The organism is Streptomyces sp. NPDC006512 (genome assembly GCF_040611935.1).
In the GTDB taxonomy this organism is placed as follows: Bacteria; Actinomycetota; Actinomycetes; order Streptomycetales; family Streptomycetaceae; genus Streptomyces.
The window spans coordinates 1-57671 of the sequence record NZ_JBEXPG010000010.1; the positions used below are offsets into that span (position 1 = coordinate 1).

General features: G+C 71.7%; 47 protein-coding genes and 2 tRNA genes (1 of these 49 running past the window's edge). 41 read left to right on the top strand and 8 right to left on the bottom strand.

Annotated features, from left to right (window positions below; genetic code table 11):
* Window positions 1–123 precede the first annotated feature (123 nt).
* Window positions 124–930, top strand: coding sequence for a DNA-formamidopyrimidine glycosylase family protein (locus ABZZ17_RS09760; protein WP_356873919.1), 807 nt, complete (start codon window positions 124–126; stop codon window positions 928–930).
* 49 nt (window positions 931–979) lie between these two features.
* Here ABZZ17_RS09760 and ABZZ17_RS09765 read toward each other — a convergent pair whose 3' ends face one another.
* Window positions 980–2215 (bottom strand): GNAT family N-acetyltransferase, encoded by a 1236-nt coding sequence (locus tag ABZZ17_RS09765; RefSeq protein ID WP_356873921.1) that lies wholly within the window; start codon window positions 2213–2215, stop codon window positions 980–982.
* Between the two features lie 116 nt (window positions 2216–2331).
* Between ABZZ17_RS09765 and ABZZ17_RS09770 the strand changes: the two genes are divergently transcribed.
* The 4 genes from ABZZ17_RS09770 to ABZZ17_RS09785 all read left to right on the top strand — a co-directional run bounded on the left by ABZZ17_RS09770 (window position 2332) and on the right by ABZZ17_RS09785 (window position 5799).
* The gene (locus tag ABZZ17_RS09770; RefSeq protein WP_356873923.1) at window positions 2332–3474 is read left to right on the top strand and encodes a PP2C family protein-serine/threonine phosphatase; all 1143 of its coding nucleotides are present in this window, start codon (window positions 2332–2334) and stop codon (window positions 3472–3474) included.
* 135 nt (window positions 3475–3609) lie between these two features.
* Entirely contained in the window at window positions 3610–4998 is a 1389-nt protein-coding gene (locus ABZZ17_RS09775) for a pyridoxal-dependent decarboxylase (protein WP_356873925.1), read from the top strand.
* Entirely contained in the window at window positions 4995–5450 is a 456-nt protein-coding gene (locus ABZZ17_RS09780) for an HD domain-containing protein (RefSeq protein ID WP_356873927.1), read from the top strand. The genes ABZZ17_RS09775 and ABZZ17_RS09780 overlap by 4 nt, the downstream gene beginning before the upstream one ends.
* A 154-nt stretch (window positions 5451–5604) precedes the next feature.
* Window positions 5605–5799 (top strand): hypothetical protein, encoded by a 195-nt coding sequence (locus tag ABZZ17_RS09785; RefSeq protein WP_079426944.1) that lies wholly within the window; start codon window positions 5605–5607, stop codon window positions 5797–5799.
* Between the two features lie 73 nt (window positions 5800–5872).
* Here ABZZ17_RS09785 and ABZZ17_RS09790 read toward each other — a convergent pair.
* Window positions 5873–5943: transfer RNA gene (locus tag ABZZ17_RS09790), tRNA-Gly, on the bottom strand.
* Window positions 5944–6121: 178 nt separating this feature from the next.
* Between ABZZ17_RS09790 and ABZZ17_RS09795 the strand changes: the two genes are divergently transcribed.
* The 5 genes from ABZZ17_RS09795 (at window position 6122) to clpX (ending at window position 10817) form a co-directional block, all read left to right on the top strand.
* Window positions 6122–6198: transfer RNA gene (locus tag ABZZ17_RS09795), tRNA-Pro, on the top strand.
* Between the two features lie 165 nt (window positions 6199–6363).
* Window positions 6364–7758 carry a trigger factor gene (gene tig, locus ABZZ17_RS09800; RefSeq protein ID WP_356873930.1) on the top strand — a complete coding sequence of 465 codons (1395 nt, stop codon included), beginning with the start codon at window positions 6364–6366 and terminating at the stop codon, window positions 7756–7758.
* Between the two features lie 275 nt (window positions 7759–8033).
* Window positions 8034–8651: an ATP-dependent Clp protease proteolytic subunit gene (locus ABZZ17_RS09805; protein WP_030649990.1), complete on the top strand. Its 618-nt coding sequence runs from the start codon at window positions 8034–8036 to the stop codon at window positions 8649–8651.
* Window positions 8652–8705: 54 nt separating this feature from the next.
* Complete coding sequence (locus ABZZ17_RS09810; RefSeq protein WP_356873932.1) at window positions 8706–9377, top strand: ATP-dependent Clp protease proteolytic subunit; 672 nt, start codon at window positions 8706–8708, stop codon at window positions 9375–9377.
* A gap of 153 nt (window positions 9378–9530) precedes the next feature.
* Window positions 9531–10817 (top strand): ATP-dependent Clp protease ATP-binding subunit ClpX, encoded by a 1287-nt coding sequence (gene clpX, locus ABZZ17_RS09815; protein WP_031145485.1) that lies wholly within the window; start codon window positions 9531–9533, stop codon window positions 10815–10817.
* Window positions 10818–10891: 74 nt separating this feature from the next.
* On the opposite strand, the gene ABZZ17_RS09820 is transcribed toward clpX, so the two are convergent.
* A complete protein-coding gene (locus ABZZ17_RS09820) occupies window positions 10892–11842 on the bottom strand; it encodes a hypothetical protein (RefSeq protein ID WP_356873934.1) in 951 nt (316 codons plus the stop codon).
* A gap of 245 nt (window positions 11843–12087) precedes the next feature.
* On the opposite strand from ABZZ17_RS09820, the gene ABZZ17_RS09825 reads away from it, so the two are divergent.
* Window positions 12088–14709 carry a valine--tRNA ligase gene (locus ABZZ17_RS09825; RefSeq protein ID WP_356873936.1) on the top strand — a complete coding sequence of 874 codons (2622 nt, stop codon included), beginning with the start codon at window positions 12088–12090 and terminating at the stop codon, window positions 14707–14709.
* Between the two features lie 63 nt (window positions 14710–14772).
* On the opposite strand, the gene ABZZ17_RS09830 is transcribed toward ABZZ17_RS09825, so the two are convergent.
* A complete protein-coding gene (locus ABZZ17_RS09830; protein ID WP_356873938.1) occupies window positions 14773–15357 on the bottom strand; it encodes a vitamin K epoxide reductase family protein in 585 nt (194 codons plus the stop codon).
* 164 nt (window positions 15358–15521) lie between these two features.
* Here ABZZ17_RS09830 and ABZZ17_RS09835 point away from each other — a divergent pair, with 164 nt between their 5' ends.
* Window positions 15522–16673, top strand: coding sequence for a histidine kinase (locus ABZZ17_RS09835; RefSeq protein WP_356873940.1), 1152 nt, complete (start codon window positions 15522–15524; stop codon window positions 16671–16673).
* 19 nt (window positions 16674–16692) lie between these two features.
* Here the strand turns inward: ABZZ17_RS09835 and ABZZ17_RS09840 are convergent, their stop codons facing one another.
* Window positions 16693–17742, bottom strand: coding sequence for a rod shape-determining protein (locus ABZZ17_RS09840; protein ID WP_356873942.1), 1050 nt, complete (start codon window positions 17740–17742; stop codon window positions 16693–16695).
* A 118-nt stretch (window positions 17743–17860) separates the two neighbouring features.
* Between ABZZ17_RS09840 and ABZZ17_RS09845 the strand changes: the two genes are divergently transcribed.
* The 18 genes from ABZZ17_RS09845 to galE all read left to right on the top strand — a co-directional run bounded on the left by ABZZ17_RS09845 (window position 17861) and on the right by galE (window position 42193).
* Window positions 17861–19381 carry a folylpolyglutamate synthase/dihydrofolate synthase family protein gene (locus tag ABZZ17_RS09845; RefSeq protein WP_356873944.1) on the top strand — a complete coding sequence of 507 codons (1521 nt, stop codon included), beginning with the start codon at window positions 17861–17863 and terminating at the stop codon, window positions 19379–19381.
* Window positions 19382–19388: 7 nt separating this feature from the next.
* The gene (locus ABZZ17_RS09850) at window positions 19389–19745 is read left to right on the top strand and encodes a DUF4233 domain-containing protein (protein ID WP_356873946.1); all 357 of its coding nucleotides are present in this window, start codon (window positions 19389–19391) and stop codon (window positions 19743–19745) included.
* A gap of 65 nt (window positions 19746–19810) precedes the next feature.
* Window positions 19811–20221 (top strand): nucleoside-diphosphate kinase, encoded by a 411-nt coding sequence (gene ndk, locus ABZZ17_RS09855; protein WP_356873948.1) that lies wholly within the window; start codon window positions 19811–19813, stop codon window positions 20219–20221.
* A 296-nt stretch (window positions 20222–20517) separates the two neighbouring features.
* On the top strand, window positions 20518–21537 hold the full coding sequence (locus ABZZ17_RS09860; RefSeq protein ID WP_008738981.1) for a rod shape-determining protein: 1020 nt from the start codon (window positions 20518–20520) through the stop codon (window positions 21535–21537).
* Window positions 21538–21704: 167 nt separating this feature from the next.
* Window positions 21705–22646, top strand: a complete 942-nt coding sequence (gene mreC, locus ABZZ17_RS09865) for a rod shape-determining protein MreC (RefSeq protein ID WP_356873950.1) — start codon at window positions 21705–21707, stop codon at window positions 22644–22646.
* 12 nt (window positions 22647–22658) lie between these two features.
* Entirely contained in the window at window positions 22659–23354 is a 696-nt protein-coding gene (mreD, locus tag ABZZ17_RS09870) for a rod shape-determining protein MreD (protein ID WP_356873952.1), read from the top strand.
* A gap of 13 nt (window positions 23355–23367) precedes the next feature.
* Entirely contained in the window at window positions 23368–25548 is a 2181-nt protein-coding gene (gene mrdA, locus ABZZ17_RS09875) for a penicillin-binding protein 2 (RefSeq protein WP_356873954.1), read from the top strand.
* A gap of 17 nt (window positions 25549–25565) precedes the next feature.
* Window positions 25566–26765 carry a rod shape-determining protein RodA gene (rodA, locus tag ABZZ17_RS09880; RefSeq protein WP_356873956.1) on the top strand — a complete coding sequence of 400 codons (1200 nt, stop codon included), beginning with the start codon at window positions 25566–25568 and terminating at the stop codon, window positions 26763–26765.
* A 115-nt stretch (window positions 26766–26880) separates the two neighbouring features.
* On the top strand, window positions 26881–28533 hold the full coding sequence (locus tag ABZZ17_RS09885) for a CYTH and CHAD domain-containing protein (RefSeq protein ID WP_356873958.1): 1653 nt from the start codon (window positions 26881–26883) through the stop codon (window positions 28531–28533).
* Window positions 28534–28605: 72 nt separating this feature from the next.
* Entirely contained in the window at window positions 28606–30531 is a 1926-nt protein-coding gene (locus ABZZ17_RS09890; protein WP_356873960.1) for a TIGR03960 family B12-binding radical SAM protein, read from the top strand.
* A 163-nt stretch (window positions 30532–30694) separates the two neighbouring features.
* Entirely contained in the window at window positions 30695–31780 is a 1086-nt protein-coding gene (locus ABZZ17_RS09895) for a hypothetical protein (protein ID WP_356873962.1), read from the top strand.
* Window positions 31781–31907: 127 nt separating this feature from the next.
* Window positions 31908–32687: a TIGR03936 family radical SAM-associated protein gene (locus ABZZ17_RS09900; protein WP_356873964.1), complete on the top strand. Its 780-nt coding sequence runs from the start codon at window positions 31908–31910 to the stop codon at window positions 32685–32687.
* 233 nt (window positions 32688–32920) lie between these two features.
* The gene (locus tag ABZZ17_RS09905; RefSeq protein WP_356873966.1) at window positions 32921–36979 is read left to right on the top strand and encodes an Rne/Rng family ribonuclease; all 4059 of its coding nucleotides are present in this window, start codon (window positions 32921–32923) and stop codon (window positions 36977–36979) included.
* Between the two features lie 282 nt (window positions 36980–37261).
* Window positions 37262–37582 (top strand): 50S ribosomal protein L21, encoded by a 321-nt coding sequence (rplU, locus tag ABZZ17_RS09910; RefSeq protein WP_030159347.1) that lies wholly within the window; start codon window positions 37262–37264, stop codon window positions 37580–37582.
* A gap of 13 nt (window positions 37583–37595) precedes the next feature.
* Window positions 37596–37850 carry a 50S ribosomal protein L27 gene (gene rpmA, locus ABZZ17_RS09915; RefSeq protein WP_030013081.1) on the top strand — a complete coding sequence of 85 codons (255 nt, stop codon included), beginning with the start codon at window positions 37596–37598 and terminating at the stop codon, window positions 37848–37850.
* A 169-nt stretch (window positions 37851–38019) separates the two neighbouring features.
* The gene (gene obgE, locus ABZZ17_RS09920) at window positions 38020–39465 is read left to right on the top strand and encodes a GTPase ObgE (protein ID WP_356873969.1); all 1446 of its coding nucleotides are present in this window, start codon (window positions 38020–38022) and stop codon (window positions 39463–39465) included.
* Between the two features lie 57 nt (window positions 39466–39522).
* Complete coding sequence (locus ABZZ17_RS09925) at window positions 39523–41160, top strand: glycosyltransferase family 2 protein (protein WP_356873971.1); 1638 nt, start codon at window positions 39523–39525, stop codon at window positions 41158–41160.
* Window positions 41161–41176: 16 nt separating this feature from the next.
* Window positions 41177–42193 (top strand): UDP-glucose 4-epimerase GalE, encoded by a 1017-nt coding sequence (gene galE / locus ABZZ17_RS09930; protein ID WP_356873973.1) that lies wholly within the window; start codon window positions 41177–41179, stop codon window positions 42191–42193.
* 72 nt (window positions 42194–42265) lie between these two features.
* Here the strand turns inward: galE and ABZZ17_RS09935 are convergent, their stop codons facing one another.
* Both ABZZ17_RS09935 and ABZZ17_RS09940 read right to left on the bottom strand, forming a co-directional pair.
* Window positions 42266–43447: a glycosyltransferase gene (locus ABZZ17_RS09935; protein ID WP_356873975.1), complete on the bottom strand. Its 1182-nt coding sequence runs from the start codon at window positions 43445–43447 to the stop codon at window positions 42266–42268.
* On the bottom strand, window positions 43444–46314 hold the full coding sequence (locus tag ABZZ17_RS09940) for a bifunctional glycosyltransferase family 2 protein/CDP-glycerol:glycerophosphate glycerophosphotransferase (protein ID WP_356873977.1): 2871 nt from the start codon (window positions 46312–46314) through the stop codon (window positions 43444–43446). Before ABZZ17_RS09940 ends, ABZZ17_RS09935 begins: the two co-directional genes overlap by 4 nt.
* Before the next feature lie 158 nt (window positions 46315–46472).
* On the opposite strand from ABZZ17_RS09940, the gene ABZZ17_RS09945 reads away from it, so the two are divergent.
* The 7 genes from ABZZ17_RS09945 (at window position 46473) to ABZZ17_RS09975 (ending at window position 53530) form a co-directional block, all read left to right on the top strand.
* Complete coding sequence (locus tag ABZZ17_RS09945; RefSeq protein WP_356873979.1) at window positions 46473–47447, top strand: glycosyltransferase family 2 protein; 975 nt, start codon at window positions 46473–46475, stop codon at window positions 47445–47447.
* Window positions 47447–47875 carry a GtrA family protein gene (locus tag ABZZ17_RS09950; protein WP_356873981.1) on the top strand — a complete coding sequence of 143 codons (429 nt, stop codon included), beginning with the start codon at window positions 47447–47449 and terminating at the stop codon, window positions 47873–47875. Before ABZZ17_RS09945 ends, ABZZ17_RS09950 begins: the two co-directional genes overlap by 1 nt.
* Window positions 47876–47993: 118 nt before the next feature.
* On the top strand, window positions 47994–49121 hold the full coding sequence (gene proB / locus ABZZ17_RS09955) for a glutamate 5-kinase (protein WP_356873983.1): 1128 nt from the start codon (window positions 47994–47996) through the stop codon (window positions 49119–49121).
* A gap of 84 nt (window positions 49122–49205) precedes the next feature.
* The gene (locus ABZZ17_RS09960; RefSeq protein WP_356873985.1) at window positions 49206–49640 is read left to right on the top strand and encodes a hypothetical protein; all 435 of its coding nucleotides are present in this window, start codon (window positions 49206–49208) and stop codon (window positions 49638–49640) included.
* A 706-nt stretch (window positions 49641–50346) separates the two neighbouring features.
* The gene (locus ABZZ17_RS09965; protein ID WP_356873987.1) at window positions 50347–51630 is read left to right on the top strand and encodes a glutamate-5-semialdehyde dehydrogenase; all 1284 of its coding nucleotides are present in this window, start codon (window positions 50347–50349) and stop codon (window positions 51628–51630) included.
* 77 nt (window positions 51631–51707) lie between these two features.
* A complete protein-coding gene (locus ABZZ17_RS09970) occupies window positions 51708–52253 on the top strand; it encodes a hypothetical protein (protein ID WP_356873989.1) in 546 nt (181 codons plus the stop codon).
* A 68-nt stretch (window positions 52254–52321) separates the two neighbouring features.
* Window positions 52322–53530, top strand: a complete 1209-nt coding sequence (locus tag ABZZ17_RS09975) for a hypothetical protein (RefSeq protein ID WP_356873991.1) — start codon at window positions 52322–52324, stop codon at window positions 53528–53530.
* Here ABZZ17_RS09975 and ABZZ17_RS09980 read toward each other — a convergent pair.
* Window positions 53514–54602 (bottom strand): M48 family metallopeptidase, encoded by a 1089-nt coding sequence (locus ABZZ17_RS09980; protein ID WP_356873993.1) that lies wholly within the window; start codon window positions 54600–54602, stop codon window positions 53514–53516. The genes ABZZ17_RS09975 and ABZZ17_RS09980 overlap by 17 nt on opposite strands.
* A gap of 138 nt (window positions 54603–54740) precedes the next feature.
* Here ABZZ17_RS09980 and ABZZ17_RS09985 point away from each other — a divergent pair, with 138 nt between their 5' ends.
* The 4 genes from ABZZ17_RS09985 to rsfS form a co-directional block, all read left to right on the top strand.
* Window positions 54741–54905, top strand: coding sequence for a hypothetical protein (locus ABZZ17_RS09985; RefSeq protein WP_356873995.1), 165 nt, complete (start codon window positions 54741–54743; stop codon window positions 54903–54905).
* A 43-nt stretch (window positions 54906–54948) separates the two neighbouring features.
* Complete coding sequence (gene nadD / locus ABZZ17_RS09990) at window positions 54949–55566, top strand: nicotinate-nucleotide adenylyltransferase (protein ID WP_356873997.1); 618 nt, start codon at window positions 54949–54951, stop codon at window positions 55564–55566.
* 24 nt (window positions 55567–55590) lie between these two features.
* Window positions 55591–57276: an LCP family protein gene (locus tag ABZZ17_RS09995; RefSeq protein WP_356873999.1), complete on the top strand. Its 1686-nt coding sequence runs from the start codon at window positions 55591–55593 to the stop codon at window positions 57274–57276.
* Between the two features lie 119 nt (window positions 57277–57395).
* Window positions 57396–57671 carry the 5' portion of a ribosome silencing factor gene (gene rsfS / locus ABZZ17_RS10000; RefSeq protein WP_030008628.1) on the top strand. The gene runs 171 nt beyond the window's last position, so the window shows 276 of its 447 coding nt (coding positions 1–276); it begins with the start codon at window positions 57396–57398; the stop codon falls past the right edge of the window.

Consider the following 57671-nt stretch of genomic DNA (forward strand, 5'->3'; position numbering starts at 1 on the left):
GCGCTCGCGCCTGCCCCCTCCCGAAGCGCCGCCCCACCCACTCGGCTCCGGGGTCGAGGCTCCGGCGGTGGGCGGGGGGGGGCCCCCCCCCCCACGGCCGAGTTCACGCCGAGGAGAACAGCCGTGCCCGAAGGGCATACGATCCACCGCCTCGCCCAGGACCACACGGAACGGTTCGCCGCCCGCCCGGTCCGGGTCAGCAGCCCCCAGGGCCGCTTCGCCGACAGCGCCGCCCTGCTCGACGGGCGCACCCTCGAAAGCGCCGAGGCACACGGCAAGCACCTCTTCCTCGAACTCGGCGACGCCTGGATCCACATCCACCTCGGCCTCTTCGGCAAGCTCGGCTTCGGCCCCGCCCCCGCCCCGCCGGCCACCGACACCGTCCGGCTGCGCCTGCTGAACGCCGACCACCACGCCGACCTGCGCGGCCCCACCGCCTGCGCGCTGATCGGCGAGGGCGAGAAGAAGGCGATACACGACCGGCTCGGCCCCGACCCGCTGCGCCCGGCCGACGACCCCGGCCGCGCCTGGGCCCGGATCTCCCGCTCTCGCACCACCATCGCGGCCCTGCTCATGGACCAGAAGGTCGTCGCCGGAGTCGGCAACGTCTACCGCGCCGAGGTCCTCTTCCGGCACGGCATCGACCCCTACCGGCTCGGCAAGGACCTCACCCGCGCCGAATGGGACGCGATGTGGACGGACCTCGCCGCCCTGATGCGCGAGGGCGTACGCCACAACCGCATCGACACCGTCCGCGACGAACACCTCCCCGAGGCCATGGGCCGCCCCCCGAGGGTGGACGACCACGGCGGCGAGGTGTACGTCTACCGCAGGGCGAACATGCCCTGCCACATCTGCGGGGGCGAGATCCGCACCGCCGGCCTCGCCGCCCGCAACCTCTTCTGGTGCCCTTCCTGCCAGCAGCGCTAGCCGACAGCGCCAGCTTCAGCGCCAGGGAGCGCCGGGGAGCGCCGTCCCACTAGAACCGGTGCGACAGCCAGGGCGCCACGTCCCCGGCGAAGGCCCGCGAGGCCTCCCGCAGCGCGCCCGGGCGCAGCTCGCGCACCCGGCCCGCCGCCGCCAGGGAGGTCAGGGTCACCCCGCCCAGGTACGCCGAGCCCAGCTCCCGCACGGACAGCTCCAGCTCCGCCGCGTCCCCGGTCCGGACGCACCGCGCCGCACCCCGCGCGTCGGCCGTCAGCCGCCACCGGCCCGCGTTCCACGGGCAGAACGCGTCCTCGACCTCCACGACCACGTCCAGCGGAGCCCCGTACGTCCGCGCCTCCAGCGCCGCCCCCAGGTCCACCAGCCGCAGGTGCAGCGCGTCCCGGGTCCGGGTCCGGGTCCGCCGGATGTCGCTGACCAGGTGCAGCAGCGGATCGTCCACGGGCCGCCCGTACGCCCGCACGTGCCAGGTCAGGTCGATCTCGAAGAGGTAGCGCCACAGCGCCGCGTACGCCGCCGGGTCCGTCGCGTCGACGTCGTAGACCTCGACCTTGCCGTCCGAACCGGTCAGCTCCCAGTCCGGCCTGACCCGGTAGCGCGCGTACCCGACGACCTCGCCGTCCGCCGCCTCCGCCACCACGCACTTCAGCGGGGACGCGCCGTCGCGCCGCCCCGGCGGATCCAGCAGCGCCTGCCGCTCCCAGCCCGGCTGCCGGGCCGGCATCCCCGGCCGGGCCGCGACCAGCGCCGCGTAGACCCGCTCGCAGTCGGCCAGCGCCTTCTCCGGATCCACCAGCCGCAGCCGCACCCCGTCCGTCCCCGGCGGCACGGAGAGCCGTACCCGGGTCGTGTCCACGTCCACCGCGAGGGAGTACACGGCCGTCCCGTAGCCGAACCGCCCGTAGATCTCCGGCTCCGACGCCGTCAGCACGGCGATCGGTTCACCACCCGCACGGACATCGTCCAGCTGGCGGCGCATCAGCGAGGTCAGCACCCCGCGCCGGCGGTGCGTCGGCGCGACCCCGACCATCGTCACCCCCGCCGCCGGCACCACCGCGCCGCCCGGCACCGACAGCCGGAAGCTGAACGCGCCGGCCGAGCCCACGCACGTCGCGCCGTCCCACACCCCCAGCGAACGCCGGGGCTCGGTCAGGGACCGGTACAGGTCGCGCTCCTCCGGGGTCTCCGGCACGCCACCGAACGCCAGTTCCAGGTGGTCGTACCAGACATCCCACTCATCAGACTGCAATACGCGCGTAACAAGAGCCATGAGGCCATCCCTACCAGGGCATTCCGGCCCGCACGAAGCGATTTTCCCCCGGAACGTGACCACCGTGCGGGGGTACCCCTGCGCGCACACAGCCAGGATGGATAGGGTCCCGGACAATGGCCGGAGCACGTGTGGAGACGCTCATGGCCCGGACGCGCATGCTGTCGCACCGGGCCCGCACCGCCCTGCGCAAATCCGCCGTCGACTACTTCCGCGGCGACGGATCCGACTGGCTCGCCTTCGGCGGACTGCTCCTGACCGTCCCCGCCATCGCCTGCGGCACCATCATGCTGCCGGTCTGGTTCTCGCCCTCCGCGCTCGTCCTGCCCATCGTCGCCGGCGGCCTGCTGCTGCGCCCCGCGAGCCTCCTCGCCCTGTACGCCGCGTCCGCCGCCGCCCTGATCGTCGAGGCCCTCGTCCTCGGCCCCTATACCCAGGGACCCGCCCGCGTCACCCCCGGCACCGTCCTCGTCGTCGCCGCCTGCGGATTCTTCGGACTGGTCATCGCCCAGTTCCGCAGCCGCGTCGGCGTGCCCTGGAGACGCGGCGGCACCATGCTCTTCGACCTGCGCGAACGCATCCGCGTCCAGAGCAAACTGCCCGCCCTGCCGCGCGGCTGGCACCGCGAGATGGCCCTGCGTCCGGCCGGCGGCCAGTCCTTCTCCGGGGACTTCGTCGTCGCGGCCAGGACGAACGGCGGCCGCACCCTGGAGATCGTCCTCACCGACGTCTCCGGCAAGGGCATGGAAGCCGGCTCCCGCGCCCTGCTGCTCTCCGGCGCGTTCGGCGGCCTCCTCGGCGCCCTGCCCCCGCACGGCTTCCTGCCCGCCGCCAACGGCTACCTGCTGCGCCAGGACTGGGACGAGGGCTTCGCCACGTCCATCCACCTCGTCCTCGACCTGGAGACCGGGGACTACGAACTCCTCTCCGCCGGCCACCTCCCCGCCCTCCAGCTCTCCGCCGGCACCGGCCGCTGGCGGGAGGTCTCCGGCGAGGGCCCCCTCCTCGGCGTCTACGACGGAGCCGAGTTCGAGCCCGCCAGCGGCAACCTGCGCCGCGGCGACGTCCTCATGCTCTTCACCGACGGCCTCGTCGAGACCTCCGAACGCGAGATCAGCGAGGGCATCGACCGCCTCACCGGCGAAGCCGACCGCTACGTCGCCTCCGGCTGGGAGGGTGCCGCCTGGCACCTGATCGAAAAGGTCGCCAAGGACGTCAACGACGACCGCGCCCTCCTCCTCATCCGCCGCTCCCCCTGACGAAGCGGGCCCCGCGCCCCCGTCCCGCCGGGTCGCAGGCCCGGCCACGGACCGCCCGGGGCGGAGACGCCCAGCTGGGCCAATCGGTCGGGATTGGCACGTTTTCCGACCGCCGGCCGGGGCTACCGTGCGCGCATGGACCGCAGTCTCGCCGGCGACCTCGCCCGCCTCCCCGACCTCCTCGACGCCACCCGCCGCGCCGCCGCCGAGGCCCTCGCGACCCTGGACGCGCGGCCCGTCGTACCGGCCGCCCCCGCCCCGCCCGCCCCCGAACCGCTCCCCGAGCACGGCGACGGCACCGAGCAGGCCCTCGCCGCGTTCCAGGACCGCTGGGCCCCGCGCCTGTCCGCCTCCGCCGGACCCCGCTACCTCGGCTTCGTCACCGGCGGCGCCACCCCCGCCGCGCTCGCCGGGGACTGGCTCACCGCCGCCCACGACCAGAACTCCAACTCCTCCTTCGACGGCGCCGGCCAGCACCTCGAACGCGAGACCGTCGGCTGGCTCCGCGAGCTCTTCGGCCTCTCCGACGCCCACACCGGCACCTTCGTCAGCGGCGCCACCATGTCCAACACCACCGGCCTCGCGATCGCCCGCGAATGGCTCGGCGAACGCCTCGGCGTCTCCCCGGCCGAGGACGGCGCCGCCGCGCTCGGCCCCGTCCGGGTGCTCTCCGGCGCCCCGCACTCCTCCATCGCCAAGGCCCTCTCCGTCCTCGGCCTCGGCCGGTCCGCCCTCGTACGGGTCCCCACGCTGCCCGGCCGCGAGGCCGTCGACCCCGCCGCCCTGGAACGGGCCCTCGCCGACACCCCCGGCCCGGCCGTGGTCGTCGCCAACGCCGGAACTGTCAACACCGTCGACTTCGACGACCTCCGGGCCCTCGCCGCGCTCAAGGACCGCCACGACTTCTGGCTCCACACCGACGCCGCCTTCGGCGCCTTCGCGGCCCTCTCCCCGGAACACGCCCACCTCACCGACGGCCTCGACGCCTCCGACTCCCTCTGCGTCGACCTCCACAAGTGGCTCAACGTCCCCTACGACAGCGCCGTCCAGTTCACGCGCCGCCGCGACCTCCAGGCCCGCGTCTTCCAGAACGCCGCCGCCTACCTCGGCCCCCTCGGCGACCTCCCCGACCTGGTCCACCTCACCCCCGAGAACTCGCACCGGCTGCGCGCCCTCGCCGCCTGGTTCACCCTGCGCGCCTACGGCCGCCGCGGCCACCGCGAGATCGTCGAACGCGACATCGCCTGCGCCCGCGCCCTCGGCGAACGCCTCGACCACGACCCGGCCTTCCGGCTCCTCGCCCCGGTCCGCCTCAACGTCGTCTGCTTCACCCTCGCCCAGGACCCCACCCCGGACCGCCTCACCGCCCTGCGGGAGGCCGTTGCCGCCGAGGTGTTCGTTACCCCCACCGTCTACGAGGGAACCCCCGCGCTCCGCGCCGCGTTCTCCAACTGGCGTACCACGCAAGCCGATGTGCGCCGGGCCGCCGAGGCCCTCCGTACGGCAGCGAAGGAGATCGCATGACCCGGGAGCCGCTGACCCTCATCGAGGTCGAGGCCCTGGCCCGCGAGGCGCACGAGGGCCAGACCGACAAGGCCGGCCGGCCTTACGCCGAGCACCTGGCGGCCGTCGCCGAGGGGGTCCGCCTGCGCGGCGGCAGCGCCGAACAGCAGGCGGCGGCCTGGCTCCACGACTCCGTCGAGGACGACGCCCTCAGCGCCGAGTGGCTCGCCTCCGCGGCCCTCCCGGACCCGGTCAAGGCCATGGTCCTGGCCCTCACCAAACGCCCCGGGGAGCCGCTGGAGGAGTACGCCGCCCGCATCCTGGCCACCCCCGGCGCCGTCCTGGTGAAGGAGGCCGACCTCGCGCACAACGCGGACCCCGTCCGTCTCTCCGTCCTGGACGGCCCCACCCGCGACCGGCTGTCCGCGAAGTACGCGTATGTCCGCTCTCTCCTCGGCATCACCACGCCTTGAGCGCCGCAACACGCCCGCCTGGCGGCAAAGATGCGATGGCGATTCGTCACGAGACGGGTAGCAGGGGCCGGTTGGTGGGAGGATGGTGCGTGTGGGGGCGCGCCCGGCCGTGCACCCCGGGCCGACCAGGGGACGACCGAAGGTGTGATCAGTAGTGGCCATTTCGCTGTCAGTCGTGGTTCTGTTGGCGATCATCCTGGTGATCCTGATCCGCGGCAAGCACATGAAGGCCGGCCCCGCGATCGTCGCGGTCCTCTTCGGCTTCTTCCTCGCGTCCAGCTCCATCGCCCCGGACGTCAACCGCTTCCTGAACTCCCTCGCCGACACCATCGCCGGCATCAAGCTGTAGGACTCCGGAACCCCGGAAACGACTCAGGGCCAGGCGGAGGAAACATCCTTCGACCTGGCCCTGAGCCATGAAGAGCGGGTGACGGGAATCGAACCCGCGTAGCTAGTTTGGAAGACTAGGGCTCTACCATTGAGCTACACCCGCAACGCGTGCGCCGCAGGTCCGGGGACCGCGGCACGGACAGCATCCTAGCGGGTCGCACCGGGGGAGTCACACCGCTTTCGCCGCCGGGTCGGGAGTCCCGCGTCGCGCGCGCGTCCGCCCGCAGGGAAAACGCGCGTGTCGGAGGGTCTCCGGGCATGTACCCTACGTGTCGCACCGACGGGGTGTGGCGCAGCTTGGTAGCGCGTCCGCTTTGGGAGCGGAAGGTCGTCGGTTCGAATCCGGCCACCCCGACCACGAGTACCGCCTCCGCGATGATCGCGTTGTGGGCTGATTGCCGCTTGCGGTTACTATGCAAGCTGCGTGCCCGTGTGTCTGATGTACCGGGCCGAAGTCCGCCGAACCGCTGAATCGCAGCGAGACGGCAGAACCCCCAGCAGTCAGCCACAAGGAGACCGAACCGTGAAGAGCGCCGTGGAGACCCTGAACCCGACTCGGGTTCGGCTCACTGTTGAGGTGCCCTTCGAGGAGCTCAAGGACAGCCTCGACGCGGCGTACAAGAAGATCAACCAGCAGGTCACGGTGAAGGGCTTCCGCAAGGGCAAGATCCCCGCCCGCGTCATCGACCAGCGCTTCGGCCGCGGTGCGGTGCTGGAGGAGGCCGTCAACGACGCCCTCCCGAAGTTCTACACCGAGGCGGTCAACGAGGCCGACCTGAACCCGCTGGGCCAGCCCGAGGTCGACATCAAGGAGCTGAAGGACGGCGAGCTGCTGTCCTTCACCGCCGAGGTGGACGTCCGCCCCGAGATCGAGATCCCGGACTACTCCGGCATCGAGGTCGAGGTCGACGCCGTAGAGGTGTCCGACGAGGACGTCGAGAAGTCGGTCGAGCAGCTGCGCGGCCGTTTCGCGTCCACCAAGGACGTCGAGCGCGCCGCCCAGGACGGCGACGTCGTCACGATCGACCTTGAGGCCAAGGTCGACGGTGAGGTGCTGGAGGACGGCGTCGCCAGCGACGTCTCCTACACCATCGGCTCCGGCGAGCTCCTCGACGGCATCGACGAGGCCGTCAAGGGCCTGGAGGCCGGTGGCGAGGCCACCTTCACCTCCCAGCTGAAGGGCGGCTCCGCCGAGGGCAAGGACGCCGAGGTCACCGTCAAGGTCACCAAGGTCTCCGCCCGCGAGCTGCCGGAGCTGGACGACGAGTTCGCCCAGATGGCGAGCGAGTTCGACACCCTCGACGAGCTCAAGGCGGACAGCCGCAAGCGCCTCGAGAACATGAAGCAGTACGACCAGGCCACGCAGGCCCAGGAGCGCGTCCTGGAGAAGCTGCTGGAGCTCGTCGAGGTCCCGATCCCCGAGAAGCTCCTCGCGGACGAGGTCCAGACCCGCAAGCACAACCTGGAGCACCACCAGCTCGGCCAGATGGGTCTGACCATCGAGAAGTACCTGGAGTTCCAGGGCAAGACGGTCGAGGAGTTCGACGCCGAGACCAGCGAGCAGGCCGTCAAGGGCATCAAGACCCAGTTCGTCCTGGACGCCCTGGTCAACAAGGAGAAGCTGGGCGTCAACCAGGAGGAGCTCACCGAGCACCTCATGCGCCGCGCGCAGTCCTCCGGCATGTCCCCCGACCAGTTCGCCCAGGCGGTCGTCGAGGGCGGCCAGGTCCCGATGCTGGTCGGCGAGGTCGCCCGCGGCAAGGCCCTCGCGGTCGTCGTCGAGGCCGCCAAGGTCACCGACACCAACGGTGAGGTCATCGACCTCTCCGACGACGAGGACGAGACCGAGGCCGCCCCGGCCGCGGCCGACGCCGACGTCGCGGCGGACGCCGAGCCGGCGGCCGACGAGGCCAAGTAACACCTTGGGCCCAGCCCATTGAGCAGTGCCGTGAAGGGCCCGGACGCAGCCGCGTCCGGGCCCTTCCGCACACCCGCCAAGAGGGGGCCGGACCTTGCGCTCCGAGCGAACAGTTCGGGAAGCGGGATGGCGTTGTCCTACCTGCGCGTTAGGGTCCATGAATACGAGGGCACGGGAGTACCCGAAGCCGGAGGGCATCGCCCCGCCGGTAGGTCCGCGCCCCAGAACGAGACGCTGAGACGGCATGTGGCCGTCGGAGACGAGCAGGTGGATACGTGACGAATCTGAAGCCTTACGCCGCGGGTGAGCCGTCCATCGGTGGCGGCCTCGGCGACCATGTCTACAACCGGCTGCTCGGCGAGCGCATCATCTTCCTCGGCCAGCAGGTCGACGACGACATCGCGAACAAGATCACGGCGCAGCTCCTGCTCCTGGCCGCCGAGCCGGAGAAGGACATCTACCTGTACATCAACAGCCCCGGTGGCTCGGTGACGGCCGGCATGGCCGTCTACGACACCATGCAGTACATCCCGAACGACGTCGTCACCATCGGTATGGGCATGGCGGCCTCCATGGGCCAGTTCCTGCTCACCGGCGGCGCCAAGGGCAAGCGCTTCGCCCTGCCGAACACCGACATCCTGATGCACCAGGGTTCCGCCGGCATCGGCGGCACCGCGTCCGACATCAAGATCCAGGCCCAGTACCTGCTGCGCACCAAGCAGCGCATGGCCGAGATCACCGCGTTCCACTCGGGTCAGACTGTCGAGGCGATCATCCGCGACGGTGACCGCGACCGTTGGTTCACCTCCGAAGAGGCCAAGGAGTACGGCCTCATCGACGAGATCATCTCGGCCGCGTCCAACGTTCCGGGCGGCGGCGGCACCGGGGCCTGATCCCCGCACCACCGTCACCAGCCAGCAGTCGACAGCCCGCAGAACGCCACCAGGATGGTGAAAACCTCGATGTACATGAACAACCTCTCTCCCGCGAGCGGCCTCCACAACGGTCCGCAGGTGGACAACCGCTACGTCATCCCGCGCTTCGTCGAGCGCACCTCGCAGGGCGTGCGCGAGTACGACCCGTACGCGAAGCTCTTCGAGGAGCGCGTGATCTTCCTCGGCGTGCAGATCGACGACGCGTCCGCGAACGACGTCATGGCGCAGCTGCTGTGCCTGGAGTCGATGGACCCGGACCGCGACATCTCGATCTACATCAACAGCCCGGGTGGTTCCTTCACCGCGCTGACCGCGATCTACGACACGATGCAGTTCGTGAAGCCGGACATCCAGACGGTCTGCATGGGCCAGGCGGCGTCCGCCGCCGCGGTCCTGCTCGCCGCCGGCACCCCCGGCAAGCGCATGGCGCTGCCGAACGCCCGCGTGCTGATCCACCAGCCCTCGGGCGGCACCGGCCGCGAGCAGCTCTCCGACCTGGAGATCGCGGCCAACGAGATCCTGCGCATGCGCGACCAGCTGGAGTCCATGCTGGCCAAGCACTCGACCACCCCGCTGGAGAAGATCCGCGAGGACATCGAGCGCGACAAGATCCTCACGGCCGAGGACGCTCTCGCGTACGGGCTGATCGACCAGATCATCTCGACCCGCAAGAGCTCGGCCTGATCCTTGCCGCCAGTTGGCGTGGCAGCGTCGTCGCATTCGGCGATGTGAACCACGTCAAGGGGGCCCCGCACGGGGCCCCCGGCAAGGTACCGTCGGATATGAGGCACCAGGAGCGCTGAACCAGGCGTCTCCCAGGCGAAGGGGAAGCACCTCGTGGCACGCATCGGTGACGGCGGCGACCTGCTCAAGTGCTCGTTCTGCGGAAAGAGCCAGAAGCAGGTGAAGAAGCTCATCGCAGGACCCGGTGTGTACATCTGCGACGAGTGCATCGACCTCTGCAACGAGATCATCGAAGAGGAACTCGCGGAGACCTCCGAGGTCCGGTGGGAGGAACTCCCCAAGCCCCGTGAGATCTACGAGTTCCTGGAGAGCTACGTCGTCGGCCAGGAGCCGGCGAAGAAGGCGCTCTCGGTAGCGGTCTACAACCACTACAAGCGGGTCCAGGCCGGCGAGAACGGCGGCGCGCAGGGCCGGGACGACGCGATCGAGCTCGCGAAGTCCAACATCCTGCTGCTGGGCCCCACGGGCTCCGGCAAGACCCTCCTCGCGCAGACGCTCGCGCGCATGCTGAACGTCCCGTTCGCCATCGCCGACGCGACGGCGCTGACGGAGGCCGGGTACGTCGGCGAGGACGTCGAGAACATCCTGCTGAAGCTGATCCAGGCGGCGGACTACGACGTCAAGAAGGCCGAGACCGGGATCATCTACATCGACGAGATCGACAAGGTCGCCCGCAAGAGCGAGAACCCGTCGATCACGCGCGACGTCAGCGGCGAGGGCGTGCAGCAGGCCCTGCTGAAGATCCTGGAAGGCACGACGGCCTCGGTGCCGCCGCAGGGCGGGCGCAAGCACCCGCACCAGGAGTTCATCCAGATCGACACGACGAACGTGCTCTTCATCGTGGGCGGCGCCTTCGCCGGCCTGGAGAAGATCATCGAGTCGCGTGCGGGTGCCAAGGGCATCGGCTTCGGGGCGACGATCCGCTCGAAGCGGGAGATCGAGGCGAGCGACCAGTTCCAGGAGGTCATGCCGGAGGACCTGGTGAAGTTCGGGATGATCCCCGAGTTCATCGGCCGTCTGCCCGTGCTGACCTCGGTGCACAACCTGGACCGCGAGGCGCTGCTCCAGATCCTCGTCGAGCCGCGGAACGCGCTGGTGAAGCAGTACCAGCGGCTGTTCGAACTCGACGGTGTCGAGCTGGACTTCGAGCGCGAGGCCCTCGAAGCCATCGCGGACCAGGCGATCCTCCGCCAGACCGGCGCGCGCGGCCTGCGCGCCATCATGGAAGAGGTCCTGATGTCGGTGATGTACGAGGTCCCGTCCCGCAAGGACGTGGCCCGCGTGGTCATCACCTCCGACGTGGTCCGCTCCAACGTCAACCCGACGCTGGTGCCGCGCATCGTCCCGAAGGACCAGGGCCCGCACGAGAAGTCGGCGTAGCCGCTGCCGCGGTCCGCACGTGAAAGGGGGCGCTCCCGTGGGGAGCGCCCCCTTTCCGATGTCCCGCGGGCCCGCTACTTCTTGACGCGGGCGGTGTTGTAGAGCTTCGCGGCCAGTTCGCCGTTCTGCTCCAGGGTGTAGCCCGGCTTTCCCGCGAACAGGGCGGCCACGTCGCTCGCCGTGACCACGCCCAGGGTGCTGTAGTCCCCCCAGATGCAGATCGGGAGGGTCGCCTCCTTGGGGCCCTTGGTGGTCGTGTCCTTCGAGACGAACTTGACCTCCTGGCACTTCATGACGGCGCCCTCGAAGCCTGCCGGGGTCACCGACTTGGGGCTGCCGATGAGTTCGGCCGACGACTTGCCGTCCTTGCCCATGTTCAGCTTCGCCATGGCGAAGTACCCGTCGACCGTCTTCTCGGGGTCCGCGATGTCGCCGTAGAGGCCGGAGAAGTTGAGGGCCTTGGCCGACATGGGGTTCGTCGGGTCACCCGACTGGTAGTTCATGCCCACCGAAGTGGCGTTCTTGATGCCAGCGGCCTCCGCCTCCTGGCGGTCCTTGTCGGTCATGTCCTTCTGCTGGTACTTCGGATCCTTCTTGAAGTCGTTCACCGTCTCCGGCGCGACCAGCTTGTAGCCCTTGGTGGCGTCGGAGACCGAGCCGCTCGAGCCGCTGCCCAGGAAGTACCAGCCGCCGCCCGCGATGACCGCCACTGCCACGACGACGCCGATGATGACGCCGGCCTTGGACTTCTTCGGGGGGTTCTGCGGGGGCATGCCGCCGTACGGGGGCTGGCCCTGGGGCTGCTGGTAGCCGTACGCGGGGGGCTGCTGGGGGTAGCCGGGCTGCTGGCCGTAGGCCGGGGGCTGCTGCGGGTAGCCCGGCGGGGGCGGGGCCTGCTGCGGGTAGCCGTAGCCCGGCTGCGGGGCGGGCTGGCCGTACGGGCCGGGCGGCGGCGGGGGCTGCTGCCCGTAGGGCCCCGGCTGCTGAGGCTGCTGGCCGTACGGCCCCGGCTGGTTGAAACTCATCCCGCGTCCCCCTGTGAGGTTTGCTTATCCGTTCCTCACATCCTGTCTGAAGCGGGGCCCGGCCGGGGCATCGGGGTCCCAGGCGTTACCGAACTACGACGCCGCCGGGACCTCCATGGCCTCCCGCAGCGCAGCGCACCGCCCCAGGTCCTCGTCAGACGGGCCCGCGGGGACCGGGGTCAACGGCGTGCCCCGTCGTGGAATGGATTCGTGACGCGGGCGGCGGCCCCCGTATCCTGTGCCCCGTGACCGAGAACACGCAGACACCCAGTGCCCCCAGCTCCGAACTGCCGACCCAGTACGCGCCGGCCGAGGTAGAGGGGAAGCTGTACGAGCGCTGGGTAGAGCGCGGTTACTTCGAGGCCGACGCGAAGAGCGACAAGCCCGCCTACACCGTCGTCATCCCGCCGCCGAACGTCACGGGCAGCCTGCACCTGGGTCACGCCTTCGAGCACACGCTGATCGACGCCCTCACCCGACGCAAGCGGATGCAGGGCTTCGAGACCCTGTGGCAGCCCGGAATGGACCACGCCGGCATCGCCACCCAGAACGTCGTCGAGCGCGAGCTGGCCAAGGAGGGCAAGTCCCGTCACGACCTCGGCCGGGAGGCGTTCGTCGAGCGCGTCTGGCAGTGGAAGGGCGAGTCGGGCGGCCAGATCTCCGGCCAGATGCGTCGCCTCGGCGACGGCGTCGACTGGTCGCGCGAGCGCTTCACCATGGACGAGGGCCTGTCCGAGGCCGTCCAGACGATCTTCAAGAAGCTCTACGACGACGAGCTGATCTACCGCGCGGAACGCATCATCAACTGGTGCCCGCGCTGCCTCACCGCGATCTCCGACATCGAGGTCGAGTACCAGGACGACGACGGCGAGCTCGTCTCCATCCGGTACGGCGAGGGCGACTCCGCCATCGTCGTCGCGACGACCCGCGCCGAGACGATGCTCGGTGACACGGCCGTCGCCGTCCACCCGGAGGACGAGCGCTACAAGCACCTCGTCGGGACCGAGATCGAACTGCCGCTGACCGGCCGCCGCATCCCGATCGTCGCGGACGAGCACGTCGACCCCGAGTTCGGAACCGGTGCCGTCAAGGTGACCCCGGCGCACGACCCGAACGACTTCGAGATCGGCCAGCGCCACGGCCTGCCGAACCTCGCCGTCATGGACGAGCACGCCGTCATCACCGTCCACGGCCCCTTCCAGGGCCTGGACCGGCTCGAAGCCCGTTCCGCCATCGTCGCCGCGCTGCGCGCCGAGGGCCGGATCGTCGCCGAGAAGCGCCCGTACAGCCACTCCGTGGGCCACTGCTCGCGCTGCAAGACCACCATCGAGCCGCGGCTGTCGATGCAGTGGTGGGTCAAGGTCGGCCCGCTCGCGAAGGCGGCGGGCGACGCCGTCCGGGACGGCCGGGTCAAGATCCACCCGCAGGAGATGGAGAAGCGCTACTTCGACTGGGTCGACAACCTCCACGACTGGTGCATCTCGCGTCAGCTGTGGTGGGGCCACCGCATCCCGGTCTGGTACGGCCCCAACGGCGAGGTCGTCTGCGTCGGACCGGACGAGCAGCCGCCGACGGGCGAGGGCTGGCACCAGGACACCGACGTCCTCGACACCTGGTTCTCCTCCGGCCTGTGGCCGTTCTCCACGCTCGGCTGGCCGCAGCAGACCGAGAGCCTCGCGAAGTTCTACCCGAACTCCGTCCTGGTCACCGGCTACGACATCCTCTTCTTCTGGGTCGCCCGGATGATGATGTTCGGCCTCTACGCGATGGACGGCACCCCGCCGTTCCACACCATCGCCCTGCACGGCATGGTCCGCGACCAGTTCGGCAAGAAGATGTCGAAGTCGTTCGGCAACGCCGTCAACCCGCTGGACTGGATGGACGAGTACGGCTCCGACGCCGTCCGCTTCACCCTGGCCCGCGGCGCCAACCCGGGCGTCGACGTCCCGATCGGTGAGGACTGGGTCCAGGCCTCCCGCAACTTCGCCAACAAGATCTGGAACGCCACGCGCTTCGCGCTGATGAACGGCGCCACCATCGAGGGCGAGCTGCCGGCCCCCGAGGCGATGTCGGCGACCGACCGCTGGATCCTGTCGCGGCTCAACAAGACCGTGGCCGAGGTCGACGCGTACTACGAGGACTACCAGTTCTCGAAGCTGTCGGACTCGCTCTACCACTTCGCGTGGGACGAGGTCTTCAGCTGGTACGTCGAGCTGTCGAAGACGACCTTCTTCGCGGGCGGCGACCAGGCCAAGGTTTCCGGCCGGGTCCTGGGCGAGGTCCTCGACGTCATGCTGCGGCTGCTGCACCCGGTGGTCCCCTTCGTCACCGAGACGCTGTGGACCACGCTCACCGGGCGCGAGTCCCTCGTCATCGCCGACTGGCCGACGGACAGCGGCTTCCGCGACGAGGCCGCCGAGGCCGAGATCCTCCAGGTCCAGGCCGTGGTCACCGAGGTCCGCCGGTTCCGCAAGGAGCAGGGCCTCCAGGACGGCCAGAAGGTTCCGGCCCGCCTGGACCTGTCCGGTACCGCGCTCGCCGCGCACGAGGGCGCCATCCGGCAGCTGCTGCGCCTCCAGCCGGAGGGCGACTCCTTCAGCGCCACCGCGACCCTCCCCGTCGCCGGTGCCACCGTCGCGCTGGACCTGTCGGGCACCATCGACGTGCCCGCCGAGCGCAAGCGCCTGACGAAGGACCTGGGCGCCGCCGAGAAGGAGAAGCAGCAGGCCGAGGCGAAGCTCGGGAACGAGGCGTTCATCGCCAAGGCCCCCGACAACGTCGTGGACAAGATCAAGGGCCGGCTGGCCAAGGCCGAGGCCGACATCGCCCGGCTCCAGGCCCAGCTGGACGCGCTGCCCGCGGCGTAACCGCGAGCGAGGGGCCCCCGTACGGCTGTCCGGCCGTACGGGGGCCTTCCGCGTACCCGGGCCTCAGAGCAGCCGGGTGCCGAAGCGTTCCAGGACGAGGACGGCGACGACCCCGTACAGCGTCACCGGGACCAGCCAGTGGGGGAGGGCGCGCAGCGGGGAGCCGGGGCGGGACAGGTACCGGGTGACGTACCAGAACAGCGGGATCACCACCGCCCAGACGGCCGCGCACCACGGGCAGAGCGCGCCGATCACGTACAGGCACTGGCCGATCAGCCACACGGTGAGGGCGAAGCCGGCCGCGGTGCCCGCCCACAGGAGCCGCCACAGCCTGCGCGGGAACCGGGCCCCGGCGACGAGCGCCGCGCCGAGGGCCGCGAGCGCCCCGAAGCCGGCGAGGCCGAGGAGCATGTTGGGGAAGCCGAGCAGGTTGCCCTGCCAGGTGGTCATCACGTCGCCGCAGCTCAGTACCGCGTTGACGTTGCAGCCCGGGGTGAAGAGGGGGTCCTCCAGGGTGCGGACGCGGTCGTGGGCGAGGACCCCGGAGGCGAGGGTGCCGATGAGGCCGCCGATCAGGAGGAGCAGTCCGGTGCGGTGGTCCTCGGTGATGTGCCGGGTGGTCCGCGCGGCGGCCTTCGGGGTGGTCATTCCCCCGACGCTACGAGGGCGCGGGGCGGTCCCCCAGGGCGGAAGGTCACGGGTGTGGCGGGTCGTCCGGCCCCTGCCCGGAGCCAACCGGAGTGCCGCATATCACTTCATATGTCCCCCGGCTCGATCCGATCCCGGGGCGGCGACCACGGATGATGGGGGACATGCGCGTCAAGCCCGTCGTCCTCGCGGCACTCCACCGGGCCGCGGCCTCGGGCCGCCGGCGGGCCGACGGCTGGGCGGCCTCGCCCCGGGCGCTGGACGTCATCACGGCGCTGAGCTGCCTGGCCCTGATGGCGCTGGACCTGCCCGGCCTCGCCGCCGCCGACAACTCCCTCAACGGCTGGATGGCCGCCCTCGTGCTCGCCGCGGGCTGTTCGAGCCTGCTGGTGCGGCGCCGGGCGCCGTGGGTGGCGTACGTGACGGCCCTGCTGTTCGTCGGCTGGCTGCACGAGCTCACCCTCATCCAGTTCGCGCTCTACTCGGTCGGCCGCTACCGGGGCCGCCGGGCCGGGGTCCTGGCCACCGTCGGCTACGTCGCCTTCGCGTTCGCGGTGTTCAGCGTGCCGGGCTGGCCCGAGCCCAGGATCCAGACGCTGAGCTCCTTCCTCAGCCTGGTCGTGCCGATCGGGGTGCTCGCCTCGGCCGTGGGCATCGCCGCCTACCGGAGCGACCTGGTGCGGGAGCTGGAGGCGAGGCGGGCGGAGTCGGCGGTGCAGAACGCCGTCCAGCAGGAGCGGACCTCGGTCGCCCGGGACGTCCACGACTTCGTCGGGCGGGAGCTGACGCTGCTGACCGTGCGCTCCGAGGTGCTGTCCGTCCGGGCGCGGGAGACGGCGTACGCGAAGGACTTCGAGGAGCTCGCCGACACCGCGCGGCGCGCGCACCTGGTGCTGAACGAGATCATCGTGCAGCGCGGGGAGCGGGACTCGACCCCGGGCGTGGAGGGGCTCGCCGCGCTGGCCCGGGAGAGCGACCGGGCGGGTTCGCCGGTGCGGCTCACGCTCGACCCCGACGTGCACGGGCTGTCGCCGCTGCGGCAGGCGGCGGTGTACCGGGTGGTGCAGGAGTGCCTGACGAACGCGGCCAAGCACGCGCGGGGGGAGACCATCGATGTGTCGATCGCGACGGACGGGCCGCAGCTGCGGATCGCCGTCCGCAACGGCCTCCCGGATGGCGCCCCGGGCCGCGCCCCCGTCTCGGCGGGCTCCGGCACGGCGAGCATGTCCGAACGCGTGCGGAGCCTGGGCGGCAGCCTGACGGCCACCCGTACGGACGGCTCGTACCTGGTGGTGGCCGTCCTGCCGCGCGCCTGACGGGCGGCGCCGGGCCCGCTCAGGCCCTGGCCGGGGCCAGCAGGCCGTTCAGCGTGTCGAGGTCCTCGACGCAGCGGCCCGAGCCGAGGGCGACGCAGTCCAGGGGGTTGTCCGCCACGAAGACGGGGATGCCGGTCGCGGAGGCGATGCGCAGGTCCAGGCCGGGCAGGAGCGCGCCTCCGCCGGTGAGGACGATGCCGTGTTCCATCACGTCGCCGGAGAGCTCCGGCGGGCACTCCTCCAAGGTGGTGCGGACGGCGGCGATGACGGCCTCGACCGGCTCGTCGAGCGCGGCCCGTACGTCGAGGGCGGTCAGTTCGAGCGTCTTGGGCATGCCGCCGACGCGCTCGCGGCCGCGCACGGTGAAGGTACGGGTCTCCAGTTCGGGCCGGTCCGGGACGGGCCAGGCGGAGCCGATGCCGACCTTGACGTCCTCCGCGGTCCGCTCGCCGATGAGCAGGGAGTGTTCCTTGCGCACGTGGTCCGTGATCGCCGCGTCGAGCCGGTCGCCGCCGATCCGCAGGGACTGGGCGGTGACGATGCCGCCGAGCGAGATGACGGCCACCTCGGTGGTGCCGCCGCCGATGTCGACGACCATCGATCCGCGGGCTTCGGCCACCGGCAGCCCGGCGCCGATGGCCGCGGCCATGGGTTCCTCGATCAGGTGGACGGACTTCGCCCCGGCCCGGGTGGAGGCGTGGACGATGGCCCGCCGTTCGACCGGGGTCACTCCGGACGGCACGCAGATCACCATCCGGGTGCGCGTCCGGCGGCCGGGGACGGCCTTGCGCACGAAGTGCCGGATCATCTCCTCGGCGGCCTCGTAGTCGCAGATCACCCCGTCCTTCAGGGGGCGGATCGCGGTGATGGAGCCCGGGGTGCGGCCGATGGTCTCCTTGGCTTCCGTCCCCACGGCGAGCGCCGTGGTCGTGCCCGCCCTGACCGCCACCACGGACGGCTCATTGAGGACGATCCCGTGTCCCCGGGCGTAGACGAGGGTGTTGGCGGTCCCCAGGTCCATTCCTATGTCGCGGCTGGAAGCGGTCTTTTCGGTGCTGGCCTGCGGCATTTGTTCCCCAATCTCCTGCCCGCAAGGCTTGCATAACGATCCGGTCGCAATCGCCGCCGAAGGTCCCGAAACGGCCGGGCCGAAAGTCCCCGGGGTCCCCGTCCGTAGACTGGGTCCCGTGAGTGAGCAGCAGCCCGAGAGCCACGACCGAGACCACGCCTCCGACGAGTTCGACCAGATAGTCGCGGAGGAGGCCGACCGCGACCCCGACCTGGCGGTGATCGAGGCCGGCAGCCGTACCCTGCGCGCGCAGGCCGGACCGCCGCAGGGCGACCCGGTGCCGTCCCGTCCGGAGGACCCGGAGGTGGCGAAGGCGCTGCTGGAGGTGGAGCAGGAGCTGGCCACCCGCTGGGGCGAGACCAAGCTGGAGCCCTCCGTCAGCCGGATCTCCGCGCTGATGGACGTCCTGGGCGAGCCGCAGCGCGCGTACCCGTCGATCCACGTGACCGGCACCAACGGCAAGACCAGCACCGCCCGCATGATCGAGGCCCTGCTGAACGCCTTCGAGCTGCGCACGGGCCGCTACACCAGCCCGCACGTGCAGTCGGTCACCGAGCGGATCAGCCTGGACGGCGCCCCGATCAGCGCCGAGCGCTTCGTCGAGACCTATCACGACGTCAAGCCGTACGTGGAGATGGTCGACGCCGCCGAGGAGTACCGGCTGTCCTTCTTCGAGGTGCTCACGGGCATGGCGTACGCGGCCTTCGCGGACGCGCCCGTGGACGTGGCCGTCGTCGAGGTCGGCATGGGCGGCAGCTGGGACGCCACGAACGTCATCGACGGCACGGTCGCGGTGATCACCCCGATCAGCCTCGACCACACCGACCGGCTCGGCACGACGCCCGGTGAGATCGCCCTGGAGAAGGGCGGCATCATCAAGCAGGACGCGACGGTGATCCTGGCGCAGCAGCCGGTGGACGCGGCGCAGGTGCTGCTGAAGAAGGCCGTCGAGGTCGACGCGACGGTGGCCCGCGAGGGCATGGAGTTCGGAGTCGTCTCCCGCGAGGTGGCGGTCGGCGGCCAGATGCTGACCCTGCGCGGGGTGGGCGGCGAGTACGACGGCATCTTCCTGCCGCTGTACGGGGCCCACATGGCGCACAACGCGGCCGTCGCGCTGGCGGCCGTCGAGGCCTTCTTCGGGATCGGCGGGGAGCACGCCCGCGAGCTCGACGCGGACACCGTGCGGAAGGCCTTCGCCTCGGTGACCTCGCCGGGCCGCATGGAGGTCGTGCGCCGCAGCCCGACCGTGGTGCTGGACGCCGCCCACAACCCGGCGGGAGCGCGGGTGACCGCCGAGGCCGTCACCGAGGCCTTCGGCTTTAGCCGGCTGATCGGGGTCGTGGCGGCCAGCGAGGGCAAGGACGTCAAGGGGGTGCTGGAGGCCTTCGAGCCGATCTTCGCGGAGGTCGTCGTCACGGAGAACACCAGCCACCGGGCGATGGGCGCCGACGAGCTGGCGGCCGTGGCCGTCGAGGTCTTCGGCACCGACCGGGTGCAGGTGGAGCCCCGGCTGGACGACGCGCTGGAGGCGGCCGTCACCCTGGCGGAGGAAGAGGCGGAGTACGGAGGGGCCGGGGTCCTGGTGACCGGTTCCGTGATCACGGTGGGCGAGGCCCGCCTGCTGTTCAAGAGAGGCTGAGGGATCGATGCGCACGCTCTGCGCGAGCACGCTGATCGGTGAGTTCTTCATCGTCGGCTTCGCGGGCCTGGTGGCCATGAAGAACCCGGACCTGACCCAGGCCCAGGTGTGGACGGTCTGCGGCGTGACGATGCTGCTGTCGGTGCTGCTGTGCGGGATGCTCTCCCGCCCGGGCGCGGTGCAGCTCGGCTGGGCGCTCCAGGTCGGGCTGATCGCGAGCGGCTTCGTGGTGCCGACGATGTTCTTCCTGGGCGCGGTCTTCGCCGCCCTGTGGTGGTGCTCGGTGCACTACGGCCGGCGGATCGACGCCATCAAGGCCCGCTGGGCCGAGCAGGCGGAAGCCGCTGCTCCTGACGCTGCGTGACGGTTCACCGTGACGGCCCTGTAGATTCGCCCTACCGCACCCGTATGCCGCAAGGAGTTGCCACCATGACCCAGCGCACCCTCGTCCTGCTCAAGCCGGACGCCGTCAGGCGCGGCCTGATCGGCGAGATCATCGGTCGCATCGAGCGGAAGGCCGGCTGGACCGTTCCCGCGCTGGAGCTGCGCACGCTGGACGCGGAGACGCTGGAGACCCACTACGGCGAGCACAAGGGCAAGCCCTTCTACGAGCCGCTCATGGGCTTCATGTCCAGCGGTCCGGTCGTCGCCCTGGTGGTCGAAGGGGAACGCGTGATCGAGGGTGTCCGCCAGCTGGCCGGACCCACCGACCCGATCGCCGCGGCGCCCGGCTCCATCCGGGGGGATTTCGGGACCATCACCCGGGAGAACCTGATCCACGCCTCGGATTCCGAGGAGTCCGCGGAGCGCGAGCTGAAGCTGTTCTTCCCCGCGCTCTGATTACTCTTTCCTGACGCGACATCAGCCGAATAGCGCTCATGACCTGGGGCGACCGAAGTAATTTCGGTCGCCCTTCGGTATTACCGGGCCCCACCGGGAACGCATGGGCAGGACGCGACGTCACCACTAAGGGGGCGGGTATCCGTTCCGGCGGGATTGCCGGAGTCCCGTCGCGCGGTGTCCGTACTTGCGGCACTACGATGGGGCCTCCACCCACACACCCACCTCGCCGACCTGACAGCAGCCGCTATCAACTGGAAGGCCAGACGCTCCTCATGGGGAACAAGGGGAACAACATGTCGTTCATCGGCCGTGACATGGCGATCGACCTCGGGACCGCCAACACGCTGGTGTACGTGAGGGGCCGGGGAATCGTCCTGAACGAGCCGTCCGTGGTCGCCATCAACACGAACACCGGTGGCATCCTGGCGGTCGGCTCCGAGGCGAAGAAGATGATCGGCCGGACGCCCGGCAACATCGTCGCCGTACGCCCCCTCAAGGACGGCGTGATCGCCGACTTCGAGATCACCGAGCGCATGCTCCGGTACTTCATCCTCAAGATCCACAAGCGCCGCTACCTGGCCCGCCCCCGCGTGGTGGTCTGCGTACCCTCCGGCATCACGGGAGTGGAGCGGCGCGCCGTCATCGAGGCGTCCACGCAGGCCGGCGCCCGTCAGGTGCACATCATCGAGGAGCCCATGGCCGCCGCCATCGGCTCGGGCCTGCCCGTCCACGAGGCCACCGGCAACATGGTCGTGGACATCGGCGGTGGCACCACCGAGGTCGCCGTCATCTCCCTCGGCGGAATCGTCACGGCGCAGTCCATCCGGGTCGCCGGCGACGAGCTGGACAACGCGATCATCCAGCACATCAAGAAGGAGTACTCGCTCCTCCTCGGCGAGCGCACCGCCGAGCAGATCAAGATCACCATCGGGTCGGCGTACGACCTCGACAAGGACGAGCACACCGAGATCCGCGGCCGCGACCTCGTCTCGGGCCTGCCCAAGACCGTGGTCATCTCCGCGGCCGAGGTGCGCAAGGCCATCGAGGAGCCCGTCAACGCCATCGTCGACGCGGTCAAGACGACCCTCGACAAGTGCCCGCCGGAACTCTCCGGCGACATCATGGACCGCGGCATCGTCCTGACCGGTGGCGGAGCCCTGCTGCGCGGCCTGGACGAGCGGCTGCGCCGCGAGACGGGCATGCCGATCCACATCGCCGAGGATCCCCTCGACTCCGTCGCACTCGGCTCCGGCAAGTGCGTGGAGGAGTTCGAGGCCCTCCAGCAGGTCCTGGACGCCCAGCCCCGACGATGACCGGATCCCCGTCGAAGGGGCAAGCGGAACACAAGGATCCGCCGTACGGGTGCTACCGCGCCCGTGCGGCGGATCGTTGATATACAGGCACAGTCCGGTCGGAGTCCCGGTTCCGCCGGAGCGGCTCCGCCGCACGGGTATCTACGAGGAAGGCACGGCCGCCGCACGTGAGGGACACACGAGAAAGCCGGCTGCTCCTGGTGCTTCTGATCGCCATCGCGTTCGCGTTGATCACGGTGGACATCAGGGCGGGCGAGGAGTCGCCGGTCGACGGTGCCCGGCAGGCCGCCGCAGCGGTCTTCGGCCCGGTCGAGAAGGGCGTCGCGACCGCGGTGGACCCGGTCGCCAACGCCATAGGGGCCGTCCGCGACTCCGGTGAGCGCCACAACCGGATCGCGACGCTCGAACGCGAGAACAGCATGCTGAAGGCCAAGCTCGGCAGCGAGGACCAGACCCGCAGCCGGATTCGCGAGCTCGACGAGATGCTCAAGCGGGCCGGCGCCGGACAGTACGGCATCAAGGGCGCCGAGGTCATCGCCATAGGAGCGGCCCAGGGCTTCTCCTGGACCGTCACCATCGACGCGGGCAGCAAGGACGGCATCGAGCGCGACATGACCGTCCTCAACGGGGACGGGCTCGTCGGCCGGGTCGCCACCGTCGGCCCCGACACCGCCACCGTCGTCCTCGCCAACGACCCGGACTTCACCGTCGGCACCCGCCTGGAGAAGACCGGCGAGCTCGGCTTCGCCACCGGCCAGGGGGACCGCGCCCTGTCCGTCCAGATGCTCAACGGCAAAGCCAAGATCAACCCCGGCGACCGCCTCGTCACCTTCGGCTCGCGCGGCAACAAGCCCTTCGTGCCCGGCGTCCCGATCGGCGAGGTCGTCAAGGTCGACCCCTCGCGCGGCGACCTGACCCGCACCGTCTGGATCCGTCCGTTCGTCGGCTTCTCCCGCCTCGACATCGTCGGCGTCGTGGTGATGCCCCCGCGCGAGGACCCGCGCGACGCGGTCCTGCCGCCCAAGCCCGAGGCACCCAAGCCCACCCCGACCGTCACGGTCACCGTCACCCCGTCCGCCGGCGTGTCCGGCAAGCCGGCCGACGAGTAGGAGCTGACCGTCATGCGCTTCAACCGGATCCTGCTCTCGGCCACACTCATCGTGGTCGCCCTCGTCATCCAGGTCAGCGTCCTCGGCCGGCTCCAGCTGCCCGGCGCCGTCCCCGACCTCGTGCTGCTGACCGTCGTCGCCCTCGCCCTGGTCTACGGGCACCTCAGCGGCGCCCTCATCGGCTTCGGCGCCGGACTCCTCGCCGACCTGGCCCCGCCCGCCGACCACGCCGCCGGGCGGTACGCGCTCGTGCTGTGCCTGATCGGCTACCTCGTCGGCCTCGCCCGGCCCGACAGCGGGCGGTTCCGCTCGGCCTGGGGCCCGATGCTCACCGTCGTCGCCGCCGCGATCGGCTCCACCCTGCTCTACGCCGGAGTGGGCGCCCTCGTCGGCGACACCGCCGCCCGGCACGTGGGCCTCACCGGCCTGCTGTTCACCGCGACCCTCTACGACCTGCTCCTCGCGCCCTTCACGGTGCCCTTCATCATGGCCCTGGCCCGGCGCGCCGAGAACGACCCGATGGCCGTCGACGCCGCCGGCGGACCGGCCCAGGGCAACGACGTGTCCTCCGGCTGGCTGGCCGGCGGCACGGGACTGCGCATCGGCAGCCAGCGCGGCGGCCTGCGCCTGCGGGGCTCGCGCGTCCGCGCCAACCGGGCCGGCCGGATAAAGGGCGTCAAGGCGGTGAAGAGCGTGAAGAAACTGTGAGGAGGGAGCGGACGTGACCAACACCCCCGACACCGGCCGCACCCCCCGGGTGCGGATCCGCCTCGTCATGATCCAGGTACTCGTCCTCTCGATGTTCGTCACCCTCGGCGGACGTCTGTGGTACCTCCAGATCCGCAACGGCGCGGAGTACTACCACGAGGCCAAGAGCAACCACGTCCAGCGCGTCGTCCAGCCCGCCGTCCGCGGTTCGATCCTCGACGCCCGCGGCGTTCCGCTCGCCGACAACGAGACGCGCCTGGTCGTGTCCGCCAGCCGCACCCAGCTGATGAAGATGAAGGACAGGGGCAAGGCCGTCATGACCCGCCTCGCCGGAGTCCTGGACATGGGTCCCAAGGAGGTCATGGACAAGGTCCGCCTCTGCGACTCCGAAACCCCCAAGCCCTGCTGGAACGGCTCCCCGTACCAGCCGATCCCCGTCACCCTCGAAGCCACCACGCAACAGGCGCTGCAGATCCGCGAACGACCCGCCGACTTCCCCGGCATCACCGCGGAGCCCACCGCCGTCCGCCGCTACCCGGCCCCGGGCGGCGCCCGTACCTCCCAGGTCCTCGGCTACCTCTCGCCCGTCACCGACGAAGAGATCCAGAAGGCCAAGGACACCGACTCGCCCCACCTGCGCTCCGACCAGGTCGGCCGCTCCGGCATCGAACGCACCTACGACAGGCAGCTGCGCGGCAAGGCCGAAGTCACCTCCTACGAGGTCGACAACCTCGGCCGCGTCATGGGACAGACCAAGTCCGACCCCGGCGTCCCCGGATCCACCCTCGTCACCAGCATCGACGCCAGGGTCCAGGCCGTCGCCGAGTTCGAACTCCAGGCCGCGATGAAGACCGTCCGCCAGGAGACCGACAAGATCACCGGCCGCAAGTACGAGGCCGACTCGGGCGCCGTCGTCGTCATGGAGACCAAGACCGGCCGCATCGTCGCGATGGCCTCCCAGCCCGACTACGACCCCAACGCCTGGGTCGGCGGCATCTCCGGCGCCGACTACGCCAAACTCACCACCAAGAGCTCCAACTACCCGCTGCTCAACCGGGCCATCCAGGGCCAGGCCCCCGCGGGCTCCATCTTCAAGGTGGTCTCGGCGAGCGCGGCCGTGCGCGCCGGCTACGACTTCGACGACAAGTACAACTGCAGCAGCTCCTACAGCCTCGGCGGCCGGAGCTTCGCGAACTTCGAGTCCAAGGGCCACGGCCCCATCACCCTCGGCGACGCACTCAAGTTCTCCTGCAACACCGTCTTCTACGCACTCGGGCACAAGGAGTGGCAGCGCGACGGCGGCCTCAAGCCCAAGAAGGACGCCCACGACTGGTTCTACCGCACCGCCCGCGAATTCGGACTCGGCGCGGAGACCGGGGTCGACCTGCCCAACGAGGTCACCGGCCGCATCCCCGACCGCGGCTGGAAGAAGAGCTTCTGGGCGGCCAACAAGGACTCCTGGTGCAAGCAGGGCAAGAAGGGCGGCACCTACGTCGAGCAGATCGCCTACGAGAGCTGCCTCGAAGGCAACCAGCTGAAGGCGTTCGACAGCATCAACTTCGCCATCGGCCAGGGCGACGTCCTCGTCACCCCCATCCAGATGGCCACCGCCTACTCGGCCATCAGCAACGGCGGCACCCTCTTCAACCCCACCGTCGGCAAGGCCGTGATCAGCCCCGACGGCAAGCACATCGACATGATCAAGCCCGCGTCGCACGGCCGGCTGCCCATCGACGCCAAGACCGTCAACGACCTCGACAAGGGCCTGCGCTCCGTCGTCGCACCCGGCGGCACCGCCGCCTGGCGGTTCGGCGGCTGGCCGCTCGACAAGATCCCGATGCGCGCCAAGACCGGCACCGCCCAGGTGTACGGCAAGCAGACCACCTCGTGGCTGGCGACCTACACCGACGACTTCGCCATCGTCATGACCATCTCCCAGGGCGGCACCGGCTCCGGAGCCTCCGGACCCGCCGTCCGCAACCTCTACAACGCCATCTACGGCCTCGACATGGCCGGCAACCAGGACCCGAAGAAGGCCCTGCTGCCGAGGCCCGAGGCGAAACTCCCCAGGATCCGGCCCGACGGATCCATCGACTCCCCCGAGATCCGGCCGTACGTGCCACCGTCTCCGGAGGACCTGGCGCCGGCCGTACTCGCCGGGCCTCCCGCTGCGCCTCCCGCCTGGCACGACTGAGGACAGAACACACCGACATGCAGACCGCGAACAAGTTCTCCGTCTCCCGGTACGCGCCCCAGCGCGGACCGGTGGCCCGGCTCACCGCACGGGACTCCGTGCTGCGCCGGCTCGACTGGCCGATACTGCTCTCCGCGCTGGCACTGTCCTTCATCGGGGCCCTGCTGGTGTGGTCGGCGACCCGCAACCGGACCTCCCTGAACCAGGGGGACCCGTACTACTTCCTCTTCCGGCACGCCATGAACACCGGCATCGGCCTCGTGCTGATGATCGGCACCGTCTGGCTCGGGCACCGCACCCTGCGCGGCGCCGTGCCCATCCTGTACGGGCTCTCGCTGGTCCTCATCATCGCGGTCCTCACCCCGCTGGGCGCCACCATCAACGGCGCCCACGCGTGGATCGTGATCGGCGGCGGCTTCTCGCTCCAGCCCTCCGAGTTCGTGAAGATCACGATCATCCTGGGCATGGCGATGCTGCTGGCGTCCCGGGTCGACGCGGGCGACCTCGACCACCCCGACCACCGCACCGTGGTGAAGGCGCTCTGCCTGGCCGCCGCCCCGATGGGCATCGTCATGCTGATGCCCGACCTCGGCTCCGTCATGGTGATGGTCGTCATCGTGCTCGGCGTCCTGCTGGCCTCCGGCGCCTCCAACCGCTGGGTCCTCGGACTCCTCGGCTCGGGCGCCGCCGGCGCCATCCTCATCTGGCAGCTCGGCGTCCTCGACGAGTACCAGATCAACCGCTTCGCCGCCTTCGCCAACCCCGAGCTCGACCCGGCGGGCGTCGGCTACAACACCAACCAGGCGCGCATCGCGATCGGCTCCGGCGGCCTCACCGGCTCAGGACTCTTCAAGGGCTCCCAGACCACCGGGCAGTTCGTCCCCGAGCAGCAGACCGACTTCGTGTTCACCGTCGCGGGCGAGGAACTGGGCTTCATCGGAGCGGGCCTGATCCTGTTCCTGCTGGCCGTCGTGCTGTGGCGCGCCTGCATGATCGCCCGGGAGACCACCGAGCTCTACGGCACCGTCGTCTGCGCCGGGATCATCGCCTGGTTCGCCTTCCAGTCCTTCGAGAACATCGGCATGACCCTCGGCATCATGCCGGTGGCCGGACTGCCCCTGCCCTTCGTGTCCTACGGCGGATCCTCGATGTTCGCCGTGTGGATCGCGGTCGGCCTGCTCCAGTCCATCCGGGTGCAGCGGCCCATGTCGGCCTGACACGGGTCCGGCGCCGCCCGGACGTGCGACGGAGGCGGGCCGGGACGTTCCCGGCCCGCCTCCGCCACGACCGGGCGTACTGCCGCCGCGCGCCGAACCGGTCTAGATTCGGTTCATGGCGGACAGCAAGCGTGAGATCGAGCGGAAATTCGAGTTCGCGCCCGGGAAGGCCGGCAAGGGCGAAAAACCCGGGAAGCGCGCGAAGGCCGGGGCCGGCCCCCTACCCCTGCCGGACCTCACCGGCACCGCCGGGATCGCGGAGGTCCGCGACCGCGGCACCGTCCACCTCGACGCCGTCTACTACGACACCCCCGACCGGCGCCTCGCCGCCGACGGGCTGACGCTGCGGCGCAGGACCGGCGGCGACGACGCGGGCTGGCACCTCAAACTGCCCGTCTCCCCGGGAATCCGCGAAGAGGTCCACGCCCCCCTCTCCGACGCCGTCCCGCACGACCTCGCCGCCCTGGTCCGCTCCCGGGTCCGCGGGGCCGCACTCGAACCGCTGGTCCGGCTGCGCTCCGAGCGCCACCTCCGCGACCTCCTCGACGGCGACGGGAACCCCCTCGCGGAACTGTGCACCGACGCCGTACGGGCCGAGCGCGGCGAAGCCGTCGCCACCTGGACCGAGGTCGAGGTGGAACTCGCCGACGGGACCGCGGGAGCGGACGGCGACCCGGCCGGGGAAGAGACCGGCACCGCCCTCCTCGACACCATCGGGAAGAAGTTCCTCAAGGCCGGACTCCGCGCCTCCGACGCCCCCTCGAAACTCGCCCGCGCCCTCGCCGAGACCGACGCCGGGGCCGGGGCCGGGGCCGACGCCGACGCCGACGCCGACGCCGACGCCGAGACCGGGACCGGGGCCGAGACCGACGCCGAGCCCCCGGAGGGCACGGCGGCCGCGTACGTGCTCGCCTACCTGCGCGAACAGCGCGACGTGATCGTCGCCCTCGACCCCGCGGTCCGCCGCGACCTGCCCGACTCCGTCCACCAGATGCGCGTCGCCGTCCGCCGCACCCGCAGCGCCTTCAAGACCCACCGCAAGGTCCTCGACCGGACCGTCACGGACCCCCTCGGCGAGGAACTGAAGTGGCTCGGCGGCGAACTCGGCGTCGACCGCGACCGGGAGGTCCTGCGGGAGAGGTTCCGGACCCACATCCGGGAACTGCCCCGCGACCTCGTCGTCGGACCCGTCCGAGGCCGCCTGCGCACCTGGAACGAGACCCGCCGCCGCGACTCCCGGCGCCGCGCCCTGGCCGCCCTGGACAGCCCGCGCCACATCAGCCTCCTCGACGCGCTCGACGCCCTGCTCGCCGGACCGCCGCTGCTCAAGGCCGCGGACCGCCCCGCGGAGAGCGTCCTGCCCAAGGCCGTCCTCCACGACTACGACCGGCTCGCCGAGCGCGTCGGACACGCGCTCGAACTCGCCCCCGGCCACGAACGCGACCTCGCCCTCCACGAGGCGCGCAAAGCCGCCAAACGGGCCCGCTACGCGGCGGAAGCGGCCGTACCGGCCCTCGGCAAACCGGCGAAACACCAGGCGAAGGCCATGAAGAAGGTCCAGACCCTGCTCGGCGGCCACCAGGACAGCGTGGTGGCCCGAGCCGCCCTGCGCGGCCTCGCCGACCAGGCCGCGGGCGCCGGCGAGCCCTCCTTCACCTGGGGCGTCCTGTACGCCCGGGAGGAGGCCCTGGCGCAGCGGCAGGAGGACGAGCTCCCGGGCGTCTGGGCGAAGGCCGCGGACCCACGCCTGCGGGCCGCCCTCAAGTGATCATGTGGGCAGGGGCCAGTGGGCCTCGGGGTACGCTTGAGAGTCGCCCCCTGCCCGCTTCACGAAAGTCGCGTGATGTCCGAGTCGGTCTTCCCACAGCTCGAAGCTCTGCTCCCGCATGTGCAGAAGCCCATCCAGTACGTCGGTGGTGAGCTCAACTCCACCGTCAAGCCGTGGGACTCCTGCGACGTCCGCTGGGCGCTGATGTACCCGGACGCGTACGAGGTCGGGCTGCCCAACCAGGGCGTCATGATCCTCTACGAGGTGCTGAACGAGCGCGAGGGAGTGCTCGCCGAGCGCACGTACTCGGTGTGGCCGGACCTCGAAGAGCTGATGCGCGAGCACCAGGTCCCGCAGTTCACCGTCGACAGCCACCGCCCGGTCGGCTCCTTCGACGTGTTCGGACTGTCGTTCTCCACCGAGCTCGGCTACACGAACATGCTGACGGCCCTGGACCTCGCGGGCATCCCGCTGGAAGCCAGGAACCGTACGGTCGACCACCCCATCGTCCTCGCGGGCGGTCACGCGGCCTTCAACCCCGAGCCGATCGCGGAGTTCATCGACTGCGCCGTCATCGGCGACGGCGAGCAGGCCGTCCTCGACATGACCGAGATCATCCGCGCGTGGAAGGCCGAAGGCCGGCCCGGCGGGCGCGAGGAGGTCCTGCTCCGCCTCGCCAAGACCGGCGGCGTCTACGTCCCCGGTTTCTACGACGTCGAGTACCTGCCGGACGGCCGCATCGGCCGTGTCGTGCCGAACCGCTCCGGCGTGCCGTGGCGCGTGTCCAAGCACACCGTCATGGACCTCGACGAGTGGCCGTACCCCAAGCAGCCCCTGGTCCCGCTCGCCGAGACCGTCCACGAGCGCATGTCCGTGGAGATCTTCCGCGGCTGCACCCGTGGCTGCCGTTTCTGCCAGGCCGGCATGATCACGCGCCCCGTGCGGGAGCGAAGCATCACCGGCATCGGCGAAATGGTGGAGAAGGGTCTCAAGGCGACCGGCTTCGAAGAGGTCGGCCTCCTCTCGCTGTCCTCCGCGGACCACACCGAGATCGCCGACATCGCCAAGGGCCTCGCGGACCGCTACTCGGACGACAAGGTGGGCCTGTCCCTGCCGTCGACCCGCGTGGACGCGTTCAACGTGGACCTGGCCAACGAGCTGACCCGCAACGGCCGCCGCTCGGGCCTCACCTTCGCCCCCGAGGGCGGCTCCGAGCGCATGCGCAAGGTCATCAACAAGATGGTCTCGGAAGAGGACCTGATCCGCACCGTCGCCACCGCCTACGGCAACGGCTGGCGCCAGGTGAAGCTGTACTTCATGTGCGGCCTGCCGACCGAGACCGACGAGGACGTCCTCCAGATCGGTGACATGGCGGTCAACGTCATCGCCAAGGGCCGCGAGGTCTCCGGGCAGAACGACATCCGCTGCACCGTCTCCATCGGCGGGTTCGTGCCCAAGCCGCACACCCCCTTCCAGTGGGCCCCGCAGCTGTCGGCCGAGGAGACGGACGCGCGCCTCACCAAGCTCCGCGACAAGATCCGCGGCGACAAGAAGTACGGCCGCTCCATCGGCTTCCGCTACCACGACGGCAAGCCGGGCATCGTCGAGGGCCTGCTCTCGCGCGGTGACCGCCGCATCGGTGACGTCATCCGCGCCGTGTACGAGTCCGGCGGCCGCTTCGACGGCTGGCGCGAGCACTTCTCGTACGACCGCTGGATGGAAGCCGCCGAGAAGGCGCTGCCCGCCTACGGCGTGGACGTGGCCTGGTACACGACCCGCGAACGGACGTACGAGGAAGTCCTGCCCTGGGACCACCTGGACTCCGGCCTCGACAAGGACTGGCTCTGGGAGGACTGGCAGGACGCCCTCGACGAGACCGAGGTCGAAGACTGCCGCTGGACCCCGTGCTTCGACTGCGGCGTGTGTCCTCAGATGGACACGAGCATCCAGATCGGCCCGACCGGCAAGAAGCTGCTGCCGCTGTCGGTCGTGAAGTGACCTCCGGCCGTACCGGCCGCTGATCCCGCGACGCGTCCCCCACCGTGCACGGTGGGGGACGCGTTTGTTTGCGCCGGGCCGCAACGGGTTGGGGGCGGGGGGTGTCCTTAGGGGTATGGAAACCGAGGAGGTACGGGGCGGGCGCGGGGGTGAAGGGTGCCTGGTGGGGGTCGTCAGGGTGCCCGTGAAGGTCGTGGCCGTGCTGGTCGTCCTGCCCGTACGGCTCGTCTGGGACCTGCTCGTGCTCGCCGCGCGCACCGTGCACCGCCGCGTCCTGGCACCCGTCTGGCAGGCCCTGGCGTGGCTCGGGCGGGGGGTCGGGCTGGTGCTGAAGTGGCTGGCGCTGGGCGTCTTCTACTGGCCGTGGGTGGGGCTGTGGCGCCATCTCGTGGTTCCGGTCGGCGGCGCCGTGTACCGGTACCTGCTGGTCCCGCTCGGGCGCGGCGTCGAACTGGCCGTCCTCGCCCTCGGCCGGCACGTGCTCGTGCCCGTCGGCGCCGGACTCGTATGGCTGACCGTGGCCGCGTACCGCCACCTGCTGGTTCCGCCCGCCGCCGGCCTGGCCTGGCTGGCGCGGCGCCTGTACCGGTACGCGCTGACCCCGGTCGGGCACGGGCTGCGGTGGTTCCTGCCGAGGGCGTTCGCCGCCGTCTTCGTGTGGCCCTGGGCGGCCCTGTGGCGGTACGTGCTCGTCCCGGTCGCGACCGCCGCCCACCGGTACGTCCTGCGCCCGGCCGGGCAGGGGATCGCCTGGCTGGCGCGGGGCGCCGGGCTGCTGCTGAGGTGGCTGGCGCTGGGCGTCTGCTACTGGCCGTGGGTGGGTCTGTGGCGGTATCTGGTGGTTCCGATCGCCGCCGGGGCGTACCGGTTCCTGCTGGCCCCGCTCGGCCGGGGGCTGTACCGGTACGCGCTCACCCCCCTGGGACACCTCCTCGCCGGCGCCTGGCACCTCGCGGGCCGGGTCAGCCGGGCCCTCGGCCGGGGCCTCCTCTGGCTCTGGCGCGGCTGCGTCGCCCGGCCCTGCGCCTGGGCCCACCGGCGGATCGCCACACCGGCCGGGCACGCCGTCCGCAGGCTGTGGCACACCGCCCGCGCCTCGGTCCGGGAGGCCCGTGCCGAGGCACGACGCCTGCTGTTCGGTGCTCCTCCCGGGGAACCGGCGAGGTCACGGGCGCGTACTCTGGGTAGTACGACAGCCGCAGGCAACACGCCCGCCCCCGAGATCTCCCCGCACAAGACGCGGGGGTGAGCCGGAGGCAGGGCGCGGCCGGCAGGCTCCACAGACACTCAGGGCGACGTGCGAGCCGCGACGCCCCGCACAAGGAGAAGAACCACTGGGCAAGCGACAGCCCGAAGGCCCGCCTCCCGCACCGGTGGTGCAGCGCATCCGACTGCGCTACACCAAGCGTGGCCGCCTCCGGTTCACCAGCCACCGAGACTTCCAGCGCGCCTTCGAGCGGGCCCTGCGCCGCGCCGAGGTGCCCATGGCGTACTCGGCGGGCTTCACCCCGCACCCCCGGGTCTCGTACGCGAACGCCGCCCCGACCGGGACGGGCAGCGAGGCCGAGTACCTGGAGATCGCCCTCGCCGCGGCCCGCGACCCCGAGAAGCTCCGCGAGCTGCTCGACGAGTCGATGCCCGTCGGCCTGGACATCACCGAAGCCGTCGAGGCCCGTACGTCGGGGCTCGCGGACCGGCTGACCGCGTCCGTGTGGGAGCTGCGCCTGGAGGGCGTGGAGCCCGCGGAGGCCGAGCGGGCCGTGACGGCGTTCCTCGCCGCCGAGACCGTGGAGGTGCAGCGACGTACCAAGAACGGCATGCGAACCTTCGACACCCGATCCGCGGTGGTCACTCTCGAAGCACTTCCGGCTCCGGCTGATAGGCCGCTGGACAATGCCTGTGCGATACTGCGGCTGGTTGTTCGGCATTTGACACCTGCCGTGCGACCCGACGACGTCCTGTCCGGTCTCCACGCTGTGGCCGACCTGGCGCCGCCGGTCCCCGCAGCGGTGACCAGGCTGGCGCAGGGGCTCTTCGACGAGGAGTCCGGCACGGTGACCGACCCGCTCGCGCCCGACCGCGAGGCCGTCACGGCCGCCCCACCCACGGCCGCCGTAACGGCCGACGCGAAGGCGCCGGAAGGTCCCGCCGCGTAGGGATCGTCGTCGTCGCGCCGCCCTGGCACTCGGAGCCACCTGGGTCGGGCAGCGCACTGACCTGAAGACTTCCGCCAGGCCGTACGGACAACACGTACGGAACCGGCGGCCATGGACTACAGCTCCCGTGTGGCGAACGCGCCCCGGAGGCCGGCTCCGCGCTCATTACGCGGGGCCGTGCCGGACCGGACGTCAGCCGCGGCGCCCGGGAGCGTGACGGGAGAACCGCCCGCATGCCCCACACCGAAAACGAGAACACCCCCGCCGCCGAGAACGGCAGCCCCAGCGACAACCTGCCCCCGCGCAGGCGTCGCCGCGCCGCTTCCCGGCCCGCCGGCCCGCCCGGCGGTGTCGCCGCGGCCCCCGAAACGCCCGTCGCCGCGGCCCCCGCGCCGGTGACCGAGGAGCCCGCCGCCGCTCCGGCGCCGCGTGCCCGTCGTCGTGCCACCCGCGCCGTGACCGCCCCGGCCGCCGTCGAGGCCGTCGCCGAGACCGCTCCGGTCGCGGCCCCCGCGGTCGAGGAGGAGGCTCCGGCCGCTCCCGCCCCGCGTACCCGTCGCCGGGCCACCCGCGCCGTCGCCGCCCCGGAGGCGCCCGCCGCCGAGTCCGTGGTGGAGGCCGCCCCGGTCGCCGCTCCCGTGGTGGCGGAGGAGCCTGCTGCGGCTCCCGCTCCGCGTGCCCGTCGTCGTGCCACCCGCGCCGTGACCGCCCCGGCCGCCGTCGAGGCGCCCGTCGCCGAGTCCGTGGTGGAGGCCGCCCCGGTCGCCGCTCCCGTGGTGGCGGAGGAGCCTGCTGCGGCTCCCGCTCCGCGTGCCCGTCGTCGTGCGACCCGTGCCGTGGCGGCTCCGGCTGCCGTGGAGGCGTCTGCCGCCGAGTCCGTGGTGGAGGCCGCTCCGGTCGCCGCCCCGGCCGCCGCTCCGGTCGTCGAGGAGGAGCCTGCCGCGGCTCCCGCTCCGCGTGCCCGTCGTCGTGCCACCCGCGCCGTGACCGCCCCGGCCGCCGTCGAGGCGCCCGCCGCCGAGGAGGCCCCGGCGGCCGCGCAGGAGGCCCCCAGGGCCGCCCGCTCCGTCACCGTCGCCGACGCCGTCGACTCCCCGAAGCGCGGCGGCCGCCGCCGCGCCACCCGGGCCACCGCCCCGGCCGCCCCCGCGCAGCCCGTGGCCGCGGCCGCCGAGCCCGAGGCGCCCGCCGCCCCGGCGCCGAACCGTGCCGCCCGCCGCGCCGCGCGTCCCGCCGTGGCCGTCTTCCAGGCCCCGGTCTTCGCCGAGCCGATGTTCCAGACCCCGGAGACCGCGGCCATGGCCGCCGCGGCCGCCGCCGCCTCCCAGGCCGAAGAGGCCGAGGAGGAAGAGGACGAGCTGGAGGCCGAGGTGCAGGCCCCGGCCCCCGCCCCCGTCGAGCAGCCGTCCGGCCGTCGCCGCCGTCGCCGTGGCGCGGCCGCCGAGCCGGTCGCCGCGCCCGTCGCCGCGCCCGCCCCCACCGCCCCCGTGTCGCTGGCCGACGTAGAGCTGGTGGACGAGGAGCAGGAGCCGGAGGCCGCCGACCTGGACGAGGACGAGGCCGACGAGTCGGGCGAGCGTCCCTCGCGCCGTCGCCGTCGTGGTGGCCGTCGCCGTCGCCGCGGTGAGGCCGCCGACCTCGACGAGTCCGCCGAGGAAGAGACCGAGTCCGCCGAAGAGGCGGAAGAGGACGAGGCCGAAGAGGCCGAGGAGGCCGAGCTCGGTTCCTCCTCCAGCCGTCGCCGCCGTCGCCGTCGTCGCCGCAGTGGTGACGGCGCCGCCGACGCCGACGCGGCCGACGAGGACGGCGTACGCACCGTCGTCAAGGTCCGCGAGCCGCGTCCGGCCCGCGAGCGCAGCGAGTCCACCTCCTCGGACGAGGTCCAGTCCATCAAGGGCTCGACCCGCCTGGAGGCGAAGAAGCAGCGCCGCCGCGAAGGCCGCGAGCAGGGCCGCCGCCGCGTCCCGATCATCACCGAGGCCGAGTTCCTGGCCCGCCGCGAGGCCGTCGAGCGCGTCATGGTCGTCCGCCAGGCCGGCGAGCGCACCCAGATCGGCGTCCTCGAGGACAACGTGCTCGTCGAGCACTACGTCAACAAGGAAGAAGCCACCTCGTACGTCGGCAACGTCTACCTGGGCAAGGTCCAGAACGTGCTGCCGTCCATGGAGGCCGCGTTCATCGACATCGGCAAGGGCCGCAACGCCGTCCTGTACGCCGGTGAGGTCAACTTCGAGGCGCTCGGCATGGCCAACGGGCCGCGCCGCATCGAGTCCGCCCTCAAGTCCGGCCAGTCGGTCCTGGTGCAGGTCACCAAGGACCCGATCGGCCACAAGGGCGCCCGCCTGACCAGCCAGGTCTCGCTGCCCGGCCGCTACCTGGTCTACGTGCCCGAGGGCTCGATGACCGGCATCAGCCGCAAGCTGCCCGACACCGAGCGCGCGCGCCTGAAGACCATCCTCAAGAAGATCGTCCCCGAGGACGCGGGCGTCATCGTGCGCACCGCCGCCGAGGGTGCGAGCGAGGACGAGCTGCGCCGCGACGTCGAGCGTCTGCAGGCCCAGTGGGAGGACATCCAGAAGAAGTCGAAGCAGATCTCGACCTCTTCGCCGAGCCTGCTGTACGGCGAGCCGGACATGACCGTCCGCGTCGTCCGCGACATCTTCAACGAGGACTTCTCGAAGGTCATCGTCAGCGGTGACAGCGCCTGGGAGACCATCCACGGCTACGTGAACCACGTGGCCCCGGACCTGGCCGACCGGCTCTCGCGCTGGACCTCCGAGGTCGACGTCTTCGCGACGTACCGGATCGACGAGCAGCTCGCCAAGGCGCTCGACCGCAAGGTGTGGCTGCCCTCGGGCGGTTCCCTCGTGATCGACAAGACCGAGGCGATGATCGTCATCGACGTCAACACCGGCAAGTTCACCGGTCAGGGCGGCAACCTCGAGGAGACCGTCACCAGGAACAACCTGGAGGCGGCCGAGGAGATCGTGCGCCAGCTGCGGCTGCGCGACCTCGGCGGCATCGTCGTCATCGACTTCATCGACATGGTCCTGGAGTCCAACCGCGACCTGGTCCTGCGGCGCATGCTGGAGTGCCTGGGCCGCGACCGGACCAAGCACCAGGTGGCCGAGGTCACCTCGCTGGGCCTGGTCCAGATGACCCGCAAGCGGGTGGGCCAGGGGCTGCTGGAGTCCTTCTCCGAGACCTGCGTCCACTGCAACGGCCGCGGTGTCATCGTGCACATGGAGACCCCGACCGTGGTCGGCGGCGGTGGCAACGGCAAGCGTTCCAAGCGCCGTGGCGGCCGTGGCCTGGAGCACGACCACGAGGCCGAGGCGATCGAGACCGTCGAGACCGACGTGTTCGAGGCCGACGCGGAGACCGAGGCCGAGGTGGCCGCCGAGGCCGCCGCGCCGCGGGCCCTGCCGGAGCCGGAGTTCGTCGCCGACGAGGAGCTGTACAGCAGCCCCGCCGAGGCGGAGGCGGCCGCCGGTGTCAGCGGCCGGCGCAACCGTCGCCGTGCCACCCGCAAGGCGACCGCTCCGGCGGGCGCCCCGCGCGGTGCGGTGCGGGCCGCCGAGGCCCCGGTGGCCCCGGTCGCCGAGGACGCGCCGGTCCTGGAGCCGGCCGACACGGTCCTGGAGCCGGCCCCCGAGGCCGCCCCGGTGCCGGAGGCCGTGGAAGCGGCTCCGGCCGCCCCCGAGGCCCCCGTCGAGGAGGCCGCGCCGAAGGGCCGGACCCGTCGCCGTGCGACCCGTAAGGCGACCGCTCCGGCGGGCGCCCCGGCCACCGAGGCGGCCGCGCCGGCCGTCGTCGAGCCGGAGCCCGTCGCCCCGGTCGCGGCCGAGGCCGCCGAAGCCGTGGCCGAGGAGGCCCCGGCGGTCGCCCCGGCCGAGCCGGTCGCGGAGCCCGAGCCCGTGGTGGAGGCCGCTCCGGCCCGTCCGCGCCGCCGTGCCACCCGCAAGGCCACCGCACCCGCCGGTTCGCCGGCGGGAGCGGCGGAGGCGGCCGTGGTGGTCGTCGAGGCCGCCCCGGCGGAGTCCGAGCCGGCCCCGGCCGAGCCCGAGGCCGCGGCCGAGCCCGAGGTCCCCGCCAAGAAGGCCGCCCGCAAGGCTCCGGCCAAGAAGGCGGCGACCACGGCGAAGAAGGCCCCGGCCAAGAAGGCGGCGGCCGCGAAGAAGACCGTCGCGAAGAAGACGACGGTCAAGAAGACCGTGGCGAAGAGGGCGACGAAGAAGACCGCGGCGGCGGAGCAGACGCTCCCGTCCGTCTCGGCTCCCACCGAAGCCTGACCCGTACCGACGGCCGTGGGCCCCGCCGAGAGGCGGGGCCCACGGCCGTGCGGGGCCCGGTTTGACCCCCCGGAACCAGCCCCGTAACCTAGACCGTCGGCGTGTCTTGAACGATTACCGTTCAACGTGCGTCGCGCTCCTGAGCACCTTCCTCCCGCATCGTCCGCGCAAGCGGCCGGGTCACGGGAGAGGCCGCTCGTCCAATTCCGGATCACCGTGGGCCCCGGCCCGCGTGAGCGGCTGGCTTCAGGAGCATCCGTCCCGAGTGAGAGAGAGATCCGCGTGTACGCCATCGTGCGCAGCGGTGGTCGCCAGCACAAGGTTGCTGTCGGCGACATCGTTGAGGTTGACAAGATTTCCACTGCCAAGGTTGGCGACACGGTCGAGCTCTCGACCCTGCTCGTTGTCGACGGCGACGCCGTGACCAGCGACCCGTGGGTGCTGGCCGGGATCAAGGTTCAGGCCGAGATCGTGGACCACCACAAGGGCGCCAAGATCGACATCCTGCGCTACAAGAACAAGACCGGCTACCGCCGTCGCCAGGGTCACCGCCAGCAGTACACGGCGATCAAGGTCACCGGTATCCCCACGGCTGCGAAGTAAGAGGGACTGAGACATGGCACACAAGAAGGGCGCATCGTCCACCCGGAACGGGCGCGATTCCAATGCTCAGCGGCTCGGCGTGAAGCGCTTCGGCGGTCAGGTCGTCTCCGCTGGTGAGATCCTCGTCCGCCAGCGCGGCACCCACTTCCACCCGGGTTCGGGTGTGGGCCGTGGCGGCGACGACACGCTGTTCGCGCTGCAGGCCGGTTCGGTCGAGTTCGGCACGCACCGTGGCCGCAAGGTCGTCAACATCGTTCCGGCCGCCTGATCCAGCTTCCTGCTGATCAAGGCGTACTGAACTCCCCGAGGGCGGATCTCAGCTCTTCCCGGCGCAGGCCGGGAAGAGAGGTCCGCCCTCGGCGCGTTGTCACATAGACACGTTTAATGGGCAGCAAGGCCTGCCCGGGACATTCCCGCATGTATCTGGAGGAACAACCATGACCACCTTCGTGGACCGCGTCGAGCTGCACGTCGCCGCGGGTAACGGGGGCCACGGCTGCGCCTCCGTTCACCGGGAGAAGTTCAAGCCGCTCGGCGGCCCCGACGGCGGAAACGGCGGCCGTGGCGGCGACGTGATCCTGGTCGTCGAGCAGGCGATCACCACCCTGCTGGACTACCACCACAGCCCCCACCGCAAGGCCACCAACGGCAAGCCCGGCGAGGGCGGCAACCGCTCCGGCAAGGACGGCCAGGACCTGGTCCTGCCCGTACCGGACGGCACCGTCGTCCTCGACAAGGAGGGCAACGTCCTCGCCGACCTCGTCGGCCAGGGCACCACCTACGTCGCCGCCGAGGGCGGCCGCGGCGGCCTCGGCAACGCCGCGCTCTCCTCGGCCCGCCGCAAGGCCCCCGGCTTCGCGCTCCTCGGCGTCCCCGGCACCACCGGCGACATCGTCCTGGAGCTCAAGACCGTCGCCGACGTGGCGCTGGTCGGCTTCCCGAGCGCCGGCAAGTCCTCGCTGATCTCGGTCCTCTCCTCGGCCAAGCCGAAGATCGCGGACTACCCCTTCACCACCCTGGTCCCGAACCTGGGCGTGGTCACCGCCGGCTCGACCGTCTACACCATCGCCGACGTCCCGGGCCTGATCCCCGGCGCCAGCCAGGGCCGCGGCCTCGGCCTGGAGTTCCTGCGCCACGTCGAGCGCTGCTCGGTGCTCGTGCACGTGCTGGACACCGCCACCCTGGAGTCGGACCGCGACCCGATCGCGGACCTCGACGTCATCGAGGAGGAGCTCCGGCTCTACGGCGGCGGCCTGGAGAAGCGCCCGCGCCTCGTCGTCCTGAACAAGGTCGACATCCCGGACGGCCAGGAGCTCGCCGACATGGTCCGCCCGGACCTGGAGGCCCGCGGCTACAAGGTCTTCGAGGTCTCCGCGGTCGCCCGTACGGGCCTCAAGGAGCTCTCGTACTTCCTGGCCGAGGTCATCGCCAAGGCCCGGTCCCGCAAGCCGAAGGAGGAGGCGACCCGCATCGTCATCCGCCCGAAGGCCGTGGACGACTCCGGCTTCACCGTCGCCTACGACGAGGTCGAGGACGTCTACCAGGTGCGCGGCGAGAAGCCCGAACGCTGGGTGCGCCAGACCGACTTCAACAACGACGAGGCCGTCGGCTACCTCGCGGACCGCCTCAGCCGCCTCGGTGTCGAGGACGCGCTGAAGAAGGCCGGTGCCCGTGCGGGTGACGGCGTCGCCATCGGCTCCGACGAGAACGCCGTCGTCTTCGACTGGGAGCCGACCATGATGGCCGGCGCCGAGATGCTGGGCCGCCGCGGCGAGGACCACCGCATGGACGCCCCGCGCCCGGCCACCCAGCGCCGCAAGGAGAAGGACGCCAAGCGCGGCGACTCCGCGCAGCAGGAGTACGACGAGTTCCGCCCGTTCTGATCCGGGTGGCCCGGGGACTTGAAGCCGGCCTTATGCCGTTCGCCTAGGATCCTGCGGGTGAACAGCAGCAATTCCGGCAGTGACGCCACCACGGACCCCGCCGTCTCCGTGGTGGTGATCGCGTACAACGACGCCGCGCTCGTGGGCGAGGCCGTTTCCTCGGCCCTCGCCCAGGGCCCGGTGGTCGCCGAGGTCATCGCCGTCGACGACGCCTCCTCGGACGGGACCGGGCGGGTGCTGGACGAACTGGCCGCCGCCCACCCCCGGCTGAAGGTCGTGCACCGCACGGAGAACAGCGGGGGCTGCGGCACCCCGCGCAACGACGGGATCGCGGCCGCGAGCTCCCGGTACGTCCTCTTCCTCGACAGCGACGACGTCCTGCCGCCCGGCGCCGCCGCGGCCCTGCTGGCGGCCGCCGAGGAGCACCGCGCGCCGGTCACCGTCGGCGCGTGCGTGCGCCGCGAGCTGCCCGAGGGCCGCGACGTGCCGTGGATGCCCGGCCTCCACACGCCGGGCGAGGTCATCGAACGGCCCGCCGACCGGCCCGAACTGGTCCGCGACACGCTCTGCGTCAACAAGCTGTACGAGCGGGCCTTCCTCGACGAGCACGGCATCCGCTTCCCCGACGGCCGCTTCGTCTACGAGGACTTCCTCTTCACCGCCCGCGTCCTGGCCGCCGCCCCCCGCATCGCCGTCATCGGCGACCTCGTCTACGTGTGGCACGTGCGCCGCAGCGCCGCCCAGAAGTCGATCTCGCTGGCCCGCGCGGACGTGGGCAACTGGCGCTCCCGCGTCGAGGCCCACCGCGCGGCATCCGCGGCCCTCGCCGGCGCCTCCCCGGAGCTGGGCCGCGCCTGCCAGGCCAAGTTCCTCGACTACGACCTGCGCATGTACCTGCGCGAGCTCGGCAAGGACCCCGGCTACCGCTCCGCCTGGTGGACCCTGACTCGCGACTACGTGGCCGGCTTCGCCGACGCCGACATCGGGGCCGCCCCCGCCCGCGCCCGGTGGATCGCGCGGGTCCTGCTCGCCACCGAGGCCCCGCCGGCCGACGTCGAACGGCTGGCCGGCCTCGCCGCCGAGCCGCCCCGGCTGCCGCCCCCGTACGCCGCGGACCCGGACGGGCTGCCCGTGTGGAGCGCGGAGCTGCCCATCCCGCTCGACGGCCTGGACGCCCTGCCCGTCGCGGAACTGCCCGTCACCGTCGACGCGGAACCCGCCGGGAGCGGCGCCGTCCGCGTCCGCGTCCGCGACCTGTACGGCCGCCTCGCCGCTGCGGGGCCGCAGACGGTACGGCTGACCTTCCACCCCCGCACCGGTACGGAGCCCGTCCAGGGGCACCCCGTGGAGCTGGAGCCCGCCGCCGACGGTGACGGCTGGACCGCCGTGGTCCCCTTCAAGGTCGCCGCGCTGGCGGCCCTCGGGCGCCGCCGGGGACTGCGCGGCCTGCAGGCCTGGGACGTCCGGGCCGGCGTGCGGTGCGCCGACGGGAGCTCCCTGATCACCTCCCTGCGCCCCCTGGGCGGACTGCTCCGCCGCCGCGCCCTGCCCAGCAGCCGGTACGGTGTTCTGCTGGCGCAGCCCTACCGGACGGCGGCCGGAGCCCTGGCCCTGCGCCTCGCGCCCGGCGCCGGGGGCGCCCTGACCTTCGTACGCAACCGCCTCGACCGCGCCCGCACGCGCCGGTCACGCTAGAGCTCGGGAGATACGCATGACATTTCTGATCACCGGTGGCGCCGGATACATCGGCGCGCACGTCGTTCGCGCGATGCTGCGGGCCGGGGAAGAGGTCGTGGTTCTCGACGACCTCTCCACGGGCAACGAGGACCGCGTCCCGGAGGGCGTCGGCCTGGTCGTCGGCTCGGTCCTGGACCGGCTGGTGCTCGACGACACGCTGCGCCGCCACCACATCACGGGCGTCGTGCACCTGGCGGGCAAGAAGCAGGTCGGCGAGTCCGTGGAGAAGCCGCTGTACTACTACCGCGAGAACGTGCAGGGCCTGACGGTGCTGCTCGAAGCCGTGGCCGAGGCCGGCATCCGCAACTTCCTCTTCTCCTCCTCCGCCTCCGTGTACGGGATGCCCGACGTGGACTCGGTCACCGAGGAGACGCCCTGCCGCCCGCTGAGCCCGTACGGCGAGACCAAGCTGGCCGGCGAGTGGCTGGTCCGCGCCGCCGGCAAGGCCCACGGCATCTCCACCGCCTGCCTGCGCTACTTCAACGTGGCGGGGGCGGCCGCCCCCGAGCTCGCGGACACCGGGGTCTTCAACCTGGTCCCGATGGTCTTCGAGCGCTACGACGCCGGTGAGGGAGCGCGGATTTTCGGCGACGACTACCCGACGCCGGACGGCACCTGCATCCGCGACTACATCCACGTCGATGACCTCGCGGAGGCCCACGTGGTGGCCGCGCGCCGGCTCGCCGAATGGGGCGCGGCGGGGGAGTACAAGGACCTCACCGTCAACATCGGCCGGGGCGAGGGCGTCTCCGTCAAGGAGATGGTGGAGCTGCTCAACGAGGGCACCGGGCACACCTACGCGCCGGTCGTGACCCCGCGCCGGCCCGGCGACCCGGCGAAGGTCGTGGCCTCGGCCGACCTGATCGCCGCCGAGCTGGGCTGGAAGGCACGGCACGACGTCCGCGAGATGATCACCTCGGCCTGGGCGGGCTGGGAGGCGAACAAGGCGGGCGCCCACCGGGACCCGCACAAGGACGTCCGCACGGTCTGACCGTCCGCCGCACACGAAGCCGCCCGCCCCGGAACGCGTCCGGGGCGGGCGGCTTCGTAGGGGCCCGGAGGCTCAGCGCTCCAGGAACGCGAACAGGGCTTCCCACCGGTCGGCGATCTCACCGCTGGAGTAGCGGCGCACGTTGCGGAAACCGGCGTCGCCGAGCCGGTCGCGCAGCGCGGCGTCCGACATCAGCGCGTCCAGGTGCTGGGCGAGTTCCATCGTGTTGCCGAGGCGGGCCAGCAGGCCGTCCTCGCCGTGGTCCACGATCTCCCGCACGCCCGGCGCGCAGTCGAACGCGGCGACCGGCAGACCCGCCGCCATCGCCTCCAGCAGGGTGATCGGGAAGCCCTCGGCGCGCGAGGCCTGGGCGAAGACCGAGGCGTCCCGCAGTGCGCCCAGCACGTCGTCGGTGCTGCCCATCCACTCCACGGAGTCGTCGAGCCCGAGCGCGGAGCAGTGCGCCCGCAGGGCCTCCTCCTCGACACCGGCCCCGTAGATCCGCAGGGTCCAGTCGGGGTGGTGCGGGGCGGCGTCCGCCCACGCGTCGAGCAGCAGGTCCATGCCCTTCTCGAAGGCGAGGCGGCCGACGCTCGCGACGACCTTCGCGGTGCGCGGGGCGGGGGAGCCGGGCATGAACGGCAGCGGGTTCGGCATGCTGTCGACGTTCTCCATGCCGGCCCGGATCCACAGGTCGGCGTCCTCCGGCGTCAGCACCAGCAGCCGGTCGACCTCCGCGTAGTTGCGGCGGACCCGCTCTCCCCGGGTCGACTTCTGGCTGGCCTCGAAGGACTCGTGGCTCATGCCGATCACCGAGAGCCCCTTGGTGTCGGCGAGGGCCACCCACTCCATCGCCCAGACCTGCGTGACGATGACCACGGCGCCGGGCCGGGCCGCGCGGAAGAGACCGCTCAGCGTCTCCGCCTTCTCCCGCATCCCCGCCCGCCGGGCCGCCTGGCGGCGGCGCTCGGGGGCGTTGAGCCGGCCCTTGAGGCCCTGTAGGCGGCGCGCCTTCGGCGGGTGGGTGTCGTAGAGCGTCGTCGTCGCGTACGGGAGGCCGGCGGGCAGCTTCTGCCGGATCTCGTCGGCGACGGGTGCGATGCCGACGATGTGGACCCGGTGACCGCGGTCGGTGAACAGCCGGGCCATCTGGTGCGACCAGGTGGTCACCCCGCCGAGCTCGTCCACGCTGTTGGAGACGAGGAAGACGTCGCGGCCGCCCGGTGCCGTGGTCGCGCCTGGCTGCTGGCTCACTTGCCGCTCCTGGTGAAGAACTTCTCGACGATCCGACGGGCGGCGTCCCCGCGGTCGTACTCGCCGAACTCGGTGAGGAAACGCTGGCGGGCCTCGGCGTACTTGGCGTCCGCCTCGTCGAACGCGGCGACGGCCTGCATCAGCTCGTCCGCCGTGCCGACGACCGGGCCCGGAGCCTTCTCCTTCAGGTCGAAGTACGTGCCGCGGATGTCCGTGCGGTACGCGTCGTAGTCGTACGCGAAGAACAGCATCGGCCGGTCCAGTACCGCGTAGTCGAACATCACGGACGAGTAGTCGGTGATCAGCCCGTCGGCGAGGGCCAGCAGCGGCGTCACGTCGTGGTGCCGGGACACGTCGACGACCCGGCCCGCGACCGACGGCGGCAGCGAGACGCTGTTGAGGTAGTGCGTGCGCACCAGCAGCGTGAAGCGGTCCCCGAGCCGGTCGGCGAACTCCTCCACGTCGAAGGGGAACTCGAAGTTCTCCACCGTGCCGTCCGCGTTCGCCCGGAAGGTCGGCGCGTACAGCAGCACCTTCTTGTCCGGGTCGATGCCCAGCTCGGCGGCGAGCGGCCCGCGGACCCGCTCCCCGCTCTGCGCCTCGGCGCGGTGCGCCTCGACCAGCGCGTCGTTGCGCGGGTAGCCGGTGCGCAGCAGTACCTCGTCGCGCAGCCGGAAGCCCTTGGCGAGGGTGCGGGTGTCGTGCTCGGAGCGGATCAGGAAGTGGTCGAAGCGGTCGACGGCCGCCTGGAAACGGTCCTGTCCGGCCTTGCCCTGCGCCTTGGTGCGCGGTTCGTGGAAGCCCATCCGCTTCAGCGCGGAGCCGTGCCACGTCTGGATGTACGTGGTCCCCGGGCGCTTGGCCAGCGCCAGCGGGAAGCCCTGGTTGTCGACCCAGTACTCGGCCTGCGCGAGCGCGCGCAGGTACGGCCAGCTCCAGCGCCGCACCAGGGTGGCCTCCTTGGGGAAGCCGGTGGGCTTGCCGCCCGCGTACGACCAGATCGCCTCGAAGGGCGCGCCCTGGCGGACCAGCTCCTCGTAGATGGCCCGGGGGCTGTCGCTGTACTGCTTGCCCATGTGGCTCTCGAAGACGACCGTGCCCTTCTTGACGGGCAGCTTCGAGAAGACCTCGTGGTAGACCTTCACCTTCTGCTCGCCCGAGCCGAGGTTGCGGCGGGCCTTCAGCGCGCGGCGCAGGCCGCGCTTGACGACTCCGGCGGCCTTGCCGTGCATCGCGCTGCTGATCAGCGTCTGGGTGCGGACGGCGGCGGGACCCTCGGCGGTCAGGACGTAGGAGAGGTTGCCCTTCTTGGTCATCTCCGGCTCGAAGCGGTCGGAGACCAGCCGGGTCAGGCGGGGGCGTACGCGCAGCCGGGCGGCCGAGTCCAGGTCGACGCCGCCGACGGAGACGCGGGTGGTCATCCGGTCGGCGCCCGCCGTCAGCTTCAGGCGGACGTCCCAGACGGCGTCGATGATGCCGAGCGGGCGGACGGTGCTGCCGATGTCGGCCGTGGTGGACCACTCGATCGTGTCACCGGCGTGGCGCACGGTTGCCACCGGGAAGCTGAAGGAGCGCACCCCGATCTGGCGGCGGGCCCGGAATTCGAGCGTCGCCTTCAGCTCGGTACCGGCCTCGATGCGGCCCAGGGGGTTCACGACGGAGCCGGACAGGCTGACCGTGCCGCGTCCGTCGTCCTCGTACGAGGACAGCCGGTTGCCGAGGGACAGCGAGGCGAGCGGGGTGGTGTGGAAGCCCTGCTCGGTGACGTCCAGTATGCGGCGGCCCTCGGCGTCGTCGAGGTGCCGCGCACACCAGTAGACACGGCCGTCGCGCTCCGCGAGCGGGGAAGACAGCCGGCCCTTGTTGGTCATGGCGTCGGCGGCGGGCAGGAGGTTGTCCCAGTCCTCCTTGCCCAGCAGGTAGGCGCAGATGGCCTGGAGGTGGGTGACGTTCTCGTACGCGGCCGGGTCGATGCCCGCGAGGTAGCCGTTCGCGAGCCGGGCGAACTGCTGGCGGTAGGCGTCGCCGAGGAGCGGCAGGTCGCGCAGGTGCAGCACCAGGTCGTGCTTGAGGAACTTGGCGTCCTTCGCGGACTTGATCGCGGTGTGGCCCTTGGAGGCCAGCAGCTCGTCGACGCGGCGGTGGATCTCCATCCGGTGGACGAAGTTCGCGATCTCGTGCCGCCGGTTGCTGATCGACTTCGCCGAGGCCTTCTCGACCACGTTCCAGAAGTAGACGCGGTTGGGGATCAAGGTGATCCGGCGGGCTGCCACGTAGGCCTGCGCGGAGAACAGCAGGTCCTCGTAGTGGATGCCGACCGGGAACTCCAGGCCCTGCTCCAGCAGGAACGCGCGCCGGTAGCACTTGTTCGTGGAGAGGGTGTCGTAGACCAGCAGGTCCGGGTACTCGGTGATCGACTCCAGCGTGCGGGTCCGCGCGTAGATCCACGGGTACCACTCGGTGGTCTTGTTCCACCGGTTGTCGAGGTGCACGCGCACGCACAGGCCCGACACCAGGTCGGAGCCGGTCCGCTCGGCGGCGGCCAGCATGTTCCGGCAGGCGTTGCGCTCCAGCACGTCGTCACTGTCCAGGAACATGACGTACGTGCCCGTGGCCTGCTTGATGCCGTGGTTGCGGGGCGCGCCGCAGCCGCCGCTGTTCTCGGGCAGCTGGAAGGCGCGCACCCGTCCCGGGTGCGCCGCTTCGAGCTCCTTGGCGACCGAGAACGACCCGTCCTTGCTGCAGTCGTCCACGATCACGACTTCGACCCCGCGCAGGGTCTGGTCCAAAACCGACTGGACGGCTGTCGGCAGACGCTCTGCGTCGTTGTAGACGATGACGACCACGGAGACGTCAGGCACGTGCACCTCGATCCCTTCGTTCCATTCCGCTTATCCCGTCAAAGCTACCGTGTGCCGCACGCGACTCGGGCAGGCCGGCCACCGGCGTGCATACTTCTAAGGAAGAGGTGAGTGGCGGGTCCGGTCGCCGACAATCACCCGTTCGGACCCAGCAGGAAGTGCTCATGACCAAGCTGTCGGTAGTTGTCCCTTGCTACAACGAAGAAGCGGTGATCGACAGCTTCGACGTGGAGATCCGCCGGGTCCTGGACGCCCTGCCCGTCGAGTACGAGGTCTGCTACGTCGACGACGGCAGTCGTGACGGCACCCTCGGAAAGCTCCGCAAGATCGCCTCCGAACACGCGGACCGGACGCGGTACGTCTCCTTCAGCCGGAACTTCGGCAAGGAGGCCGGCATGCTCGCCGGGCTGCGCGAGGCCACCGGCGACGCCGTCGTCATCATGGACGCGGACCTCCAGCACCCGCCCGAGCTGATCGCCACCATGCTGGAGCACTACCGGCAGGGCCACGACCAGATCATCGCCCGCCGCACCCGCGAGGGCGACAAGAAGCTCCGCTCGGCCCTCAGCCGCCTCTACTACCGGGGCGTCAACCGCTGGGTCGACGTCGAGCTCGCCGACGGCGTCGGAGACTTCCGCATGCTGTCCCGGCCGGCCGTGGACGCCCTCCTCGCGCTGCCCGAGTACAACCGCTTCTCCAAGGGCCTCTTCTCCTGGATCGGCTTCGACACCGTCCACTTCGACTACCGCAACGCCCAGCGCGAGGCCGGCGAGACGAAGTGGAAGTTCGGCTCCCTGCTGAACTACGGCATGGACGGGCTGATCTCCTTCAACAACCGCCCGCTGCGGATCGGGATCTGGCTCGGCGTGTCGCTCGTCGGACTGACCGGCCTGTACGCCCTGTGGATCACCATCATGGCGATCACCAACGGCATCGACTCCCCGGGCTACGTCACCATCGTCGCGATGATCGCCGGAATCGGAGGCGTCCAGATGATCATGCTGGGCCTGATCGGCGAGTACATCGGACGCATCTACTACGAGACCAAGCGCCGCCCCCACTTCCTCGTCAAGGAAGCGCACGGCGCCGAAGGAGTGCCCGGAGTGTCCGACGCAGTGATCGCGGAGCGCAGCCGCTGATGACCAAGAAGGACCAGCTCGGCCAGATATTCCGGTTCGCCCTGGTGGGCGGCGTCAACACCGGCACCTTCTTCGCCCTGTACCTGCTGCTCCACCCGTGGATGCCGTACTTCGCCGCCTACACCCTGGCCTTCGTGCTGTCGATGATCGGGTCGTTCTTCATGAACACCTACTTCACCTACCGCACCCGGCCCACCTGGAAGAAGTTCCTGCTCTTCCCGCTGACGAACGTCACCAACTACGTGATCCAGTCCGTCGGCCTCTACGCCCTGGTCACCTGGGCCGGCCTCGACACCCGGATCGCACCGCTCGTCGCCGCCGTCGTCGCCATCCCCTTCACCTTCCTGCTGTCCCGCAAGATCCTCGTCCCCGGCGCGGCCGCCGGGGCGGCGGAGCCCGAACCGCAGCCTTCGTCGTCCAGGGTCTGAAACCGCCGGGCGGTCCAGGGTCTGAAACCGCCGAGCGCGCGCTCCCGGCCACCCCGTAGATTGAGGAGGTCCGGCCGGATCTCCGGCCGGCCGGTCGGCAAGGGGCAAGGGGAAAGACGTGTCAGCGGCAAGGCAGGGCGTGCGGGACGCCCGCAGGATCGTGGTCAAGGTCGGCTCCTCCTCCCTGACCACCGCGGCGGGCGGACTCGACGCCGACCGGGTGGACGCACTGGTCGACGTACTGGCCAAGGCCCGCAGCGGCGGCGAGAAGGAGATCGTCCTCGTCTCCTCCGGAGCCATCGCCGCCGGACTCTCCCCCCTCGGACTGCGCCGCCGCCCCAAGGACCTCGCCCGGCAGCAGGCCGCCGCCAGCGTCGGCCAGGGCCTGCTCGTCGCCCGGTACACCGCCTCCTTCGCCCGCTACGGCATCCGCGTCGGCCAGGTCCTGCTCACCACCGACGACACCAGCCGCCGCGCGCACTACCGCAACGCCTACCGGACCCTGGACCAGCTGCTGGCCATGGGCGCGCTGCCCGTCGTCAACGAGAACGACACCGTCGCCACGGACGAGATCCGCTTCGGTGACAACGACCGGCTAGCCGCCCTCGTCGCCCACCTGGTCCGCGCCGACCTGCTGGTGCTCCTCTCCGACGTCGACGGCCTCTACGACGGCGACCCCTCGCAGCCCGGCACCACCCGCATCGACGAGGTCCACGGACCGCAGGACATCGCCCACGTCTCCATCGGCAGCGCCGGGAAGGCCGGGGTCGGCACCGGTGGCATGGTCACCAAGGTCGAAGCCGCCCGCATCGCCGCGGCCGCGGGCATCCCCGTCGTCCTGACCTCCGCCAGCCAGGCCGCCGACGCCCTGTCCGGCGGCCCGACCGGCACGCACTTCCACGCCACCGGCCGCCGCTCCGCCGACCGGCTCCTGTGGCTCCAGCACGCCTCGACCCCGCAGGGCCACCTCGTCCTGGACGACGGCGCGGTCCGCGCCGTCACCGAACGCGGCAGCTCCCTGCTGCCCGCCGGGATCGCCGCCGTCGAGGGCGAGTTCGTCGCCGGGGACCCCGTGGAACTGCGCTCCGCCGACGGCCGCGCCGTGGCCAGGGGACTGGTCAACTTCGACGCCAAGGAACTCCCGCAGCTCCTCGGCCGCTCCACCCGCGAGCTTGCCCGGGAGCTCGGACCCGCGTACGAGCGGGAGGTCGTACACCGTGACGATCTGGTGCTGCTCCAGGGCTGAGGTTCGGCAAAACCGCCGCGCGGGGGGCCGGGGACTGGTCAACTGTGAGGGGCGGACACGCGTAGCGCAGACAGGAGGCGGCTGGTGAGACGAGCGCTGACCAGCGTCGGCACCGGGGACGGCCACGGGCAGGGGACCGGGCACGGAAACGGGGACGACGGCCGCGGGGACCGGGACGAGTCCCGTCTGTGGCACATCACCCTGAGCGTCTCCGGCAAGCCCGCGCCCCTCTCGGAGGTCCGGCGCGGGCTGGAACAGCTCGCGCACGACCACCCCTTTCTGCTGACCAGCCGGTACGCCGACGACCACGCGGAGATCCGGTACTGGGAAGAGGCCCGCGACCTCCACGACGCGGCGGCCGTCGCCCTGCGGCTCTGGGGCGAACACCGCTCCTCCGCGCAGCTGCCGCCGTGGGAGATCGTCGGCCTGGAGGTCATCGACCGCGCCACCTACCACCAACGCGTGGCAGAGGGCTACGGCCCACCCCCGGCCCACCCGGTAGGAGTACACCCGTACTAACCCCCAGGCGGGCCCGGCCCCCGGCAGGGGTCATCCCACGCGGCACTCATCCCGAGCGGGGCCCCAGCCCCCCCCGGGCGCCCGGCGCGGGTGGGCGAAACCCAGCCCCCCGCGGGCCAGCCCGCGCGGCGCTGGGCCCGTGCGGGGGAAACCCAGCCGGCCGGGCCAGCCGGCGGGGCGCTCGGCTCGGGCGGGGGAAATCCAGCCCCGCCGGCGTTTGAGGCGCGGGGTCCGGGGCGGAGCCCCGGAAGGGTCTGGGGCGAAGCCCCGGGCCCACGGGGTCCGGGCGGAGCCCGGGAAACGGAGAAAGGGCGGGGCGGGGTGAAGCTCCGCGCAGCGGCACCGGCGACCACCCGCTCACGACGCACACGGCCTCCGGGCGGCGGCACAGCCCCGCGCAGCGGTACGAACCACCCGCAGGGAACGCCCCGCGCAGCGGTACGGCCACCCGCAGGCAGCGGCACCCGGCCCTGGGCAGGGGTACAGCCACCCGCAGGAGTACGCCTCCCAGCGCGGCACGGCTGCAGCGCCACGGCCACCCGCAGCGCCACGGGCACGGCACCCCGCAGCAGCACGGCCCGGCCAGGGGTACGGCCAGGGGTACGGCCACCCGCAGCGGCACGGCCCCGCACACCCACCCCGCGCCAGCCGTCTCGCGGGGTGGAACCCCTTCGGGGCCCGCCGGGCCGGGGCTTACCCTGGCCGCATGACCACGCTCGACGACGCCACCGCCACCTCGCCCGTCCTCGCCACCGCGCAGCGGTCCCGCACGGCCGCCGCCGCCATCGCCCCCCTCCCGCGGTCCGCCAAGGACACGGCCCTGCTGGCCATCGCGGACGCGCTGGAGGCCCGTACGGCCGAGATCGTCACCGCCAACGCCGTGGACACGGCCAAGGCGCGCGAGGCCGGCACGAGCGAGACGGTCATCGACCGCCTCACCCTCACCCCGGACCGGGTCAAGGCCATCGCCTCCGACGTGCGGGACGTCGCCGCCCTCCCCGACCCCGTCGGCGAGGTCGTCCGCGGCTCCACCCTCCCCAACGGCATCGACCTCCGCCAGATCCGCGTCCCCCTCGGCGTCGTCGGCATCATCTACGAGGCCCGCCCCAACGTCACCGTCGACGCCGCCGCCCTCTGCCTGAAGTCCGGCAACGCCGTCCTCCTGCGCGGCAGCTCCTCCGCCTACGCCTCCAACACCGCCCTCGTCGCCATCCTGCGCGACGCCGTCGAGAGCGCCGGCCTGCCCGCCGACGCGATCCAGCTCGTCCCCGGCGAGTCCCGCGACTCCGTCCGCGAGCTGATGCGCGCCCGCGGCCTCGTCGACGTCCTCATCCCGCGCGGCGGGGCTTCCCTCATCAAGACCGTCGTCGAGGAGTCCACCGTCCCGGTCATCGAGACCGGTACCGGCAACTGCCACGTCTACGTCGACGCCCAGGCGGACCTCGGCATGGCCGTGGACATCCTCGTCAACTCCAAGGCGCAGCGGCCCTCCGTCTGCAACTCCGCCGAGACCCTCCTCGTGCACCGCGACATCGCCGCCGCCTTCCTCCCGCGCGCCCTCGACGCCCTCGCCGACGCCGGCGTGACCGTCCACGGCGACCCGCGGGTCCTGGCCGCCGCCGAGGGCACCAAGGCCACCGCCCTGCCCGCCACCGACGAGGACTGGGCCGCCGAGTACCTGTCCTACGACATCGCCGCCGCCGTCGTGGACTCCCTCGACGACGCCGTCGCCCACATCCGCCGCTGGACCTCCGGCCACACCGAGGCGATCGTCACCACCTCCCAGGCCGCGGCACGGCGCTTCACCCAGCTGGTCGACTCGACCACGGTCGCCGTGAACGCCTCCACCCGCTTCACGGACGGTGGCCAGTTCGGCTTCGGCGCCGAGATCGGCATCTCCACCCAGAAGCTGCACGCCAGGGGCCCCATGGGCCTTCCCGAGCTGACCTCCACCAAGTACATCGTCACCGGCGACGGTCACATCCGGTAACCGCCCCCCGAACACGGGGTGGCCGGATCTCGGCTTACACCCTGCCCAAAGCGGCCCCCCAGGTCTACGCTGTAGCCGTGCCGGACGACGTGGGGGGCAAGCCGTTCCCGGACGACGGGGAGCCCGACGACGACCGCGGAGGCGCGGATCAGGACTTCGCCTCCGTGGTGTTCGACGAGGCCTTCGTCCGGAACGCCGAGATCCATGAACCGAGCGCCGCCGAGCGCCAGCGGGCCGCCGACCGGGCCCGCGCCGACGCCGAGGCCGCCCGCGTGGCCGGCGGCTGGAACGGCGACGACGACTACGGCTACGGCCATCCCGACGGGTACGGGCTCGACGACCCCGGCTGGGAGCCCGGCCACTACGGCTACGGCTACGCCGAGGGCCCGTACGGCGCCTACGGCGGCAGCCTGCGCCCCTACCGCGGCCGCTCGCCCTGGCTGCGCCCGGTCGCCTGGGTGCTCGCCTTCGTCATGGGACTCGGCATGGTCGCCCTCGCCTTCAGCGCCGTCTACCGCAGCGCCTCCGGCGAGGCGGAACCCGCCCCGGCGCCCGCCAGTACTCCGCTCAGGGAAGTCGGAGGCGTCGGCGCGTTTACGTACCCGGTCGGCCGCCAACCCTGAAGGTACGACCCCGCTCGCGCGAACCGGAGCCGGGGGCTTCTCTGAAGCGGGGACAGCGGGGAGAAGCGATGGCCGTTCCAGGAGATCCACCAGGCGGCACCCCCGACGGCATCGGCGAGGGTGATGACGAGCTGCGTCCGGACGAGTACAGGTCCGTGGTGTTCGACGAGGACTTCGTCCGTGCTGCCCGCCTCCAGGAGTACTCCGCCGAGGAACGCATGGGCGAGCACGCCCGCGCCGTCCGCAGCCGCTCCCTCTGGTCGGCCGGCGGCACCTCCTCCGGCCACGGCACGGGCACCCCCGGCCGCGGGGCCCGCCAGGGCATGCTGCTCGTCCTGCTCATCGCCACCGCCTTCGCGGTCGCCGTCTACATGGGCCTGCGCAACCCGTACGTGCCCCCGCCCGGCGGCACCGCCGAGCCACTGGCCGCCGTCGTCGTACCCCTCGCCCCGAGCGAGACCGTGCCCGGCGGAAAACCGGCCGACCTCTACGAGAAGAGCCCGGCGGACACCTACCGGATCGGCGCGGCCGGAATCACCCTTCCGGCCCTGCGCCGCACCCACCACTTCACCGAGGGGCAGGTCGTCGCCGCGCTGTCCATCGCCAAGGACTACCTCGTCCAGTCCTCACTGGACCCCGACGTGCTCTCCGGGGCCGCCTCACGGCCCGTACGGGTCCTGCTCGACCCCGGACAGCTCACCCAGTTCGACGAGAGCATGGCCGCGCCCTCCGGAGACGGCCGGCACGCCGCCACCGGCTGGCTGGTCCGCTTCGACCCCGCCGTGGTCCTCGTGGCCGACTCCAGGGTCCGGGTCAACGGCACCCTCGCCTTCAGGGAGGTCACCCCGGAGGTACTGGAAGTGACCACCGACCACACTTTCGTGTACGCCGTGCGCCCGGTGGCCCACCCCTCGGCCGCCGACGGGGCCTCGCTCTTCACCGTCCGGCGCGAGCTGCGCATGCGCTTCGACAAGGACGACCTCACGGCCCGCCGCACCGAGCTGACCTCCGCCTACGTGATGGCCGGCCCGCAGGACTGCGCCACCGACCCCGCGACGGGCTTCCGCCCCCTGACGGCCGGGACACCGCCCACCACGGTGGGCCCGCCCGCGAGCGACCCGTACGCCAGCGGTCAGCCCCGCCGCACGGCCGGGCTGTGCGGCGTACTCGCGCCGACGGGCACGCCCACGGCCACGGCGCCCGCGCCGCCGACCGCCCCGGCACCCGTCACGCCCGCCCCGCCGGGGGCGGCGGCCTCCGTCAGCCCCGTTCCGTAGCGCCCCCGGAGCCCTTGCCCTCGGCGCCCGCGCCGCTGCCCGAACCGGCGCCCGCCCCGGTGAACTTGTCGCGGAGCTTGCCGCCCAGGTCACCCGCACCGCCGGCGATGTCGCCGACCAGCTTCATCAGCGGATCCTTGCTCGTGCGCACCGAGTCCGCGTAGTGCGTCGCGGACTGCCGGAAGGAGTCGGACACCGAGGTGTCCTTGTCGTCCTCCCGCCGCGGGTAGTGGCCGTCCATGATCCGCTGGTAGTCCCGGTTCTGGGACCACTTCTTCAGCTCGGCGGCCCGCACCGTCGTGAAGGGGTGCGTCCGCGGCAGCACGTTGAGGATCTTCAGCACGGAGTCGCGCAGGTCACCGCTCTTCTCGTACTCGTCCGCCTGCTCCAGGAACGCGTCGACGTTCATCTCGTGGAGGTGGTTGCCGCCCGCGATCTTCATGAGACCGCGCATCGAGGCGTTCACGTCCTGCCCCACCAGCAGACCGGCCCGGTCCGCGGACAGCTCCGACTTGCGGAACCACTCGCGCAGCGCGGTGACCAGCGCCATGATCGCCACGTTGCCCAGCGGGATCCACGCCACCTTCAGCGCCAGCCCCGTCAGGAACAGCAGGATCGTGCGGTACACCGAGTGCCCGGACAGCGCGTGACCCACCTCGTGGCCCACGACCGCCCGCATCTCCTCCTCGTCGAGGAGCTCCACCAGGCCCGTCGTCACCACGATGATCGGCTCGTCCAGCCCGATGCACATGGCATTGGGCTTCGGGTCCTGCTGCACGTACATCTGCGGGACCCTCTCCAGGTCCAGGATGTAACACGCGTCGCGGAGCATCTCGTGCAGGTGCGCGAACTGCGTCTCGCCCACCCGCACCGACTCCGACAGGAACAGCAGCCGCAGACTGCGCTCCGGAAGCAGCCCGCTGAGCGTCTTGAACACCGTGTCGAACCCGCTCAGCTTCCGCAGCGCCACCAGCGCGGAACGGTCGGCGGGGTGCTCGTACGCCCGTGAGGAGATTCCGGGGAACCTCCTGCGATTGCGTGCCGGTGCCTTCTCGAATCCTGTGTCCGTCATAGCGCCTCCCCCTCGATCGGCCTGTCTGTCCGGTGTCCATCCTCTCCAACGCCTGAGTCGGCGTGAGCGTGCCCAGGGGCCCCGCATACGATGTGAGCGAAGTCTCCACAGCTCCCCGACTCGATAGGTACCTGCCTGATGAGCCTCTCCACCACCACCCACAACATGGTCGTTCTCGCATCGGGGGGCGCCGAGCACGGCGGCAACCACGACAGCCTGAACCCGTACCTGACCGGTGGCGCTGCGCTCGTCATCCTGCTGCTGATGCTCTGGGTGACCACGCGCCTGAACCGCGACCGCTAAGCCCTTCCGTGGACGTGGCACCGGGCCAGTAGGCTCTGCGCTCATGGGAGAGCAGGAAATGCCTACGGGCCCGGTCAAGCGCCGGCTCGGCGTGATGGGCGGGACATTCGACCCGATCCACCACGGACACCTGGTGGCCGCCAGTGAAGTGGCCGCGCTGTTCCACCTCGACGAGGTGATGTTCGTACCGACCGGCGAACCGTGGCAGAAGTCGCAGCGGGCCGTGTCCCCCGCCGAGGACCGCTACCTCATGACGGTCATCGCGACGGCGTCCAACCCCCAGTTCTCGGTGAGCCGCATCGACATCGACCGCGGCGGCCCGACGTACACGATCGACACCCTGCGGGACCTGAGCGCGCTCAACGACGACGCCGACCTGTTCTTCATCACCGGCGCCGATGCCCTCGCGCAGATCCTGACCTGGCGGAACGCCGAGGAGCTCTTCGCCCTCGCGCACTTCATCGGAGTGACCCGCCCCGGCCACGTGCTCACCGACGACGGGCTGCCCGAGGGCGGCGTCTCCCTGGTCGAGGTGCCCGCGCTGGCCATCTCCTCCACGGACTGCCGCGCGCGGGTCGCCCAGGGCGATCCGGTCTGGTATCTCGTTCCCGACGGTGTGGTGCGCTACATCGACAAGCGTGAGCTGTACCGGGGAGCCTGAGCTTCCGGAAGAGAGGGGCCCGCGGTGAACGACCCACAGGATCCGTACGACCCGTACGCCGCCCAGGAGCAGCAGCTCATCGGCTACGACCCGTACGGCAGGCCCGTGTACGGGCCGGCCTCCGCGCGGCCCGCCCCTCCGCCCGCTCCCGTGTACGGGCAACAGCAGTACGAGCAGCCGTACGCGCAGCAGCACCAGCAGCCGTACGACTACGGCGGGCAGCCGCAGCAGGCCTACCAGCAGGGGCAGCAGTACCCGCAGGCCCCCGGCTACGGGTACGACACCCAGCAGGCGCAGCAGTGGATCCCGCAGCAGACCGCCCCCGAGCCGCAGTTCCAGGCCCAGGCCCAGCCGCAGCAGCAGCAGTCACAGCCGCAGCCGCAGCCGCGGCCGGGGCACGAGGCGGCTCAGGTCCCCGAGCCGCGCCGCGAGCCGGACGCCGGGGCCCCGGACTACCGCACCGAGCAGTTCGCCTTCATCGACCAGCCGGACGAGGACTCCGAGGACGTCATCGACTGGCTCGCCTTCACCGAGAGCCGCACCGAACGCCGCGAGGAGGCCCGCCGCAAGGGCCGCAACCGGGTGGTCGCGCTGACCGTCGCCCTCGCCCTGTTCGTCGTCGGAGGCATCGGGTACCTCTGGTACGCGGGCAGGCTCCCGTTCTTCGACGGCCCGGGCGGGGAGAAGACCGCCGCGGCGGCCGCCGGCGAACAGAAGCGCGACATGATCGTCGTCCACCTGCACAACACCAAGCGCGGCGGCACCTCCACCGCCCTCCTCGTGGACAACGTCACCACCCGCCGGGGCGCCACCGTCCTGCTGCCCAACACCCTCGCCGTCCCGAAGCAGGACGGCACCGGCACCGCCCTCGGCAAGGCGGTCGAGGAGGGCGCCCTCGGCACCCGCGAATCCCTCGACACGGTGCTCGGCACCCACATCGGCGGAACCTGGCGCCTGGACACCCCCTTCCTGGAACGCCTCGTCGAGCTGGTCGGCGGCATCGAGACGGACACCGACACCGCGGTCCCGGCCGACGACCAGGCCAAGACCCCGGCCGTCGGCCAGGGCCCCAAGCAGAGCCTCACCGGCGCGATGGCCGTCGCCTACGCCACCCACCGCGCACCGGGGGAACCGGAGACCAAGCAGCTGGAGCGCACCGGCCGGGTGCTCTACGCCGTCCTGCGCAAGATCCCGGGCGACCCGAAGTCCGCCGCGACGACGGTGGAGAGCATGGGCCAGATCCTGGACCCGGGCCTCGACGCGCAGAACCTCGGCGCGCTGCTGTCGCGGATCGGGGAGCACGCCAAGGTGGGCGCGTACCGCACCGAGGTCCTCGGGGTGAAGCCCGACGGCGGCCTCACCGACGAGGCGAACCAGCAGGTCGTCAAGGAGGTCCTCGGCGGTTCCTTCACCGCGGCCCAGCCCGGCGCCGCCCCCCGGGTCGGCCTCAAGGACGCCACGGGCGACGAGCGGACCGGGACCGCGGCGAAGGCGGCCCTGCTCAACGGCGGCTACGGCTTCGTCGACGGAGGCAAGGCCGACAGGACCGCCGCCACCTCGCAGATCACCTACCAGGACGACGCGCAGCGGGACCGCGCGATCGAGGTGGCCAAGACGCTCGGCCTGCCCGAAACGGCCGTGAAGAAGGCCGAGAACGCGGTGAACGCGGACGTCGTGGTGACCCTGGGCAAGGACTACAAGGCGTCCTGAACCCCCGCCGACCAGGCCCGATCCGGTGCCACACCCGCGCGGAACGTTCCGCGCGGGCGGTGTCGGCGGTACATGAGACCCTTGTAAGGATCTGCCCGCCAACCCGAAAGCATGGCCACGTGACCGCCACGGACCGCTCCATCGAGCTCATCACCGCCGCCGCCCAGGCCGCGGCCGACCGGCTCGCGCACGACATCATCGCGTACGACGTCAGCGACGTGCTGTCGATCACCGACGCCTTCCTGCTCGCCTCCGCGCCCAACGACCGCCAGGTCAAGTCGATCGTGGACGAGATCGAGGAGCGGCTGCTCAAGGAGCTCGGCGCCAAGCCGGTGCGCCGTGAGGGCGACCGCGACGCCCGCTGGATCCTGCTCGACTACGTCGACATCGTCGTC

Bases quoted from the DNA above. Each gene is read 5' to 3' on its own strand.
- rodA (WP_356873956.1), top strand. From the start codon at position 25,566: ATGCAGACCGCGAACAAGTTCTCCGTCTCCCGGTACGCGCCCCAGCGC.
- ABZZ17_RS09945 (WP_356873979.1), top strand. From the start codon at position 46,473: ATGACCAAGCTGTCGGTAGTTGTCCCTTGCTACAACGAAGAAGCGGTG.
- ndk (WP_356873948.1), top strand. From the start codon at position 19,811: ATGACCCAGCGCACCCTCGTCCTGCTCAAGCCGGACGCCGTCAGGCGC.
- ABZZ17_RS09775 (WP_356873925.1), top strand. From the start codon at position 3,610: ATGGACCGCAGTCTCGCCGGCGACCTCGCCCGCCTCCCCGACCTCCTC.
- ABZZ17_RS09975 (WP_356873991.1), top strand. From the start codon at position 52,322: ATGGCCGTTCCAGGAGATCCACCAGGCGGCACCCCCGACGGCATCGGC.
- ABZZ17_RS09820 (WP_356873934.1), bottom strand. From the start codon at position 11,842: ATGAGTTTCAACCAGCCGGGGCCGTACGGCCAGCAGCCTCAGCAGCCG.
- rpmA (WP_030013081.1), top strand. From the start codon at position 37,596: ATGGCACACAAGAAGGGCGCATCGTCCACCCGGAACGGGCGCGATTCC.
- ABZZ17_RS09780 (WP_356873927.1), top strand. From the start codon at position 4,995: ATGACCCGGGAGCCGCTGACCCTCATCGAGGTCGAGGCCCTGGCCCGC.
- ABZZ17_RS09905 (WP_356873966.1), top strand. From the start codon at position 32,921: ATGCCCCACACCGAAAACGAGAACACCCCCGCCGCCGAGAACGGCAGC.
- galE (WP_356873973.1), top strand. From the start codon at position 41,177: ATGACATTTCTGATCACCGGTGGCGCCGGATACATCGGCGCGCACGTC.
- ABZZ17_RS09830 (WP_356873938.1), bottom strand. From the start codon at position 15,357: ATGACCACCCCGAAGGCCGCCGCGCGGACCACCCGGCACATCACCGAG.
- ABZZ17_RS09765 (WP_356873921.1), bottom strand. From the start codon at position 2,215: ATGGCTCTTGTTACGCGCGTATTGCAGTCTGATGAGTGGGATGTCTGG.
- ABZZ17_RS09950 (WP_356873981.1), top strand. From the start codon at position 47,447: ATGACCAAGAAGGACCAGCTCGGCCAGATATTCCGGTTCGCCCTGGTG.
- ABZZ17_RS09860 (WP_008738981.1), top strand. From the start codon at position 20,518: ATGTCGTTCATCGGCCGTGACATGGCGATCGACCTCGGGACCGCCAAC.
- ABZZ17_RS09770 (WP_356873923.1), top strand. From the start codon at position 2,332: ATGGCCGGAGCACGTGTGGAGACGCTCATGGCCCGGACGCGCATGCTG.
- nadD (WP_356873997.1), top strand. From the start codon at position 54,949: ATGGGAGAGCAGGAAATGCCTACGGGCCCGGTCAAGCGCCGGCTCGGC.
- ABZZ17_RS09985 (WP_356873995.1), top strand. From the start codon at position 54,741: ATGAGCCTCTCCACCACCACCCACAACATGGTCGTTCTCGCATCGGGG.
- ABZZ17_RS09840 (WP_356873942.1), bottom strand. From the start codon at position 17,742: ATGCCGCAGGCCAGCACCGAAAAGACCGCTTCCAGCCGCGACATAGGA.
- obgE (WP_356873969.1), top strand. From the start codon at position 38,020: ATGACCACCTTCGTGGACCGCGTCGAGCTGCACGTCGCCGCGGGTAAC.
- mreD (WP_356873952.1), top strand. From the start codon at position 22,659: ATGCGCTTCAACCGGATCCTGCTCTCGGCCACACTCATCGTGGTCGCC.
- ABZZ17_RS09835 (WP_356873940.1), top strand. From the start codon at position 15,522: ATGCGCGTCAAGCCCGTCGTCCTCGCGGCACTCCACCGGGCCGCGGCC.
- ABZZ17_RS09850 (WP_356873946.1), top strand. From the start codon at position 19,389: ATGCGCACGCTCTGCGCGAGCACGCTGATCGGTGAGTTCTTCATCGTC.
- ABZZ17_RS09980 (WP_356873993.1), bottom strand. From the start codon at position 54,602: ATGACGGACACAGGATTCGAGAAGGCACCGGCACGCAATCGCAGGAGG.
- ABZZ17_RS09965 (WP_356873987.1), top strand. From the start codon at position 50,347: ATGACCACGCTCGACGACGCCACCGCCACCTCGCCCGTCCTCGCCACC.
- ABZZ17_RS09810 (WP_356873932.1), top strand. From the start codon at position 8,706: ATGGTGAAAACCTCGATGTACATGAACAACCTCTCTCCCGCGAGCGGC.
- ABZZ17_RS09885 (WP_356873958.1), top strand. From the start codon at position 26,881: ATGGCGGACAGCAAGCGTGAGATCGAGCGGAAATTCGAGTTCGCGCCC.